Origin of the sequence: Demequina muriae (assembly GCF_030418295.1) — a bacterium.
GTDB lineage: Bacteria > Actinomycetota > Actinomycetes > Actinomycetales > Demequinaceae > Demequina > Demequina muriae.
This window is the reverse complement of sequence record NZ_JAUHQA010000001.1, coordinates 2,330,332-2,385,152: the sequence shown is the minus strand read 5'-3', so window position 1 is coordinate 2,385,152 and position 54,821 is coordinate 2,330,332. Positions and strand designations below refer to the sequence as shown.

At 68.5% G+C, this 54,821-nt stretch carries 59 protein-coding genes and 3 tRNA genes (2 of these 62 only partly in view); 22 read left to right on the top strand and 40 right to left on the bottom strand.

Annotated features, from left to right (window positions below):
- From QQX02_RS11250 to QQX02_RS11205, 10 genes are all read right to left on the bottom strand, one after another.
- On the bottom strand, positions 1 to 794 hold the 5' portion of the coding sequence (locus QQX02_RS11250) for a glycoside hydrolase family 32 protein (RefSeq protein WP_301143163.1). Its footprint begins 448 nt before the window's first position; 794 of the gene's 1,242 nt are visible here — the first part of the coding sequence; the start codon lies at positions 792 to 794; the stop codon falls past the left edge of the window.
- Positions 795 to 915: 121 nt separating this feature from the next.
- Positions 916 to 1,998 (bottom strand): LacI family DNA-binding transcriptional regulator, encoded by a 1,083-nt coding sequence (locus tag QQX02_RS11245; protein WP_301143162.1) that lies wholly within the window; start codon positions 1,996 to 1,998, stop codon positions 916 to 918.
- Entirely contained in the window at positions 1,995 to 3,371 is a 1,377-nt protein-coding gene (locus QQX02_RS11240; RefSeq protein WP_301143733.1) for a NosD domain-containing protein, read from the bottom strand. The genes QQX02_RS11245 and QQX02_RS11240 overlap by 4 nt, the downstream gene beginning before the upstream one ends.
- 26 nt (positions 3,372 to 3,397) lie before the next feature.
- Positions 3,398 to 4,234: a carbohydrate ABC transporter permease gene (locus QQX02_RS11235; RefSeq protein ID WP_301143161.1), complete on the bottom strand. Its 837-nt coding sequence runs from the start codon at positions 4,232 to 4,234 to the stop codon at positions 3,398 to 3,400.
- Complete coding sequence (locus tag QQX02_RS11230; protein WP_301143730.1) at positions 4,231 to 5,082, bottom strand: carbohydrate ABC transporter permease; 852 nt, start codon at positions 5,080 to 5,082, stop codon at positions 4,231 to 4,233. Before QQX02_RS11230 ends, QQX02_RS11235 begins: the two co-directional genes overlap by 4 nt.
- Positions 5,083 to 5,259: 177 nt before the next feature.
- The gene (locus QQX02_RS11225; RefSeq protein WP_301143160.1) at positions 5,260 to 6,594 is read right to left on the bottom strand and encodes an extracellular solute-binding protein; all 1,335 of its coding nucleotides are present in this window, start codon (positions 6,592 to 6,594) and stop codon (positions 5,260 to 5,262) included.
- Between the two features lie 317 nt (positions 6,595 to 6,911).
- Positions 6,912 to 6,988 (bottom strand) — tRNA-Val (locus tag QQX02_RS11220).
- A 43-nt stretch (positions 6,989 to 7,031) separates the two neighbouring features.
- Complete coding sequence (locus tag QQX02_RS11215; RefSeq protein ID WP_301143159.1) at positions 7,032 to 7,694, bottom strand: GAP family protein; 663 nt, start codon at positions 7,692 to 7,694, stop codon at positions 7,032 to 7,034.
- 36 nt (positions 7,695 to 7,730) lie between these two features.
- Complete coding sequence (locus QQX02_RS11210; protein WP_301143157.1) at positions 7,731 to 8,189, bottom strand: peroxiredoxin; 459 nt, start codon at positions 8,187 to 8,189, stop codon at positions 7,731 to 7,733.
- Positions 8,186 to 8,614: a DUF3052 family protein gene (locus tag QQX02_RS11205; RefSeq protein ID WP_301143156.1), complete on the bottom strand. Its 429-nt coding sequence runs from the start codon at positions 8,612 to 8,614 to the stop codon at positions 8,186 to 8,188. The genes QQX02_RS11210 and QQX02_RS11205 overlap by 4 nt, the downstream gene beginning before the upstream one ends.
- 231 nt (positions 8,615 to 8,845) lie before the next feature.
- Between QQX02_RS11205 and aceE the strand changes: the two genes are divergently transcribed.
- Positions 8,846 to 11,560, top strand: a complete 2,715-nt coding sequence (aceE, locus tag QQX02_RS11200; RefSeq protein ID WP_301143155.1) for a pyruvate dehydrogenase (acetyl-transferring), homodimeric type — start codon at positions 8,846 to 8,848, stop codon at positions 11,558 to 11,560.
- A gap of 112 nt (positions 11,561 to 11,672) precedes the next feature.
- On the opposite strand, the gene QQX02_RS11195 is transcribed toward aceE, so the two are convergent.
- The gene (locus QQX02_RS11195; protein WP_301143154.1) at positions 11,673 to 13,175 is read right to left on the bottom strand and encodes a hypothetical protein; all 1,503 of its coding nucleotides are present in this window, start codon (positions 13,173 to 13,175) and stop codon (positions 11,673 to 11,675) included.
- Positions 13,176 to 13,384: 209 nt separating this feature from the next.
- Here QQX02_RS11195 and QQX02_RS11190 point away from each other — a divergent pair, with 209 nt between their 5' ends.
- From QQX02_RS11190 to fabF, 5 genes are all read left to right on the top strand, one after another.
- Positions 13,385 to 14,554 (top strand): PucR family transcriptional regulator, encoded by a 1,170-nt coding sequence (locus tag QQX02_RS11190; RefSeq protein ID WP_301143152.1) that lies wholly within the window; start codon positions 13,385 to 13,387, stop codon positions 14,552 to 14,554.
- A 77-nt stretch (positions 14,555 to 14,631) separates the two neighbouring features.
- On the top strand, positions 14,632 to 15,546 hold the full coding sequence (locus QQX02_RS11185) for an ACP S-malonyltransferase (RefSeq protein WP_301143151.1): 915 nt from the start codon (positions 14,632 to 14,634) through the stop codon (positions 15,544 to 15,546).
- A 41-nt stretch (positions 15,547 to 15,587) separates the two neighbouring features.
- Positions 15,588 to 16,541, top strand: a complete 954-nt coding sequence (locus tag QQX02_RS11180; RefSeq protein ID WP_301143728.1) for a beta-ketoacyl-ACP synthase III — start codon at positions 15,588 to 15,590, stop codon at positions 16,539 to 16,541.
- Positions 16,542 to 16,618: 77 nt separating this feature from the next.
- A complete protein-coding gene (locus QQX02_RS11175; RefSeq protein ID WP_301143150.1) occupies positions 16,619 to 16,864 on the top strand; it encodes an acyl carrier protein in 246 nt (81 codons plus the stop codon).
- A gap of 38 nt (positions 16,865 to 16,902) precedes the next feature.
- Positions 16,903 to 18,135 (top strand): beta-ketoacyl-ACP synthase II, encoded by a 1,233-nt coding sequence (gene fabF / locus QQX02_RS11170; protein ID WP_301143149.1) that lies wholly within the window; start codon positions 16,903 to 16,905, stop codon positions 18,133 to 18,135.
- Positions 18,136 to 18,288: 153 nt separating this feature from the next.
- Here fabF and QQX02_RS11165 read toward each other — a convergent pair whose 3' ends face one another.
- Together QQX02_RS11165 and QQX02_RS11160 are read right to left on the bottom strand one after the other, a co-directional pair.
- Complete coding sequence (locus QQX02_RS11165; RefSeq protein ID WP_301143148.1) at positions 18,289 to 18,654, bottom strand: nuclear transport factor 2 family protein; 366 nt, start codon at positions 18,652 to 18,654, stop codon at positions 18,289 to 18,291.
- Positions 18,655 to 18,665: 11 nt separating this feature from the next.
- A complete protein-coding gene (locus tag QQX02_RS11160; protein WP_301143147.1) occupies positions 18,666 to 19,163 on the bottom strand; it encodes a DUF3145 domain-containing protein in 498 nt (165 codons plus the stop codon).
- Positions 19,164 to 19,300: 137 nt separating this feature from the next.
- Between QQX02_RS11160 and QQX02_RS11155 the strand changes: the two genes are divergently transcribed.
- The gene (locus QQX02_RS11155) at positions 19,301 to 19,981 is read left to right on the top strand and encodes an NAD(P)H-hydrate epimerase (RefSeq protein WP_301143146.1); all 681 of its coding nucleotides are present in this window, start codon (positions 19,301 to 19,303) and stop codon (positions 19,979 to 19,981) included.
- 6 nt (positions 19,982 to 19,987) lie between these two features.
- Here the strand turns inward: QQX02_RS11155 and def are convergent, their stop codons facing one another.
- Positions 19,988 to 20,482, bottom strand: a complete 495-nt coding sequence (def, locus tag QQX02_RS11150) for a peptide deformylase (RefSeq protein WP_301143145.1) — start codon at positions 20,480 to 20,482, stop codon at positions 19,988 to 19,990.
- A gap of 89 nt (positions 20,483 to 20,571) precedes the next feature.
- Between def and QQX02_RS11145 the strand changes: the two genes are divergently transcribed.
- Both QQX02_RS11145 and QQX02_RS11140 read left to right on the top strand, forming a co-directional pair.
- The gene (locus QQX02_RS11145; protein WP_301143144.1) at positions 20,572 to 21,447 is read left to right on the top strand and encodes an NAD(P)H-hydrate dehydratase; all 876 of its coding nucleotides are present in this window, start codon (positions 20,572 to 20,574) and stop codon (positions 21,445 to 21,447) included.
- 80 nt (positions 21,448 to 21,527) lie between these two features.
- Positions 21,528 to 21,746 carry a CsbD family protein gene (locus tag QQX02_RS11140; RefSeq protein ID WP_301143143.1) on the top strand — a complete coding sequence of 73 codons (219 nt, stop codon included), beginning with the start codon at positions 21,528 to 21,530 and terminating at the stop codon, positions 21,744 to 21,746.
- A gap of 135 nt (positions 21,747 to 21,881) precedes the next feature.
- On the opposite strand, the gene QQX02_RS11135 is transcribed toward QQX02_RS11140, so the two are convergent.
- The 4 genes from QQX02_RS11135 to QQX02_RS11120 form a co-directional block, all read right to left on the bottom strand.
- Complete coding sequence (locus tag QQX02_RS11135; protein ID WP_301143142.1) at positions 21,882 to 22,592, bottom strand: hypothetical protein; 711 nt, start codon at positions 22,590 to 22,592, stop codon at positions 21,882 to 21,884.
- A gap of 165 nt (positions 22,593 to 22,757) precedes the next feature.
- Entirely contained in the window at positions 22,758 to 24,272 is a 1,515-nt protein-coding gene (glpK, locus tag QQX02_RS11130; protein WP_301143141.1) for a glycerol kinase GlpK, read from the bottom strand.
- 58 nt (positions 24,273 to 24,330) lie between these two features.
- A complete protein-coding gene (locus QQX02_RS11125; RefSeq protein WP_301143140.1) occupies positions 24,331 to 25,053 on the bottom strand; it encodes an MIP/aquaporin family protein in 723 nt (240 codons plus the stop codon).
- A gap of 81 nt (positions 25,054 to 25,134) precedes the next feature.
- Positions 25,135 to 26,892: a glycerol-3-phosphate dehydrogenase/oxidase gene (locus QQX02_RS11120; RefSeq protein ID WP_301143138.1), complete on the bottom strand. Its 1,758-nt coding sequence runs from the start codon at positions 26,890 to 26,892 to the stop codon at positions 25,135 to 25,137.
- A 92-nt stretch (positions 26,893 to 26,984) separates the two neighbouring features.
- On the opposite strand from QQX02_RS11120, the gene QQX02_RS11115 reads away from it, so the two are divergent.
- The gene (locus QQX02_RS11115) at positions 26,985 to 28,001 is read left to right on the top strand and encodes a sugar-binding transcriptional regulator (protein WP_301143137.1); all 1,017 of its coding nucleotides are present in this window, start codon (positions 26,985 to 26,987) and stop codon (positions 27,999 to 28,001) included.
- Positions 28,002 to 28,027: 26 nt separating this feature from the next.
- On the opposite strand, the gene QQX02_RS11110 is transcribed toward QQX02_RS11115, so the two are convergent.
- The 7 genes from QQX02_RS11110 to QQX02_RS11080 all read right to left on the bottom strand — a co-directional run bounded on the left by QQX02_RS11110 (position 28,028) and on the right by QQX02_RS11080 (position 32,487).
- Positions 28,028 to 28,516: a hypothetical protein gene (locus QQX02_RS11110; RefSeq protein ID WP_301143135.1), complete on the bottom strand. Its 489-nt coding sequence runs from the start codon at positions 28,514 to 28,516 to the stop codon at positions 28,028 to 28,030.
- Entirely contained in the window at positions 28,513 to 29,742 is a 1,230-nt protein-coding gene (locus QQX02_RS11105; RefSeq protein ID WP_301143133.1) for a TFIIB-type zinc ribbon-containing protein, read from the bottom strand. The genes QQX02_RS11110 and QQX02_RS11105 overlap by 4 nt, the downstream gene beginning before the upstream one ends.
- A 21-nt stretch (positions 29,743 to 29,763) precedes the next feature.
- The gene (locus QQX02_RS11100) at positions 29,764 to 30,966 is read right to left on the bottom strand and encodes an SPFH domain-containing protein (protein ID WP_301143131.1); all 1,203 of its coding nucleotides are present in this window, start codon (positions 30,964 to 30,966) and stop codon (positions 29,764 to 29,766) included.
- Between the two features lie 100 nt (positions 30,967 to 31,066).
- Entirely contained in the window at positions 31,067 to 31,633 is a 567-nt protein-coding gene (locus QQX02_RS11095; protein ID WP_301143130.1) for a hypothetical protein, read from the bottom strand.
- A 66-nt stretch (positions 31,634 to 31,699) separates the two neighbouring features.
- A complete protein-coding gene (locus QQX02_RS11090) occupies positions 31,700 to 32,002 on the bottom strand; it encodes a DUF1905 domain-containing protein (protein WP_301143129.1) in 303 nt (100 codons plus the stop codon).
- A complete protein-coding gene (locus QQX02_RS11085; protein ID WP_301143128.1) occupies positions 31,995 to 32,381 on the bottom strand; it encodes a hypothetical protein in 387 nt (128 codons plus the stop codon). The genes QQX02_RS11090 and QQX02_RS11085 overlap by 8 nt, the downstream gene beginning before the upstream one ends.
- 32 nt (positions 32,382 to 32,413) lie before the next feature.
- Positions 32,414 to 32,487: transfer RNA gene (locus tag QQX02_RS11080), tRNA-Ile, on the bottom strand.
- 105 nt (positions 32,488 to 32,592) lie between these two features.
- Here QQX02_RS11080 and QQX02_RS11075 point away from each other — a divergent pair.
- A tRNA-Asn gene (locus tag QQX02_RS11075) sits at positions 32,593 to 32,665 on the top strand.
- Positions 32,666 to 32,729: 64 nt separating this feature from the next.
- On the opposite strand, the gene QQX02_RS11070 is transcribed toward QQX02_RS11075, so the two are convergent.
- From QQX02_RS11070 to dnaG, 6 genes are all read right to left on the bottom strand, one after another.
- The gene (locus QQX02_RS11070; RefSeq protein ID WP_301143127.1) at positions 32,730 to 33,170 is read right to left on the bottom strand and encodes a VOC family protein; all 441 of its coding nucleotides are present in this window, start codon (positions 33,168 to 33,170) and stop codon (positions 32,730 to 32,732) included.
- A 45-nt stretch (positions 33,171 to 33,215) separates the two neighbouring features.
- Positions 33,216 to 34,124 (bottom strand): phosphonate ABC transporter, permease protein PhnE, encoded by a 909-nt coding sequence (phnE, locus tag QQX02_RS11065; RefSeq protein ID WP_301143125.1) that lies wholly within the window; start codon positions 34,122 to 34,124, stop codon positions 33,216 to 33,218.
- A complete protein-coding gene (gene phnE / locus QQX02_RS11060) occupies positions 34,121 to 34,936 on the bottom strand; it encodes a phosphonate ABC transporter, permease protein PhnE (protein WP_301143123.1) in 816 nt (271 codons plus the stop codon). The genes phnE (QQX02_RS11065) and phnE (QQX02_RS11060) overlap by 4 nt, the downstream gene beginning before the upstream one ends.
- On the bottom strand, positions 34,933 to 35,703 hold the full coding sequence (gene phnC, locus QQX02_RS11055; RefSeq protein ID WP_301143122.1) for a phosphonate ABC transporter ATP-binding protein: 771 nt from the start codon (positions 35,701 to 35,703) through the stop codon (positions 34,933 to 34,935). The genes phnE (QQX02_RS11060) and phnC overlap by 4 nt, the downstream gene beginning before the upstream one ends.
- 80 nt (positions 35,704 to 35,783) lie before the next feature.
- Entirely contained in the window at positions 35,784 to 36,833 is a 1,050-nt protein-coding gene (locus QQX02_RS11050; RefSeq protein ID WP_301143121.1) for a phosphate/phosphite/phosphonate ABC transporter substrate-binding protein, read from the bottom strand.
- Positions 36,834 to 37,005: 172 nt separating this feature from the next.
- Entirely contained in the window at positions 37,006 to 38,904 is a 1,899-nt protein-coding gene (gene dnaG, locus QQX02_RS11045) for a DNA primase (protein WP_301143120.1), read from the bottom strand.
- A 125-nt stretch (positions 38,905 to 39,029) separates the two neighbouring features.
- On the opposite strand from dnaG, the gene QQX02_RS11040 reads away from it, so the two are divergent.
- Genes QQX02_RS11040 through QQX02_RS11030 form a run of 3 tightly spaced genes read left to right on the top strand, consistent with a single transcriptional unit; the run spans position 39,030 to position 40,285 of the window.
- Positions 39,030 to 39,482, top strand: a complete 453-nt coding sequence (locus QQX02_RS11040; RefSeq protein WP_062133158.1) for a DUF6941 family protein — start codon at positions 39,030 to 39,032, stop codon at positions 39,480 to 39,482.
- The gene (locus QQX02_RS11035; RefSeq protein ID WP_301143119.1) at positions 39,483 to 39,899 is read left to right on the top strand and encodes a hypothetical protein; all 417 of its coding nucleotides are present in this window, start codon (positions 39,483 to 39,485) and stop codon (positions 39,897 to 39,899) included.
- Entirely contained in the window at positions 39,899 to 40,285 is a 387-nt protein-coding gene (locus QQX02_RS11030) for a hypothetical protein (protein ID WP_301143118.1), read from the top strand. The genes QQX02_RS11035 and QQX02_RS11030 overlap by 1 nt, the downstream gene beginning before the upstream one ends.
- Before the next feature lie 21 nt (positions 40,286 to 40,306).
- Here the strand turns inward: QQX02_RS11030 and QQX02_RS11025 are convergent, their stop codons facing one another.
- The gene (locus QQX02_RS11025; RefSeq protein ID WP_301143117.1) at positions 40,307 to 41,569 is read right to left on the bottom strand and encodes a deoxyguanosinetriphosphate triphosphohydrolase; all 1,263 of its coding nucleotides are present in this window, start codon (positions 41,567 to 41,569) and stop codon (positions 40,307 to 40,309) included.
- Between the two features lie 650 nt (positions 41,570 to 42,219).
- On the opposite strand from QQX02_RS11025, the gene QQX02_RS11020 reads away from it, so the two are divergent.
- Both QQX02_RS11020 and QQX02_RS11015 read left to right on the top strand, forming a co-directional pair.
- Positions 42,220 to 42,738, top strand: a complete 519-nt coding sequence (locus tag QQX02_RS11020; protein WP_301143116.1) for an endonuclease domain-containing protein — start codon at positions 42,220 to 42,222, stop codon at positions 42,736 to 42,738.
- Between the two features lie 161 nt (positions 42,739 to 42,899).
- Entirely contained in the window at positions 42,900 to 43,550 is a 651-nt protein-coding gene (locus tag QQX02_RS11015; protein ID WP_301143115.1) for a dihydrofolate reductase family protein, read from the top strand.
- Positions 43,551 to 43,583: 33 nt separating this feature from the next.
- Here QQX02_RS11015 and dusB read toward each other — a convergent pair whose 3' ends face one another.
- The 7 genes from dusB to QQX02_RS10980 form a co-directional block, all read right to left on the bottom strand.
- The gene (gene dusB / locus QQX02_RS11010; RefSeq protein WP_301143114.1) at positions 43,584 to 44,759 is read right to left on the bottom strand and encodes a tRNA dihydrouridine synthase DusB; all 1,176 of its coding nucleotides are present in this window, start codon (positions 44,757 to 44,759) and stop codon (positions 43,584 to 43,586) included.
- A gap of 45 nt (positions 44,760 to 44,804) precedes the next feature.
- Positions 44,805 to 45,935 (bottom strand): right-handed parallel beta-helix repeat-containing protein, encoded by a 1,131-nt coding sequence (locus QQX02_RS11005; RefSeq protein WP_301143113.1) that lies wholly within the window; start codon positions 45,933 to 45,935, stop codon positions 44,805 to 44,807.
- Positions 45,936 to 45,969: 34 nt separating this feature from the next.
- Positions 45,970 to 47,226 carry a YibE/F family protein gene (locus QQX02_RS11000; protein ID WP_301143112.1) on the bottom strand — a complete coding sequence of 419 codons (1,257 nt, stop codon included), beginning with the start codon at positions 47,224 to 47,226 and terminating at the stop codon, positions 45,970 to 45,972.
- 7 nt (positions 47,227 to 47,233) lie between these two features.
- A complete protein-coding gene (locus tag QQX02_RS10995; protein WP_301143110.1) occupies positions 47,234 to 48,619 on the bottom strand; it encodes a glycine--tRNA ligase in 1,386 nt (461 codons plus the stop codon).
- Between the two features lie 145 nt (positions 48,620 to 48,764).
- Entirely contained in the window at positions 48,765 to 48,980 is a 216-nt protein-coding gene (locus tag QQX02_RS10990; protein WP_301143109.1) for a hypothetical protein, read from the bottom strand.
- Positions 48,977 to 49,228, bottom strand: coding sequence for a type B 50S ribosomal protein L31 (locus tag QQX02_RS10985; protein ID WP_301143108.1), 252 nt, complete (start codon positions 49,226 to 49,228; stop codon positions 48,977 to 48,979). The genes QQX02_RS10990 and QQX02_RS10985 overlap by 4 nt, the downstream gene beginning before the upstream one ends.
- 5 nt (positions 49,229 to 49,233) lie before the next feature.
- Entirely contained in the window at positions 49,234 to 49,389 is a 156-nt protein-coding gene (locus QQX02_RS10980) for a hypothetical protein (RefSeq protein ID WP_436968511.1), read from the bottom strand.
- 119 nt (positions 49,390 to 49,508) lie between these two features.
- Between QQX02_RS10980 and QQX02_RS10975 the strand changes: the two genes are divergently transcribed.
- From QQX02_RS10975 to QQX02_RS10950, 6 genes are read left to right on the top strand one after another with little or no spacing between them, the layout of a single operon-like run.
- On the top strand, positions 49,509 to 50,591 hold the full coding sequence (locus QQX02_RS10975) for a CobW family GTP-binding protein (RefSeq protein ID WP_301143107.1): 1,083 nt from the start codon (positions 49,509 to 49,511) through the stop codon (positions 50,589 to 50,591).
- A gap of 32 nt (positions 50,592 to 50,623) precedes the next feature.
- Positions 50,624 to 51,598: a metal ABC transporter substrate-binding protein gene (locus tag QQX02_RS10970; protein WP_301143106.1), complete on the top strand. Its 975-nt coding sequence runs from the start codon at positions 50,624 to 50,626 to the stop codon at positions 51,596 to 51,598.
- Positions 51,585 to 52,379, top strand: coding sequence for a metal ABC transporter ATP-binding protein (locus QQX02_RS10965; RefSeq protein ID WP_301143105.1), 795 nt, complete (start codon positions 51,585 to 51,587; stop codon positions 52,377 to 52,379). The genes QQX02_RS10970 and QQX02_RS10965 overlap by 14 nt, the downstream gene beginning before the upstream one ends.
- Positions 52,376 to 53,245, top strand: a complete 870-nt coding sequence (locus QQX02_RS10960) for a metal ABC transporter permease (RefSeq protein WP_301143104.1) — start codon at positions 52,376 to 52,378, stop codon at positions 53,243 to 53,245. The genes QQX02_RS10965 and QQX02_RS10960 overlap by 4 nt, the downstream gene beginning before the upstream one ends.
- The gene (locus QQX02_RS10955) at positions 53,242 to 53,652 is read left to right on the top strand and encodes a Fur family transcriptional regulator (RefSeq protein ID WP_301143103.1); all 411 of its coding nucleotides are present in this window, start codon (positions 53,242 to 53,244) and stop codon (positions 53,650 to 53,652) included. The genes QQX02_RS10960 and QQX02_RS10955 overlap by 4 nt, the downstream gene beginning before the upstream one ends.
- Positions 53,652 to 54,197 carry an SNARE-associated domain-containing protein gene (locus tag QQX02_RS10950; protein WP_301143102.1) on the top strand — a complete coding sequence of 182 codons (546 nt, stop codon included), beginning with the start codon at positions 53,652 to 53,654 and terminating at the stop codon, positions 54,195 to 54,197. The genes QQX02_RS10955 and QQX02_RS10950 overlap by 1 nt, the downstream gene beginning before the upstream one ends.
- Here the strand turns inward: QQX02_RS10950 and QQX02_RS10945 are convergent.
- Positions 54,194 to 54,821: the 3' portion of an isoprenyl transferase gene (locus QQX02_RS10945; RefSeq protein ID WP_301143101.1), read on the bottom strand. It continues 131 nt past the right edge of the window; only the last 628 of its 759 coding nucleotides appear in the window; its start codon lies off the right edge, out of view; the stop codon is at positions 54,194 to 54,196. The two genes, QQX02_RS10950 and QQX02_RS10945, sit on opposite strands and share 4 nt — an antisense overlap.

Below are 54,821 nucleotides of genomic sequence, written 5' to 3'. Positions count from 1 at the left end.
AAGGTCAGGCAGGGGCGTCCGTCCGCATCGGTGAACAGTGACGGGGCGTAGTAGCTGTCGCCATGCGTCAGCCGCCCCCACCCGTCGGGCGTGAACACGCCATCACGGTACGCACCGGTCGCGTACCCCGCGTGGTGCAGGACGTCGGCGTCCCAGACCGACGAGACCATCACCGCGCGGCCATCAAGGTCGACGATCTGGGGGCATTCCCACAGCGCGCCCATCCACACCGGGTCCGTCTCCGTGGTCGAGCGTTCAAGCGCGATGCCCTGGTACGCCCATGTCTCGAGGTCATCGGAGGTGTACCGGAGAGCCATCGCGGTGCCGTCCTCGGATGCGCCGCCGACGAACATCTCCCAGCCGCCGGCGAAGCGCCGGACGAACGGATCGCGGTACGCGATCAGGGCGAGCTCTGGGGGCGCCTCGCACACGACACCGCCCTTGACCCATTCGCTCCACGCGTCGTCGCGGGGGACCGCGACACGGATGCGGCCGATGCCGAAGTCGGGAGTCGTCGTCGCGGTGTAGAACATCCGTACGCGGCCATCGTCGCCAGTGACGATGCACCCGGTCCAGATGCCGTCATCGCCATCGCCCGGGGCCAGCGCCACGCCCACGGGTCGCAGAGACAGGAGATCCGGGCCCACCGCGTGTCCCCAGTGGCAGTTCGGACCCCAGACGGTCGCACCCGGCACGTACTGGTAGAACGCCTCGTACTGGCCGTCTCGGAACGTGATCCCGTGGGGGTCGTTGATCCAGCCCTCAGGCGATGTGAAATGCAGCGCAGGACGCACGGTCCACCTCTTTCTCGACAGCAGTAACACGGCTCTGGGCGACGTGTCACCCGAGGGGCCTTTCAGAAGAGCGATGCAGCGGAGAGAAGCGCGACCTCCGGTCGCGTCCCGGCCGCGCTGGTCAGGCCGCCGTACCCCTCACGGGCGCGGCCACGGATCCCCGCTCGACGATGGGACAGGAGAGCAGCTGTGGCTCCGACGCCTCCGGCAGATCTGCGCCACCCTCGGTCTTCAGCCGGATGATGGCCTCCACGGCGGCCGCTCCCAGTTCATAGTGCGGCAGCGCCACTGTGGTGAGCGCCGGGAAGAGGCTCGTCGGGATGGGGTCCTGGTTGTCGAACCCGACGACCGAGACGTCCGTCGGCACAGCGAGGCCGAGTTCCGCTATCGCCCGGTACGCACCCATGGCCATGCGGTCGTTGTAGCAGAACACCGCGGTCGGCCGAGCGGCAGACGATCGCCCGGCGCCGAGCAGAGCGTGCGTCGCCGCGTAGCCGCCCGCGGCCTCTGGCTCCGCCTCGACCACGAACTCGTCCGGGTCCAAGCCCGCGGCGAGCATGCCGTCCCTGAAACCCAGGAGTCGACCACGCGTGGCGGGCACGTCGATGGCCGTCGCGGCAAACGCGATCCGCCGGTGGCCAGCGGCCACGAGGTGCTCCACGACGGACGCCGCTCCACCGCGTTCGTCCGGCATCACCGAGGGGATCTTCCCCCCGATGTCACGCGCACCGATCAGCACTGCGGGCACGGACAGCAGCTCCTCGGGTGGCACGACGACGTCGTGATAGACGGTCGCGTAGATGAGGCCGTCGACCTGTCGATCAAGGAAGGCCTGCACCTCGCGAGAGCCGACCTCTGGCGCGTGGTTCAGTTGGGAGTTGATGATCGCGAGCGTGAGATTGTGACGACTCGCCTCCTCCTGCGCGCCAAGGATGATTCGTCCAGCGTGTGGGGTGGTCGCGATCTCCTCGGTGACCAGGCCGACCATTCCCGATGCCTGCGTGCGCAGCCCACGAGCGAGCCGGTTGGGCTGATAGCCGAGTCGCGCAGCTGCCTCCTTGACTCGGATCTTGGTCTCGTCGGCCGTGCGCGTATGCGGCGTGTCATTGAGCACGTGCGACACGGTGGTCACTGATACTCCAGCGGCCGCAGCGACATCGCGGATCCCGGGCGTCCTGCGAGGCGTGCGCTTCCCGGCACTCATGTGGCGCTCACCGCTCCGTCACGTTCGTCCAGGTCAGCACCGATGGCCGGGGTCGCCCGGAAGGCATTGGTCGCCCTGTCCACGATGACCTGGTCCTCGGGCCCGGAGTCGAGGATCGTGTTCCGACGCGCGTCGTCGTCCACCACGACGGACTTCACTGTGAGCCCGTGCGCAGCCTGCCCATCCAGGAGCGCGTCGACCTGCGACTCGAAGCACGAATCGCTCGACTTGGCGTCCACTTCCTTGGCCACCACATGGTTGCTGGCCACGTAGTTGTCGCTCCCTGCGGTCAGTCTGATCACCACAGGCGTGGCGCCGCTCGGTCTGATGCTCCGCGGGTCGACCACCTCCGAGAAATGGTTGCCCACGACCGAATTGCCGCTGCCGCTGATGTTCAGCAGTCCGTACTCATCATCACGCCCATTGTCGACCCCGATGAAGGGCGTCCATGGTTCCTCGTCGCGAAGGAAATGGTTCGACGCCACCAGGTTCTCCGATGAGTTCGACGCCAGGACCATCATCCCCGGATAGAAAGAATGCATGCGATTGGCGGTGACGCTCGATCTCGTGACACCGTGAAGGTGAACACTGCTCGCGCCGCGGGGAAAGATGTTGTTGGCGCTGATCAGCAGGCCGCCGTGGTGCTCGGCATAGATCGAATACCCCCGGAACCCTGCTCCGATGAGGTTGTCCGTGATCTTGGATGCCTGACCCCATCCACGCAACTCGATGCAGCTTCCACATTCGGCAATGAAGTTGTCGTGAATCGAGAGCGCGTCCGCGTGGTGAACCGTAATCGCGTGCTCGAGGTAGACGAAGCCCATGCCGGTGATTCTAAAGGAGTCATTCGCATCGATGACGGAGATTCCTGTCTTGCCGTTGACGTAGGAATTCTCAGGGTTGTTCCCCGGTCCGTCACCCGCGAAATGCAGCCCATCGATACAGAAGTTCGAGAACGACACCGCGCTGATCCTCGGGCTGCCGCTGCGCTCGACCCGGAAGGCGGCACCGCCGCCCTCCGCATCCACGTCACTGACGGGGAGATCGACCAGGATGCGACTGCCGCCGGGCCAGAGCTCGTGCAGTCCAGGCCATTCCTCACGCGGGACGTTGAAGCGGATGCTCGACGAAGTGAACCCGTGCCCGGCACCAAGGATCGTGAGGAAGCTGACGTCGATCACCACGGGGGTGCGAAGGCGGTAGTCGCCCGGCGGGATGTAGATCACGGCACCCGGCTTTCCGCCGTCGGCCACCTCGGACGAGCCCTGACGCTCCTTGACGTCCGTGATGATGCTGTTGATCACCACGCCGATGTCATCGGCGGGATCGCCGACGGACCACGCGGTCACGTCGTAATGGTTGCTGCTCGCCATGGGATATCCGTTCATGATTCAGCTCGTCAGCCCTTGACCGCGCCGAGGGTGAGGCCTGCCACGATGTGGCGCTGGAGGAAGAGGGTGAGAAGGATCACGGGCACCGAGTAGAGCGCCGCGAGAGCGGTCATGCCGCCCCAATCGAGCCCGAACTGGCTCTGGAAGTTCGCGATCACCACCGGGGTGGTCTGCGCACGCACCGACGTCAGCAGCAACGAGAACAGGAACTCGTTCCATGACGCGAGGAAGGCGAAGATCGCCGTCACCGCGAGGCCGCCAGAGACGACCGGCAGCACCACCCGACGGAGTGCCTGGAGCCGGCTGCAACCGTCGACCTTCGCCGCCTCGTCGAGCTCATCGGGCACGGCCTCGAAGAAGCTGGCCATGAGCCAGATCGACAGCGGCAGCGAGATCGTCGTGTGGGCGATCGCGAGACCCACCGTCGTGTCAGAGATTCCAAGATCGCGCATTACTCCGATGAGCGGAGCTCCGATGGCAATCGTCGGCACCATGCGAGTGATGAGCGCGGCGAAGATGAACACCCGCCCGCTCGGGGTGCGGAACCGTGTGATCGCGTACGCCGCGGGCACCGCAAGCACCAGCGACATGACGGTCGAGAGCACTGCGGTCGTGACGCTGTTGATCAGTGCCGGGACCACGCCTTCGCGCGACATGGCCGCGATGTAGTTGTCGAACGTCCACGTGTCCGGCAGCACCGCCGGAGGGACGGCGATCGCGTCGATCGGTAGCTTGAAGGACGTCAGCAGCAGGTAGATGAAAGGGAATCCGTAGAGCGCCAGCGTCACCGCAAGGAGCAGCCAGAGCATCACTCTGGACTTGCCGCGGACTTCGAGGGGATTCATGACTTGTTGCTCCCTGGTCTCCAGATGGCGGTCACGGCGATCACGGCGACGACGAGCATCGCCACCAGGTAGATGGTTCCCATCGCGCTCGCGAGGCCGGGCTCTCCGAACCGCGTCATGGTGCGGTAGATGAGCAGGCTCAGCGTCGTCGTGCTGCCCTGAGGGCCACCGTCGGTCTGGATGAGGATGATGTCGAAGGCCCGAGCTGCGTCGATGCCGCGCACGATGAGCGCCACCGCGATGACCGGCCGGAGGAGCGGCACGAGAATGCTGATGAGCATTCGTGGGTAGCGCGCACCGTCGATCCGCGCCGCCTCGATCACTTCGCCAGGAATGTTCTGGAGTCCCGCGAAGAGCACGAGCGTGATGAACGACGTGGTGAGCCAGATGTCGGGCAGTGCCACCGCATAGAGCGCGATGTCGGGGTTCGACAGCCACTGAATCTGATCCGGGCTGGAGATGATCCCGACCTCGAACAGAAGCTGGTTGAGGATGCCGAAGTTGTCGATGAGCAGGAATCGCCACAGCAGTCCCGCGACGACCGGCGCGATCATCAACGGGTACATGAAGATGGTTCTGAAGGTCGCTGAACGCTGCCCGAGTGCGACGAAGAGCAGTGCCACCGCGAGTCCCGCCGTGAACTCGGCAGTGACGACGATCAGCGTGTAGATCACGGTGCGGACCGAGGCGCTCGTGAACGCCTCGGACGCCAATGCAGCGCCGTAGTTGTCCAGGCCGACGAACGTGCGTCCTCCACCGAACTGCTCGATCTCGAAGAAGCTGTCGTACACGAACGTGAGGAGCGGCCAGACCACGAAGGCAGCCAAGAACACGGCGGCCGGGGCCATCAGCAGGAGGACGAACCGGCGGTCGGAGATCTCTCTGCGGGGTCGCTTCTGTCGCGTCGGGGATGTGGTGCCGGGGCTCGGCGGGGCGGCGGTCGCCGCCCCACCGAGCTTGCCAGGGCTATCCGTGTTCACGGGAATGCCTTTCTTGGGCGAGTGCGGGGGATGCCCGCAGCGCCGCTAGTTGCTGATCGCCTCGATCTGAGTCTTGGCCTCGCTCAGGAGGGCGGACGTATCCGCGCCCGGCTCCACCGCCTTCTGCAGCATCGGAATGAGGACCGAGTCCACGATCTCCTGCCATTCGGCGGTCGCCGGACGAGGAAGGGTCTGCGGCGCCTCGAGCGTGCTCACCAGCGCGGCGTAGTTCTCGAATCCTGCCTCGCCGGCCTTGGACTCGAAGGCGCTCTTCCGCGCGACGAGGCCGAGGGACGTGTCTGCTGACAGCTCGTTGTGCTCATACGCGAAGGCGACGAAGTCCGTGGCCGCCTCGACGTTGTCACCACTCTCCGGCACCGACAGGTACCACGCTCCCGGCACGCCCGCCGTGCCGCCCTCTCCACCGATCATGGGGGCGACTCCGATGGCGTCCTTCACCGGCGAATCGTCCGGGGTCTGGCGATAGGCATGGCCCCAGAACCGCATCATGGCCAGATTTCCCTGGTAGAACAGGTTCTGTGCACCAGCCCAATCGAGCTGCGCTGCTCCCGGAGGGGCGTAGGGAAGAAGGCTGATGTAGTAGTCCAGGGCCTCCTGGTGCGCGGCGGAATCGATCGTGACGTCGCCCGAGCTCGCGTCGAGCACCATGTGCTCCTCGCCCGCCTGAGACACGGTCGCGAGCCACTCGGTCTCCACCGCGCCCTTGACATCAGTGCCGTAGAGGTCGATGGCACCGTCGCCGTCGGTGTCCTGAGTGAAGAACTCGGCGATGTCGCGGTACTGTTCCCAGTCCGCCGGCGGCGCGAGCGGGTACCCGTACTCGTCCTCGAAGGCACTCATGTTCTCCGTGTCCTCGAACAGATCGGTTCGGTAGAACAGGATCTCCGAGTTCGCCCACGCCGGCATTCCGACGTAGTTCCCGTCGACCAGTGCCTCGTCGACGAGCCCGTCGAACAGGTCGCCCTTCACCTCGTCCGTGTACAGGTCGTCGAGGGGTGCCAGAGCAGGCGCGAAGGCAGTCAGCCAGATCGCATCGAGCGCAGCGACGTCGAACGACGGGCCGCCTGCGCTCAGTTCCGACGACACGCGGTCGTAGAGTCCCGCGTAGGGCAGCTCGACGAGGGTCACCTCAGTGCCGGTCTCCTCGAGATAGAGATCGGCGATGGGCTGCAGCTCTGCCAATCCGCCCCCCTCGACCACCACAGTGAGAGCGTCCACCTCGGCGGAGGACGCCGGATCCGAGGTGTCGCCTCCGGCACCGCACGCGCCGAGAGTCAGCGCTCCCGCCGCCGCGGCCGAGACGCCGGCCATGATTCTCCGCTTCGCGCCGTGCGCGTTGCGTCCAAGAGAGATTGCCATGTTCTTGTCCGTTCCTCGTCGTTGAGTTCACATCGGCGTCTCACCATCGTAGCCGCCAAGACGTTTTGGCAAAACGTCTTGGCACGACTGTAGCCGGTCGACCCATGCGCGTCAACATCCGTGCTCGACACGCATGGAATCACTGCCTCGAGGGATGTCGGGCGACGCGCAAGGCGCTGCGGTGGCGCGTGGTGTGCACCCATGCCGGCACGCACGGCGCGTCGCCGTGGCCAGCGGGTCCCCCGCGAGCGCGCTGTCGGGAGGGCGTTTCCATCACGACGCCGAAAGGGACCGGATCGCACGAGGGGTGCTTGTCTTGGTGGGCCCTGCCGGACTCGAACCGGCGACTCCTGCGGTGTAAACGCAGTGCTCTAACCAACTGAGCTAAGGGCCCGCGCCCTATTGTGGGCCGTCAGCGCATGACAGCCAAGTCGGCCTCACCCGAACAGCGCCATCAGCGCCGGAACAGCGATCCCGATGCCGATCACGGCGAGCACCGCACCCAGCACCACGCCGCTATGCCTGCCGAACCATCGCACGAACCGGCCCATCGGCTCCGCAGCCCGCTCCCCCGCCACCGTGACTGCCACCACCGGCGTCGCGACACCCAGGCTGGCGACGGCGACGAAGGCGACCATCGCCACGACCTGCGTGGGGATCTCCGGCGTCGCCTCGACGACCACCGCGGCAGCGGACACCGCGATCACGAGGTTCTTGGGGTTCACGGACCCGAGCGCGAACGCGAGAACGAAGGCGCGGGCCCCCGTCAGGGACGACATCGCTCGCATCCATCCGGGCTCGGCCTCGCCCCCACCTCGCGTGAACAGTTTGCGCGCAGCGATCGCGAGCAGTGCGAAGCCCAGCACCGCGCGCAGACCGTGCACCCACGGCGCCCGGTCCGCATCGGCCGCCATGACGTCGAACACCAGCAGGCCCACGCCGGACGCCACCAACAGTCCTGCGACCCAGCCGACGGTGAAGGCGACCGCCACTGACCGCGCCGCCGATCCGGCCACCACTGCGGCCATCGCCACGACAGGGATCGACGCGGCGAGGGCTCCGAGCGCCACCGGCAGGACTGCGATGAGGGCGTCGTTCATGACGCCGCCCACCGCGCCGGTGGCGGCTGGGAGGTGCTAGAGCGCTGCGATGGCGGCGCGATAGTCGTCGACGTCGCGCGCCTCCCCCGTGGGATTGACGACGGACCAGGCGACCGTGCCCGCCCCGTCGATCAGGAACGTCCCCCGCGTCGCCAGACCCTTGGCGTCGTTGAAGACGCCATACGCCGTCGAAGCCTCACCATGCGGCCAGAAGTCGCTCAGCAGCTCCGCCGTGTACGCGTGCGCATCTGCCCACGCCTTCAGCGTGTAGATCGAGTCGCACGAGACCACGATCACCTCGGGTGGCTCGCCTTCGCTCAGGTCGCCTGCGTCTCGCAGGTCGACGAGTTCGTTGGTGCAGACGTCCGAGAAGGCGAACGGCACGAACACCAACAGCACGGGAGTGCCCCGGAAGTCGCTCAGGGTGACGCGGCGTCCATGCTGGTCGGTGAGCGTGAAATCAGGTGCCTCGGTGCCGGTGAGGGGACCCGTCACTTGGACCGGCCCTTCTCCACCAATTGGGTGCAGGACCAGCCTTCGCCCGCCATGAAGGTCGAGGTCGCGTGGAGTCCCGCCAAAGACGAGGACTCCTGAATGTCGCCGGGCATCACATGGCCCGTCGTCCCCGCCTTAGGTGTCAGCAGCCACACGTTGCCGCCGTCGTCGAGGAGCGCTTGCACGTCCATGAGGAGGTCGGCAAGGTCGTCGTCCCCGTCACGGAACCACAGCAGGACGCCATCAGTGACGTCTCCGAAGTCCTCGTCGACGAGCTCTTCGCCTGTCGCATCCGCGATGGCGGCGCGCAGTGCGTCGTCAGCATCGTCGTCGTAGCCGAACTCCTGCAGGATCGTGCCGCGCTCAAGTCCGAATCGGTCAATGATCCCAGTGTCCACGGTGCGTGCACCGTCTTCTGTCGCCACGGTGGCGCTGCTCCCTTCGTCGTCGCTGCGCGCAACCGCACGCTCACGGCTCACAGTACGGCCCGGTGATCGGTGGTGGCAACGCCTGGCAGCCGAGGCGCCGTCAGCGGCGGCAGGGAGCCAGCGTGACATTCGGTCAAGAAATGGCAAGAATGGCAGGAGCGGCGGCACACCCGCCCCCATCCCACGCAGCATCGGCGCACTACCCCGCGCCCGACAGGAAGGTCACCGGTGGCATCACACGGCGAGCTTGACAAGGACCCCAGCGAGACCGGCGAATGGATCGAGTCTCTTGACGGACTCATCGAGGCCGGGGGTGAGTCGAGAGCCGAGTACATCCTCGACCGCATGGTCGAGCACGCGGCGGCCAAGCAGCTGTCGGTGCCGCTGAGCCTCAACACGCCGTATGTGAACACGATCCACGTCGCGAACGAGCCCGAGTTCCCCGGCGACGAAGAGATCGAGCGCCGCTACCGCGGATGGATCCGTTGGAACGCCGCCGTCATGGTGACGCGCGCCCAGGCCGGCGACAAGGGCGTGGGAGGCCACATCTCCTCCTACGCGTCCGTCGCAACGCTGTACGAGGTCGGGCTCAACCACTTCTTCCGTGGCAAGGATCACCCCGGCGGCGGGGACCAGGTGTATTTCCAGGGTCACGCGGCCCCCGGTGTGTACGCCCGCGGCTACATGGAGGGTCGCCTCTCCGAGGAGGACCTCGACTCGTTCCGCCAAGAGAAGTCAGCGGCCGGTCGCGGCCTGCCGTCGTACCCCCACCCCCGGCTGATGCCCGAGCTGTGGGAGTTCCCCACCGTATCGATGGGACTCGGGCCCGCATCGGCCATCTACCAGGCGTGGACCAACAGGTACCTGCACCTTCGCGGCATCAAGGACACGTCGCAGCAGCACGTGTGGGCGTACCTCGGCGACGGCGAGATGGATGAGCCCGAGTCGCGCGGAATGCTGCAGCTCGCGGCCAACCAGGGGCTCGACAACCTCACGTTCGTGGTGAACTGCAACCTGCAGCGACTCGACGGCCCCGTGCGCGGCAACGGCAAGATCATCCAGGAGCTCGAGGCGTACTTCCGCGGCGCCGGCTGGAACGTCCTCAAGGTGGTGTGGGGCCGCAACTGGGACCCGCTGCTGGTGCGCGACGACGACGGCGCGTTGGTCAACCTGATGAACACCGTCCCCGACGGTGACTTCCAGACCTTCCGCGCTGAGTCCGGCGCGTTCATCCGCGACCAGTTCTTCGGCGGCGATCCGCGCGCCAAGGAACTGGTCAAGGACATGACGGACGACGAGATCTGGGCGCTCAAGCGCGGCGGTCACGACTACCGCAAGCTGTATGCCGCCTACCTCAAGGCCACGGCCAGCCAGAACGGCAAGCCCACCGTCATTCTCGCGAAGACCATCAAGGGCTACGGGCTCGGCGCCAACTTCGCCTCGCGCAACTCGACCCACCAGATGAAGAAGATGGCCACGGCTGATCTCAAGGTGCTGCGCGACACCTTCGACATCCCGTTCACGGACGAGCAGCTCGAGGAAGACCCGTACAACCCTCCGTACTACCACCCCGGAATGGACGACCCGGCGATCAAGTACATGCTGGGACGTCGCAAGGAGCTGGGCGGATTCGTGCCCGAGCGGCGCGACCCCAAGAAGCAGATCGACATGCCGGACGACAAGGCGTACGAACTGCTCGCCAAGGGTTCGGGCAAGCAGCAGATCGCCACCACGATGGCCTTCGTGCGCCTGTTCAAGGACCTCGTCAAGGACAAGAGCTTTGGGCACCGACTGGTGCCGATCATCCCCGACGAGGCCCGCACCTTCGGCCTCGACTCGATCTTCCCCTCGGCCAAGATCTTCAACACCCGCGGCCAGAACTACCTGCCGGTGGACCGCGAGCTCATGCTCAGCTACAAGGAGTCCGAGTCCGGGCAGATCATGCACACGGGCATCAACGAGGCGGGTTCGGCAGCGGCGTTCCAGGCGGTGGGCACGTCCTACGCCACCCATGGCGAGCCGCTGATCCCGTTCTACGTCTTCTACTCGATGTTCGGGTTCCAGCGCACCGGCGACCAGTTCTGGGCCGCAGGCGACCAGATGACCCGCGGGTTCATCATCGGGGCCACCGCCGGGCGGACCACGCTCGCGGGTGAGGGACTGCAGCACGGCGACGGGCACTCCCCGATCCTGGCCGCGACCAACACCGCCGTCGTCCAGTACGACCCGGCGTTCGGCTACGAGATCCGTCACATCGTCAAGGACGGCATCGAGCGGATGTACGGCCCCGACACCAGCCGGGACCCGAACGTCATGTACTACCTCACGGTGTACAACGAGCCCATCCAGCACCCTGCGGAGCCTGAGAACCTCGATGTCGAGGGCGTCCTGAAGGGCATCTACAAGTTCGCCGAGGCGCCGGAGGGCGACGGCCCCGAGGCGCAGATCCTGGCGTCCGGCGTCGCCGTGCCGTGGGCTCTCGAGGCTCAGGAGCTGCTCGCCGCCCACTACGGCGTGCGCGCCACGGTGTGGTCGGTGACCTCCTGGAACGAGCTGCGGCGCGACGCTCTCGACGCCGACCAGCACGAGTTCCTGTACCCCGACGAGGAGCCTCGCGTGCCGTACGTCACGAAGAAGCTTCAGGACTCGAAGGGCCCGTTCGTCGCGACCACGGACTTCGACCACCTGATCCCGGACCAGATCCGCGCGTGGGTCCCGGGCGACTACGCCACGCTCGGCGCCGACGGCTTCGGCTTCTCGGACACCCGTGCCGCCGCGCGGCGCTACTTCAAGATCGACGGACCCTCCACTGCGGTGCGCGTGCTTCAGCAGCTCGCGAAGCGCGGAGAGATCGATCGTGGACTGGTCAAGGAAGCGATCGACCGGTACGAGCTCCACGACGTGACCAAGGGCACGTCGGGCAACGCCGGCGGCGACGCCTAGCCGACCGCTCCACCACGTTCAGACGGCCGATGCGCGGGCTTGCTCGCGCATCGGCCGTCTGTGTTGTCGTGCACGTCGCGATCGAGCGCGGTGCACCGGCGACGCAGGTCGATCAGGGAGTACGGGGCTCGTCAGACTCGTTGAGGTCGTCGCCGGAGTCGTCGCCTGACTGATCGATGTCCGCGGGCTCTCCGCTGGCGTCGGAGTCAGCGGACATGTCGGCCTCAGCCGCCGGAGTCGAGGGCTCGCGCGCCGAATCACCGGGGTCGTCTGCCTCGCCGACTGCGGCTTCACGCTCCTCGAGGGGCGGCGTGTCATCCGCAGGCACCGTGTCGTCTGCAGGCACCGGGTCGTCTGCAGGCACCGGGTCGTCTGCAGGCACCGGGTCGTCTGCAGGCACCGTGTCGTCTGCAGGCACCGTGTCGTCAGCGGGCACCGTGTCATCGGGGGCTGCCGACTCATCCATCCCTGCGGCGGCCGCGTAGGGCGAACGCGTCAGGCCGTCGCCCTCACCGGCGGCGTCCGACGGACCGGACTCGCGTGACTGCGGTGACGAGGAGTCCGCTCCAGGTGAGGAGCGCTCCGATGCACGAGTGCGGTCGTCCGCACTCGTGGCGCTGTCCCGGCCATGGTCGGCCCCACGCTGCTCTGAGACGGCTCCGTCATTGGCGCGGGCCTCTGGCCGTGACTGACGTGGCGACTCGGCAGCCGCAGCCCCAGGAGCGGCCTTCGATGCCGCTCCCGCGCTGGTGCCGTCCTCGGGTGCGACCGGGCGCGGAGTGTGCGCCGGAGGCGTGGTCGACGTGCCTCCGGGAATGGCGGAGGTCCCCACCATCGCCAGCGTGGCGTCGGAGTCGTTGATCGACCGGCGCACCATGATCGCGAGCACGATGATGGTCACCACCACCACCGCCAGGAGGCTCCACAGCAGCACGAGCAACAGTCCGCTGAACGTGCCGACTGGCTCCACCCGGACATAGGCGTCGCCTGCGCACTCCCCCGCGTCCGTGTCGACGGTCGCGGCCAAGTGATACGTGCCGGTGACGAGCAGTCCCGAGGCGTCCTGGATCTCGTCCAGCTGGCCCTCGACCGACGTCTCCCCGCTCCACTCGGTGAGGTCCGGCGCCTCGGCGAACGTCGCATTGCGCAGCGGAATCTCGAAGCCACCGACCAGGACGGACAGCCGGGCACGCGCCTCGGTGACGGCGCCCTCGGTGGTCGTGGTCCAGGCGATGGTGTCCGTGGTCGTCACACGGAAGGGATCGATCGCCGTGGTGCTCGGGGGCGAGACCGCCTCAGTCTCGAGCGACGAGGTTGCGGTCGCCATGCAGCCCGAGGACATCGAGCCGCCGCGCATGACCTCGGGGATGCCGGTGAGCGCGACGCCTCCCAGCAGCGCGCCGAGGACGATGACCGTGATCATTCGCCCCTTCGCCAGTGCCAGACGCTGGGTCAGCACGGCCGATGCGGCGATGATCGTCAATCCGACGATGCCGAACAGCGGAAGCCGGTCGGGTGGCAGCACCCCCAGCACGGTCAGCAACGCCATCACCAACAGGCCGAGGACGAGCCCCAGCAGAGCACCCACCAGGGGCTTCGGTCGTGCTTCGGTCATCGCGACGCTCCTTTACGGTCCTGGTCTCACGCTAGCCCCAACGCTGAATCCCAGCCACCATTCCCGCGCCGCGCCCCCTGGTCGACCCCGCCGGGCTTGGTACGAATCGACAACGAGCAGCGGCCAACACCGGGACGACGCCCCTTCGCCCTCGTTCGGCTACGAGCCTCGCTTGTCATGTCCCCACAACGCGGCCCTATGCTGGCGCCATGTCCACACCACACGCGCGAACGGAGACGCTGCGGCGCCTGAGAGCGGCGACCGGCCGGCTCGCGACCGCTGCGCTCACCACGCTGGACTCCGACTACGCGTGGTTCCGGGCGCTGCCGGCACAGGAGCGCTCGTGGGTTGGGACCGTGGCCCAGGCAGGCATCGACTCTTTCGTCTCCTGGTACGCGGATCCCCAGCACAGCCAGCGCAGTGCCACCGAGGTCTTCGCCGCCGCGCCCACCGAGCTGACCCGGTCCGTGTCTCTGCAGCACACGCTCAGCGTGATTCGCACGGTGGTGCGCGTGGTGGAGAGCCACTCCGACGAGTTCGCGTCGCCCGGCGCCGAGCGTGACGTCCGTGAGGCCATCCTCATCTACTCCCGGGAGATCGCGTTCAGCGCGGCCGAGGTGTACGCACGTGCCGCGGAGACCCGTGGTGCGTGGGATGCCCGCCTCGAGGCACTGGTGGTCGATGCCCTGGTCCGCGGAGAGGTCGACGAGGGCCTTCCGTCACGCGCCGCCGCGCTCGGGTGGAAGCCCGGTCCCACGCTCGTCATGGTGGGGCTGACGGACGGCACGCTCGGCGAGGTGCAGTCCGCGGAGCTGCGGCGCACGATTCGCCGAGCCGCCCCCGGCGCACTCGTGGGCATCCACGGCGACGACCTCGTGGTGATCGCGCGCGGCGATGACGACCACGGCGCGTTGACGACGCACCTGCTGAGCAGTTTCGGTCCGGGTCCCGTCGTGATCGGCCCGGCCGCCGTCACGCTGGTGGAGGTCGCGCGGGCGACCCGTGCGGCGCTCGCCGGAGTCGTGGCGGCGCCGGCGTGGTCGATCGCGCCTCGACCCGTCAGCGCCGACGACCTCTTGCCGGAGCGAGTGCTCGTGGGCGACACCATGGCGCGCGAGCGGCTCATCGCGATCGCCTATGACCCGATCGTGCGCGCCGGGGGCGCCCTCGCGGACACGATCGCGACCTACCTCGATTGCGGCCGTTCGTTGGAGCTGGCGGCGCGCACCATGTTCGTGCACCCCAACACCGTCCGCTATCGACTGAAGAAGGTCGCCCATATGACCGGGTGGGACGTGCTGTCGACGCGTGATGCGCACGTGCTCGAGACTGCCTTCGCGCTCGGGCGTCTGCGAGACTCCACCCACACGCCTTTGTAGCGAACCTACAAATTGCAGGTGCCGAATCGGTGGCCGACACGCCCACCACCACCCACCGAATAGGAGATGCTTGACACATGATCGCCGTTCTCTTCCCCGGACAGGGCGCCCAGACTCCCGGAATGCTCGCCCCGTGGCTCGACATCCCCGCAGTCGCCGCCCACCTGCGCGCATTGTCGGAAGCGACAGATATCGACCTGCTCGCGCACGGCACCACGTCAGATGCGGACACCATTCGCGACACGGCCGTCGCGCAGCCGCTGCTCGTGGCGACGGGTCTTGCGACCGCCCGTGAGCTCCTGGGCTCCACGACGCCGGGGCTGGTGGCGGGCCACAGCGTGGGCGAGTTGGGCGCCGCTGCTCTCGCAGGCGTCATCGACGACGCCGAGGCCATGCGCCTCGTCTCCGTGCGTGCGCGCGCCATGGCCGCTGCCGCGGCCGGCGCCGAGCCCACCTCGATGGCCGCCGTGCTCGGCGGTGTCGAGGAGGAGGTCCTCGAGCGCCTCGAGCAGTTGGGGCTCACCCCCGCGAACATGAACGGTGGCGGCCAGATCGTCGCAGCAGGCGCCACGCCCGGGATCGAGGCGCTCGCCGCCGACCCGCCAGCTCGAGCGCGCGTGATCCCCCTCCAGGTCGCCGGAGCCTTCCACACGTCGTACATGCAGCCAGCCGTCACCGCGCTCTCGGACGCGACCGCATCGGCCGCACCGAACGACCCTGCGACGACCCTGCTGACGAACGCAGACGGCACCACGGTGACGTCCGGCGATGAGGGGCTCAACCGCATCGTCGCGCAGGTCGCCAACCCGGTCCGGTGGGACCTCTGCCAGGCGCGTATGCTCGATCTCGGCGTGACTGCGATCATCGAGGTCGCGCCCGGTGGCGTCCTCACCGGCCTCGCCAAGCGTTCCCTCAAGGGGGTGCCGGCGGTCGCACTCAAGACGCCCGACGACCTCCCCGCCGCCCGAGAGCTCCTGGAGCAGCACGCGTGACTACTCTGAACATCCGCCGTGGACCCGAGTTCACCAGCATCATGGGGCTTGGTGCCGCTCGCGGCGAGAACGCGGTCCCCAACGACGACATCATCGGGCCGATCAACTCCTCAGACGAGTGGATCCGCAAGATGACCGGGATCGTGACCCGCGTGCGCGCCGACGCCGGCACGTCGGTGATCGACCTGTCCGAGCGGGCCGCGCGCGATGCGATCGCGCAGGCGGGCATCGAGCCCGGCGACATCGACACCGTCATCCTGTCGACGATCACGCACCCGTACATGACCCCCGGCGGCGCGCCGGTGCTGGCCGACCGGCTCGGCTCGACGGGCGCGGCCTTCGACATCTCCGCCGCATGCGCGGGCTACTGCTACGGCATCGGTCAGGCCGACGCGCTCGTCCGGGCGGGCAATGCCCGGCACGTGCTCGTCGTCGGCGCGGAGAAGATGAGCGACTACGTCGACCCCGCCGATCGCTCCATCTCCTACCTGCTGGGCGATGCTGCGGGCGCGGTCGTCATCGGCCCCTCCGACACTCCCGGCATCGGTCCCACGGTGTGGGGCTCTGACGGCTCCGGCGCTCCGCTGATCGGTCAGACCGCGTCGTGGCTCGACGTGCGGGACAACCCCGACACGGCGTTCCCCACCCTGTACCAGGAGGGGCCGAGCGTGTTCAAGTGGGCCTCCTTCAAGATGGCGCCCGTCGCTCTCGAGGCGATCGCCGCGGCGGGAGTGACGCCGGATGACATCCAGGCATTCATCCCCCACCAGGCCAACGTGCGCATCATCGACCAGCTGGTCAAGCAGATCGGCCTGCCGTCCCACGTCGCAGTGGGCAAGGACATCGTCGACAGCGGCAACACGTCGGCCGCATCCATCCCGCTCGCGACCGAGCGCCTGCTGCGCGACGGCGACGCTCACTCGGGCGATCTCGCCCTTCAGATCGGCTTCGGAGCCGGCCTGGTCTACGCCGCGCAGGTCGTGGTCCTGCCGTAACGGCGGACTCCGAACTAGGCTTCTCACCGTTCCACACGAACCCGATGCGACTGCATCACCATCACAAGGAGAGACACATGGCAGACAAGAACGAGATTCTCGCTGGGCTCGCTGAGATCGTCGCCGAGGAGACCGGCCTCGACACCGCCGAGGTGCAGCTCGACAAGTCCTTCACCGACGACCTCGACATCGACTCGCTGTCGATGATGACCATCGTCACGCTCGCGGAGGAGAAGTTCGACGTCCGCATCCCCGACGAGAAGGTCAAGGACCTCACCACCGTCGGCGACGCCGTCGACTTCATCGCCGCCGCACAGGGCTGACAAGCACCCCGATCCCCGATCCCCACTGGAGCAACACCATGACTGTCGTCGTCACTGGACTCGGCGCGACCTCGCCTCTTGGCGGGGACGTGTCCTCGACCTGGGAGGGCGCTCTCGCCGGCAGGTCCGGCGTGCGCACCCTGGACAACGACTGGGCGGAGACGTACGGCATGGCCGTCAACTTCGCCGGTCAGCTGGCGGTGTCGCCCCTGGAGGTGCTGTCCCGGCCCGAGGCCAAGCGCATGGACCCGAGCGCCCAGATGGCGATCGTGGCCACGCGCGAAGCCTGGGCGCACGCCGGATCGCCCGAGGTGGACCCCGAGCGCATCGGCGCCGTGGTCTCCTCGGGCATCGGTGGCGTCTGGACGCTGCTGAGCGCGTGGGACACCATGAAGGAGAAGGGCGCCGCACGCGTGCTTCCGCTCACGGTCCCGATGCTCATGCCGAACTCCCCCACCGCATACGTGTCGCTGGAGCTCAAGGCCAGGGCAGGCTCGCATTCGCCGGTGTCCGCGTGCGCCTCCGGCGCCGAGGCGATCGGCATGGCCTTCGAGATGATCGAGTCCGGACGTGCTGACATCGTGGTCGCCGGCGGGACCGAGGCGGCGATCCACCCGCTTCCCATCAGCGCCTTCGCCGCGATGGCGGCGCTGTCCAAGCGCAACGACGACCCGGCAGGAGCCTCGCGGCCCTACGACACCTCGCGCGACGGCTTCGTGCTCGGCGAAGGATCGGGCGTGGTCGTGCTCGAATCCGAGGAGCACGCCAAGGCGCGCGGTGCGCACATCTACGCGCGGCTGCTGGGCGTCGGCATGACGTCCGACGGCCACCACATCGCCGCCCCGGAGCCCAATGGCACTGGCCAGACGCGCGCCATGGAGCTCAGCCTTCAGCGTGCGGGCCTCACCGCGGCGGACGTCGCGCACGTGAACGCACACGCCACCTCCACCCCCGTGGGCGACATGATCGAGGCGCGCGGCATCCGCGCGCTGCTCGGCTCGCACGCGGACCAGGTGGCGCTCAGCGCGACCAAGTCGATGACGGGCCACCTCCTGGGCGGCGCAGGCGCGCTCGAGTCCGTCTTCACGATCAAGGCCCTCGAGACCCGCACCGCTCCGCCGACGATCAACGTGACGTCCCCCGACCCCGAGCTCGAGCTCGACCTGGTGAGGGACACCCCGCGCGAGCTGCCGGAGGGTCAGCTGGCGGCGATCAACAACTCGTTCGGCTTCGGCGGCCACAACGTCGCGCTGGTGTTCGGCACCGCGTAACCCCTCTCGCCCTTTCACTACGCACCACTTTCCGTCCGACACGCCGCGTGATCGCGCCCTGGAGTACTGAGGGCACGGTGTGTCGCGTGCGACGTGGTTCGTACTGTCGGCGGTGGGGAGGCGGGGCGGCGGAGTGACCGGCAGTGCGCAGCGTCAGATGTCGGTGGGCGTGGCCTGGTGGAACCGCAGTCGCCACCGGCCGTCATTCACCCACACGGACGTCCGGTGGGCCGCACCGCGCACCGCCCTGGTCGGCACTGAGGTATAGCGCACGAGCGCGACGTCCTCGCAGATCGCCACGGCGGTGAAGTCGGTCAGCGGCAGCTCCACGTCGATCTCGACGGGCTGCAGGGCGAGCGTCTCGTCACGCGTGAAGGTCCGGCCGGATCGTCCCACCTCAGCGAACTCGTCGGCGAGCACCGCACCCATGAAGCGCAGGTCGAAGCGAGTCTCAGGGCGCCACATCGCCTCCTCCATCGCCTGAAGGGTGAGCACCTCGTCCCGGGTCAACTCCTGCATGGTCTCGTCAGCTAGCCGACGCGGTGCAGCCACCGCACGGGCGCGCCAGAGCCTGCATACCGGAACGGCTCGAGCTCCTCGTCCCAGGCAGCGCCGAGCGCCAGGTCCATCGCGCGCTTGAACTCCGCGACCGACACACCTGCCTCGAGCACGGCACGAATGCGGTCCTCCGGCACCACGATGTTGCCGTGGACGTCCGTGACGGCATGGAAGATCCCGAGCGACGGAGTATGGGACCACCGACCGCCGTCCGAGCCGAAGGACGGGTCCTCGGTCACTTCGTAGCGCACGTGCTCCCAGCCGCGCAGCGCCGATGCAAGGCGCGCGCCAGTGCCAGGGGTGCCCTGCCACGCCACCTCGGCCCTGTAGAGCGAGGTGCCGGCAGGCTGATCCGTCCATTCGAACGAGCCGCGTGCTCCCAGCACAGACTGGGCGGCCCACTCGATGTGCGGGCACATCGCGCGCGTCGCCGAATGCACGAAAAGGACACCTCGGGTGATCGCAGCCATGACCCATCCTTCCTAGTGAGGTACGTCTTCCCCTACGACCTCGAAGGACAACCCGGCTGCACCAGGTGTGCTCCTATGGTGCCTCATGTGCGCCGATAACTCCAGCGGCCGCGCGCGGGGTGTGGAACGCTGGGCGCATGGCCGGCCCGAACACCCCTTCCACCGCCATCCTCACGATGACCGCCCAGCAGGTGCGCGACGCCGAGCGGGAGGCGATGAGAACGGTCTCGGAGCCCGTTCTCATGGCGCGGGCGGCCGATGCGATCGCGGCTGAGTGCGAGGCGCTGCTGCTCGAGCGGCACGGGCGCACCCAGGGGTGCCGGGTCGTCGTGCTGGCGGGGAGCGGCAACAACGGCGGTGACGCGCTGCTCGCCGGCGCACGGCTGCACTACCGGGGCGCGGCGACCACGGCCGTGCTCGTGGGGCCCACCGCGCACGCGATGGGACGCGGGGAGTGCGAGGCGGCCGGGGCGCTCATCATCGACGCTCAGCCCGACGCCCCGCTGAATCGGGCCGCAGCGCGTCAAGCAGTCGAGGACGCGGACCTGGTGATCGATGGCATCGTCGGCGTGGGCGCCAAGCCGGGTCTGCGCGAGCCCGCCGATGCGCTCGTGGCGGCCATTCCCTCACGAGCCATCGTGGTCGCGGTGGACATCCCCAGCGGACTCGAGGTCGACTCGGGCGTCTCCACCGCGTCGCACGTGCGCGCCCATGTGACGGTCACGTTCACCGCTCCCAAGCCGTGCCTGATCGAGGAGCCGGCTGCCGCATCGGCCGGCCGGGTGGTCGTGGTGCAGGTGGGCGTGCTCCGTCGGTGACGCGGGCTACGCCTCGAGCGACTCCCGCAGCTCGCGCATGGCGCGCTTGCGCACATCCTTGGCGAGGCGATCGAGGTACAGCTTCCCGTCGAGGTGGTCGACCTCGTGGTTGATGAGCCGGGCCCAGATCTCCTCACCCTCGATCACGACCTCGGCACCGTCCAGATCCGTGCCCACCGCCTTGGTGTAGGACGGTCGCTCGCATGGGTACCACAGGCCCGGGACGGACAGACAGCCCTCGTCGCCCAGCTCCTGGAGATCGCTGCTGCGCTCCACGATCTCGGGGTTCAGGATGTACCCGACCTCACCGTCGATGTTCCACGAGAACGCTCGCAGGCTGACGCCGATCTGGTTCGCCGCCAAGCCTGCGCGTCCCTCGTGATCGACGGTCTCCAGCAGGTCCTCGACGAGCGTGCGCACACGGTCGTCGATCACGGTGATGGGTTCGCACACAGTGCGCAGGACGGGGTCGCCGGTCACCCGGATGTCACGCATGGCCATGCCCCGTATTCTCGCACGTGCCGCGCACCCGTCGAGAGCCTGGCAGGTCGATCCCACGTGCGCGGGTGCCGATGTGCCAGTCTGGATGCGTGAGCACGCCACAGGACTGGGGCGCGGAGCAGGTCCGCGAACGATGGCCGGTGCCTCCGTCGGACGCTGACAAATACTCGCGAGGCGTCGTGGGCGTCGTGGCAGGGTCGGACGCGTACCCCGGCGCGGCCGCACTGGTCGTCTCCGGGGCGATCAGGGCCGGGGCGGGCATGGTGCGCTACGTGGGCCCGGCCCGCGCGCAGGATCTCGTGCTCTCCCACCGCCCTGAGTGCGTGGTGCACGATCCGGGCGACGCGGCTGAGTCCCTTCCCCGAGCACAGGCGTGGGTGGTGGGGCCCGGGGTGGCAGACCATCCGATCCAGGATGCCGCCATCGGCGCCGTGATGGCGTCCGGACTTCCGATGGTGGTGGATGCGGGGGCCCTTGAAGAGGTGGCGCGCTCGCGCGCCTCCGGCTCGCGCGACGCGCCGTCCGATCGAGTGCTGCTCACCCCACATGCGGAGGAGCTCATGCGCACGCTCGAGGCGCTCCGCCACGACGCGACCATCCTGGACATCGCCGCGGACCGGGCCGGCCACGCCCGGCTGCTCGCCGAGACCGCGCGAGCGACGGTCCTGCTCAAGGGAGCGCGGACACTCATCGCTTCGCCTGGCGGACACGTGCTGGAACTGCCAAGCGCTCCCCCGTGGCTCGCCACCGCGGGGAGCGGCGACGTGCTCGCTGGCATCGCGGGGGCCCTGCTCGCGGCAGGGCTCACTGCGGCCGATGCGGGGGCGTGCGCCGCCTGGGCGCACGCCCGTGCGGCCGAGTCGGCCAACCGCGGCGGCCCCGTCGCCGCTCTCGACGTCGCCCAGGCGCTCCCGCACGTGATCGCGGCCCTCCTCGGCTCCCCGTCCCGCCCTTCATCGGAATAGCGGGCACCCCCGCCACGGTTGTTCTCGGTACAGAGGCGGTCCGCACCAGCGATCGCCCCGCCGAGCAAGGGAGACACGCCATGAGTGGATCAGACCGACTGAGCAACGCCGCACAGGACGCCAAGGGCAAGGTCAAGGAAGGCTTCGGCAAGGCGACCGACAACGAGCAGCTCGAGGCCGAGGGCAAGTTCGACCAGGGCAAGGCGTCCGCCAAGGACAAGGTCGAAGACGGCAAGGACGCGGTCGCGGAGAAGTACAACGACGCGACGGACCGTCACCAGGACGACGACAAGTCCTGACACCAGTCGCGTTCACACCAGTCGACGTGACGGCGGCGGGGGCCTCCGGGCCCCCGCCACTGTTGTCTGTGCCCACTGTTCCCCTTGATCACCGCGTCCGCCGTCGTGCTGCCTCCATCGTCGTGGCGCTGCCGATCACGGGCGGACCCGCGTCGCATCGAGCCCATAGCGGCGCAGCAGGTCTCCCATCAGCGGCGACGGCTCGCCGTGGACGCTCACGTGCTGCGAGCCGAATCGAGTCGCATCGGCATCGGGGGTGACCCACACCGACCAGCCCGGGGCATGAGGCCCGACGGAACCGATGTGAACGTCGGTCCGCGCCACTGCGCCACTGCGCCAGTAGACGGCGATGCGGTCCACACCCACCATCGACTGATCGCCGCCCACGCTCCAGCTGGTGCACTCGACGCCGTTGCTCGCACCGGCGGGGATCTCTGAGTCCTCCAGGTAGCTCGTCTGCCAGTCCTCCTCGATCTCGACCCGGTCGCTGCCGATCTCGATCGCGAAGTCCGGAAGTGCGCGACGAAGGACGCGCTCCCATTCGTCGACGCCCAGGGTGGCCGCGAGCTGACCCCGGACCTCGACGCCCGCATCGGCCTCCCGCAGGAGTGCGAGCCCACGACCGATGTCGAGCCGCCTCGCCATCACCAGGCCGCATTCGAGGTGTCGCGCGCACAGCCACGCAGCGTCGGGCGGTTCGCCGCGCGACGAGTCATCAGCCGTGGACTCGTCGGCGTCGCACCACGTCGCGTGCCACGCGAGATCGGCCTCGCGCGGAAGGAAGTCCACGAGTGCACCGGCGTCGGTGACGTCGGCCCCGCAGACGGCGCATCGAGGCGTGCTCATGCCACCACGCTAGGACCTCGCGCCGACACGCGCCGGGCGATGTCGATTGTCGGGGAGGTGCACCGACGTCGGCAGCCGTCGTGACGGCACTCCTCCCGCACGCGCCGACGCGCCGGCCGCACGATTGCGGACCGGCGCGTCGAGACGTGCGCAGGGGCTGCAGGCTCAGGTGACGTCGTCGTCGACCCAGTCCATGGTCTTCGTGACGGCCTTCTTCCAGTTGCGCATCATCCGTGCGCGCTCGTCCTCGTCGAGGTCGGGTCGCCAGCGCTTGTCCTCGGCCCAGTTGTCGATGACGTCCTGCTCGCCGTCCCAGTAGCCGACAGCGATGCCGGCGGCGTAGGCGGCGCCCAGTGCCGTGGTCTCGGCGACCTTCGGGCGCACCACCTCAACGTCGAGGATGTCCGCCTGGAACTGCATCAGGACGTCATTCACCACCATCCCGCCGTCGACCTTGAGCTCGGTGAGGTCCACGCCCGAGTCGGCACGCATCGCGTCGAGCACCTCCGCGGTCTGGTACGCCGTCGCCTCGAGTGCCGCACGAGCGATGTGGCCCGCCTTCACGTACCGGGTGAGACCCACCAATGCGCCCCTGGCGTCCGAGCGCCAGTACGGTGCGAAGAGGCCCGAGAACGCGGGCACGAAGTACGCTCCCCCGTTGTCGTCGACCGACGCCGCCAGATCCTCGATCTCAGGTGCGGTCTTGATGAGGCCCACGTTGTCACGCAGCCACTGCACCAGCGAGCCGGTCACGGCGATCGATCCCTCGAGGGCATAGATCGCCGGCTTGTCGCCGATCTTGTAGCAGACCGTGGTGAGCAGACCGTTCTTGGACGGCACCAGCTCCTCGCCCGTGTTCATGAGCATGAAGTTGCCCGTGCCGTACGTGTTCTTGGCCATGCCGACCTCGAAGCACGCCTGTCCGAACGTCGCCGCCTGCTGATCACCGAGGATGCCCGCGATCGGCACCTCCGGCAGCATGCCGCCTCGCCTGCCCTGGCCGTACACCTCGGCTGACGAGCGAATCTCGGGCAGCATCGACATCGGGATGCCCATGTCGGCGGCGATGGACTCGTCCCACGACAGCGTGGTGAGGTCCATCAGCATGGTCCGCGAGGCGTTGGTGACGTCCGTGACGTGAACCCCGCCGTTCTTGCCGCCGGTCATGTTCCACAGCACCCAGCTGTCGATCGTGCCCATCAGCAGGTCGCCCGCCTCGGCCTGCTCCCGCGCTCCCTCCACGTTCTCGAGGATCCACATCACCTTGGGACCGGCGAAATAGGTGGCGAGAGGGAGGCCGACGCGATCCTTGTACTTGTCCGCGCCATCATCGCCGCCAAGCTTGTCGATGATCTTCTGCGTGCGGGTGTCTTGCCACACGATGGCGTTGTAGACGGCCTTGCCCGTGTTCTTGTCCCACACCACCGCGGTCTCGCGCTGGTTGGTGATGCCGACGGCCGCAATGTCCTCGTGAGTGAGGTCGGCCTTGGTGAGGGCCAGGCCCACCACTTCGCGCACGTTCGTCCAGATCTCGTGCGGATCGTGCTCCACCCACCCTGCCTGCGGGAAGATCTGCTCGTGCTCCTTCTGTCCCGAGGACACGATCGCGCCCGAGTGATCGAACACGATGGCCCGGGAGCTCGTGGTGCCTTGGTCGATGGCGAGGATGTAATCCTTCATGGTGATGTCCTTGTCTCTAGAGGTGTGATGCGCAGCGACGGAGTGAGCCGCATGCGCGCTAGTAGATGGCGCCGGCCAGCAGTCCACCGGCGACGCCGCCGATGAGCGGTCCGACGATCGGGACCCAGGCGTAGCTCCAGTCGGAGGTGCCCTTGCCCTTGATCGGCAGCAGCGCGTGAGCGATCCGGGGTCCCAGATCGCGCGCGGGGTTGATGGCGTAGCCGGTGGGACCGCCCAGGCTGGCGCCGATGCCGGTCACCAGCAGCGCGGCAGCCAGCGGTCCGAGATCCCCTGGCCAGTTGCCGAAGCTCAGCACCACGAACACCAGGACGAAGGTGCCGATCACCTCGGTGACGGTGTTCCAGCCATACGAGCGGATGGCGGGACCCGTCGAGAAGATCGCCAGCTTGGCTCCTGCATCGGCCGTCTCGTCGAAGTGCTTCTTGTAGACGAGATACACCAGCACGGCGCCGATGAACGCGCCGACGAGCTGTGCGGCGACGTAGGTGACGAAGTTGCCTGCGTTGACGGCGATTCCGGGGCCGAACTCCTCTGCGCCGGAGGCCCAGATGCCGGCAGTCACCGCCGGGTTGATGTGGCCGCCGGTCGAGAAGGCCACGAACACACCGGAGAAGACCGCGAGGCCCCATCCGAAGTTGATGAGCAGCCAGCCGCCGTCAAGGCCTTTGGACTTGGCGAGCAGAACGTTCGCCACCACGCCACCTCCGAGGAGGATGAGCATTCCTGTCCCAAGCATCTCTGAGAGGAAGATGTCAGTCACGGGGACTTCCTTTCGTTCACGTCATTGTGAGAAGGGGGAGCGACGAGTGTCGCCCATGGCGCCCCGGGTGGGGCGCCACATCTATGTGGACTGGGCGTTGGCCCCAGTCTCCGGGAGCGCGACCGTCGGCGAGATGTCCGACGCGACGGATCGGGCCGCGATCGCTTCGCTGTCGCTCGGCTCGCGAGCGGCGGCGGCATCGGCCTCCACGCGCGATCGGTACGAGGCGATCTCTCGCGCCACCCGATCGTCGTCCCAGCCTTGGACCTCGGCGACGATCGCGGCGATCTCAGGCGCGGCTGCGAGGCCGCCATCCGCGACCTCGTACACGAGTCGCGTCCGGTGCATCATCACGTCCTCGAGGTGGATCACCTGCTCGTGCGTCGCGGCGAAGTGGATCTCGGCGCGCAGGTATGCAGGCGCGTGCTCGAGAGGCAGCGCGAGATCCTCCTGTGCGGTCACGGCGTCGATGAGCTGGGAAAGTCCCGAGCCATACCTGTGGGTCAGGTGGTCGAACGTCGCGCGGGTCCACCCATACTTTGCGCTGAGCGCCGGACCCTGGCGTTTGACGGCCTTCAGGCCCTCGGCGCCCCACAGCGGGATGCGGTCGGTGATCGACGGGATGGCCGAGGCACGCGTGCCCAGGGCGAAGTCCACCGCGTCCTTCGCCATCACGCGATAGGTCGTGAGCTTGCCGCCGGCGACGACTGTCATTCCCGGCGCCGGCGATGCGACCGTGTGCTCGCGCGACACCTTCGCCGAGGACGTGCCGTCCTTGGTGCCCGGCTGCAGCAGCGGGCGCAGTCCTGCCCAGGTGCCGATCACATCCTCGCGGGTCAGCGGCTTGGCGAGCACGGAGTTGGCGTGGTCGAGGAGATAGTCGATATCGGCACTTGTCGCCACCGGGTGCGTCGGGTCGAACTCGTAGGGCGTGTCCGTCGTGCCGATGATCCAGTAGCGCGACCACGGAATGACGAACAGCACGGACTTCTCCGTCTGCAGGATCAGCCCCACATCGCCCCGGATCGACTCGCGAGGCACCACCACATGGATGCCCTTCGAGGCGAGGACGTGAAGACCGCCGTCCGACTGCGCCAGGGACTCCGTCTCCTCAGTCCAGACGCCCGTCGCGGTGATCACGTGGCGTGCCTTGATCGTGTAGCGGGTGCCCGTCTCGAGGTCCTGCACGACAGCGCCGGTCACCGCGCCCACCGAGGAATGAGTGAGTTCGACGACCTGGGTGCGGTTGGCCGTCAGCGCGCCGTACGACGCCGCAGTCCGGACGAGGGTCAGCACCAGGCGGGCGTCGTCGACCGATGCGTCCCAATAGCGAATCGCGCCGATCGCGGCATCGTGACGCAGGTCGGGGAACTGCTTCGACATAGCGGTGCGGCTGAGGTGCCGGTGGATCGGGAGCGCGCGGCGCCGGCGGCCGTTGACCGAGGCAAGCGTGTCGTACAGGGCGACGCCCGCGCCCACATACGCGCGCTCCCACACTCGGTTCTCGAGCGGGTAGAGGAACGACACGGGCTCGACGAGGTGCGGGGCGAGCTCGGTGATGAGCAGGTCCCTCTCCGTCAACGCCTCGTGCACCAGATGGAAGTCGAGCATCTGCAGGTAGCGAAGCCCGCCGTGCACCAGCTTCGAGGAGCGCGACGACGTGCCCGAGGCCCAGTCCTGCGCCTCGACGATGCCGGTGCGCAGTCCCCTCGTCGCGGCGTCGAGAGCGACGCCGGCGCCGGTGACGCCGCCGCCGATCACCAAGACGTCCAGCCCATGCTCGTCGCTCATCGACTCGAGGTCGGCCAGCCTGCTCTCCGGGGTCAGCGTGCTTCTCATACGCGATTCGTCTCCATTCGTCCCCTTCATGAGACCCTGGTGTGAACGGATGCGCAAGCGGAGCGCACATATGTGCAGGTTGAGGAGAGACGATGGGAACACGTGACCGTCGCCGAGGGGCAGGACCAGGGAGGTACGACGACCTCATGCGTGAAGCCGCGCACCTGTACTACCTGGAGGACGAGACCATGGAGGCGGTCGGCAGGCGTCTCGGCCAGTCCCGCTCAAGCGTGTCTCGGATGCTCAAGGCTGCACGGGAGGCCGGGATCGTCCGCATTCACGTCAGTGATGTGGAGACGACCAGTGGACTCTCGCAGGATCTCGCGGACCGCTTCGAGATCCGCGCTCACGTGGTGCGGGTCCAAGAGCCGTTGAGCGAGGCCGCGCGGCTCGACCGGGTGGCGCGGTTCGCCGCAGAGGCACTGCCCGAATGGTTCGGCGACGGGATGACGCTCGGCGTGGCCTGGGGAACCACGGTCTCCAGGATCATCGCGCACCTCGCCAGCCACCCGCTGGAGGGTGCAACGGTGGTGCAGCTCAATGGCTCCGTCTCTCCCCGCACCACCGGCCTCGCGTTCGGCGCCGAGCAGGTGAGTGCGATCGCGCGCGCCTTCACCGCCGAGATGATGCCCTTCCCGGTGCCCGCATTCTTCGACTTCCCTCGCACGCGCGAGATGATGTGGCAGGAGCGGTCAGTGCAACAGGTGCTCGAATGCCAGACCAGGACCGATGTCGCGCTGTTCGGCGTGGGCTCCATTCACTCGCCGATGCCATCCCACGTGTACGCGTCCGGCTATCTCGACGAGGCCGATCGACGCTCGCTCGCGACCCACGGCGTCGTCGGCGATGTGTGCACCGTGTTCATGCGCGCCGACGGCTCGTGGCGCGACATCGCGATCAATATGCGCGCCAGCGGGCCCACGCCGATCACCCTGAAGCGCATCCCCCGTCGCGTCGCGGTCGTGGCCTCGCCCGCCAAGGCCGTCGCGCTGCTGGCCGCGCTGCGCGCCAAGACCATCACGGACCTCATCCTCGACTCCGCCACCGCCCAGTCGCTGCTGCGGCAGGCGGATCGAGAGTCGCCGCCTCGGGCCCGAGCACCGATGTAGTCGTCAGACTCGCGCGGCCGCGGTCATCAGCTCTGCTGCCGGCCGGGGTCGTCCGTTGCGGGCAGCTCGATCTCGCGCGGCTCTTCGGCGACCCGCTGAGGCTGCGCCGACCGCTCCTCCTGGGCATCGCGAGCCTCCTGCGCGAGCCGCGGCTCCTGGGCCTCTCTCGCCTCCTGCGCCTGGCGGGCCGTGTCGACCTCGTCCACCGCCACGTGAGGCGCGCGGATGAGGGGGTTGTCCTCGTTCCGCCCGTCGATCTCACTGTTGCGCTGGCGCTTGTGCTCCCGCACGAAGGTGTCCCAACGGCGCAGATTGCTCCGGACCACCGACGTGGTGTGCTCGAACTCGTAGCGCTTGTCCTGGTTCCGATAGCGCCTGTACAGGGCTCGGTACAGCAGGAACGCCACGACGAACGGGAGCGCCAGCAGCGCCACGCCGATGAGGCCGCCCCCATCGCTGCTGCTGGAGGAGGCGACGGTGACGGTGGAGAACGTCGTCGTGAGGTCCATGGTCACGCCCCCGTCGCCATCGCGATGATGCCCAGCGGCCAGGCGATCGCGGCTGTCGCGGCGAAGACGCCAAGCGTCACGGCCCACAGCCTGCCCTTGTTGACGGGCACGCTCCCCATGCAGGCGCCGCTGCGGCCGTTGACGGCGATGTAGTGGATCATGACCTGGCCGTCGTCCATCTTCTCTGCGTAGCTGTACAGCCACACCGGCAGGAACACCGAGGCCCAGCGGCTCCCGTGAACGGTGAGCTGCTCGTGCGTCCACCGCACGCCGCGGTCATAGCCAGCGATGTCGTCGCGAATCGACTCGCGTGCCATCGTGAGGAACTGGACGTGGGCACGCGACGACACGTCGTCGATGTTGAGGTCGCGCTTCTCCGCCGAGAACTCGCCCAGGTAGTTGCTGTCGAAGGCCACCATCTCCTTGACGTCGAACGGGAGCAGCGAGTTGATGATGTTGTTCGTGTTCGAGCGGTTGTCGATGTGCGAGCGGGACGCAGACGACTCGACGATGAGATCGTCGATGTGGAGATCGAAGTCGCGCACCACGTCGAACACGTTCGCGTCGTAGTAGGTGGTCGAGGAGTTCTTGCCGGTCTGCACGGTGTAGCGCCGCGTGAGCACCTCGCCCTGGCCGTGGAGTCTCGCGCCCACGTTGCCGTCGACGGTCATGTAGGGCATGTAGACGCCCATCACGTTGTCGGGCTTGAACTCGGCCTTGAACTTCTTGAGCGCGAAGAACTGGCGCTTCTCCACGAACTGCGCGATGCGCGCGACCGCGTCGTCCTTCGTGACGGTGAAGGGCAGCACTCCGTCCGGAACGGCGCCGTTGGGGATCTTGTCGTTGATCGACAGGATCGAGCGGCACCAGTGGCAACGCGACTCCAGGGAGTGCGCGGTGTCGACCACGACCTCCGAGCCGCACCCGGTGCACTTCAACGTGACCAGCGTGTCGTCACGGGTGATGTCCGCGGCGCCAGAGGTGTAGACGCGCCCCTCCAGTTCGCCGATGCCTTCGCCGAGCCCGTGCGTGTCCTCGAGCCTGCTGCCCACCCATTCGTACCGGCAGAACTGGCAGATGAGGCTGAGGGTGACACCCTTGCGAGTGATCTCCGTGGACCCGCACTGCGGGCACGAATCGTGGCCGTGCGCCTGCCCGGTGGTGGTGTCGATGATGGTGGGCTCAGGCGCCTCGCCCGACGGCGCGCCGTCAGAATCGTGGGGCTGTGTCACTGCTCGCTCCCCCGCCGGCCGCTAGAGACCCAGCGCCTTGCGCTTGAGAGCGTCAAAGTCCTCCTGGTTGATGAGCCCCTCGTCCAGCATCGCCTTCGCGTCGCGGATCTTGTCCGCAGGGGTGGGCTCGGCCGCTTGCGCCGGCTGAGCCTGCTGACCGACGCCCTGCTGCGGCACCGGCTGCTGACCGGGCTGGTTCTGCATGAGGCCACCGACGGCGCCCCCGGCAGCATTCATGCCCATGCCCATGAAGGCGAGCCCATCGCCGCCGCCGGTCTCGCCTGCGGACTGGATGCCGCGCGCGGCGGACTGGCGCAGGAACGAGTCCCCGCGACCACCCGAGAGCGCATCGGCCTTCTGGACGTCTTCGAGGAGCTTCGCGGTGGGGGCGTCGTACTCGATCGCGAGCAGGTTCGCGGCGTGGATCGTGATGCCGCGCTCGTCCGTCCAGTGATAGTGCTCCTCGACCACGCTGGACAGGGTCTTCGCGAATCCGAGCGCATCGCCCTGGATCGACGAGATGCGGTTGCCGCGCTCGACATCGTTCGTGTAGCGGGAGAACGCCGCTGACAGCGATCCGACCACTTCGTTGAACAGCTGCTCCGACACCGGGTTGTTGACCTCGGTGAGGTCGAAGATGCCTGCGTTGGCCGTGATATACGAGGCGGGCAGGAGGCTCTTCACGAACAGGATCGGGTCGACGACCTTGAGGGTGTACGAGCCGCGCGTCACCGCTCCGGCCTGCGTGCCGAGGTAGTGGTCGTCCCAGTAGATGGGTCCCTGAGTGCCGAACCGGTTGTTCGGGATCTCCTTCAGGTTGACGTAGAACGCCAGGTGCTGGACGCCGGGCTGGCCTCCGTACTTGAAGCGCTCCCACGAGCTCTCGACGGTCGAGGACAGGAATCCGCCGCCGGTGAACACCGACTTCGCCTGCTGGTCGTCATCCGAGAAGATGAACGCGCCGGCCTCGGCGACGAACGTGGTGATGCGACCATCCTGGAAGGTGAGGAGGCCGTAGCCTTCCGGCACCACGACCTTCGACCCGTTGGTGATGATGTTCTCGGAGCCACGGACGTTCGAGCCGCGGCCCGCGTTCTGCCCCTTGGGCACCGCCGGGAAGACCACCGCGGTCTGCGGCAGGTTGTCCGGCGGCAGAAGAAAGTCGATCCACTGGTCTGCAAGCGTTCCTGAGATCGCTCCTGCTGCGGCCTTGATGAAGCCCATGGGTGCCCCTCCTCGCTGTGTGGCGGGACCAGGCTATCGCACCGGTGCGGCGGCCGCCCGGGTCACCGCGCCCAGAGTGGCGCGGCGGCTATCTCCCCTGCTATTGACCCGCGCCGGCGTAGGCGTAGAACGTGAAGACCACCACCGCGATGATCGCGATGACCAGCAGCACCATCACGGTGCCGCGCAGAGCCGCGTAGCGGTCGACGGCGGGCAGCAGGGCGCGCGTGGCTCCCGCGGACACGACGCACGGCACGAGGATGATCACGATCGCCGCGGCCACCGCGGGTCCCGTGTCCTCTTGACCCACCCCGACGAGGACCACAGGCACGACCGCCAGGACCGCAGCCATCGCGGCGAACACGACCGCCGCCTGTCCGACCGCCATGCTCGACGTGCGTGCGAAGACCACCCTGCCGACGGTGTGCGCCACGACGGCCAGCCCCACCAGCACAGTGAGGATGTTGATCGCAGCGATCGCGGCGAGCGTGGAGTTCTCCACCGTGGGCCGCGGCTCGATGTCGGCGAGCGAGCCGAACAGCTGCACGCCGGGACCCCAGACGATCGCCCACATCAGCACGTAGAGGGGAATGCCGGTGGCGGTGGCCAGCCACGCGGCACGGGTGTTGCCGCCGTAGGGCCTGGTGTCAGTCGCATCGTCGCTCATCTGTCCACCCTAAGTCGGTTCACGCCGGGCCACCACAACGCGGCCGCAAACCGCCGGAGATGCCGCTCACGCGGCGATGAGCGTGATCCGCACCCGTACGGGGGTCCCGACCTCGATGCGCGCCGCGGCACGCGCGGCAGCCTTGAGCGGGAGAATGTACGCGCGGTGCTCGCGCGAGGGGAACATCGACGTGTCCCACGTCGTGGAGCCGACGGTGACGCGAACCTTGACCGCACCGAAGCCGCGTCCGGCGCCGGTCTGGAGCGACTCGACCTCGTCCGCGACGTCATCCGGCGTCGTGACGAACACCCATTGCGCGCCGTTGCCGGCCCAGCGCCATGGCTCGGCGTCGAACTCGTACTCAGCCATGAGTGGGCGACGCGACGAAGGTGACGCATTCGGCGATCCGAGCGTTCTTGCCGTGGCCGGAGAACGTGATCACACAGCAGAAGTCCGAGACCTCGTTGCCGGCGCGGAGCGTGCCCATGGCGGAGACGAGGCGACCGTGGCTCATGAGCACAGAGAAGTGCACGGCCTCGAGCCCAGCTGGCGACAGTGCGGCGATGACGGCATCGGTCGCCTCCGCTCCCGTCGTCGCGGCGCGGCCCGCAACGCGATGGGTCCAGTCGTCGGCGACGGCCTGCGCGACAGCGTCACGATCTCCCCGGGCACACGCCGAGAGCACGTCAAGCACGTAGGCCTGCTTGGGTGCATTGCCACAGTCGGGCGCGGTGGTGATGTCAAGCACGGAACCACGCTAGCAACCGGCTCCGACGCGCGTGGGCCAGGCGGGGCTCGAACCCGCGACCGACGGATTATGAGTCCGCTGCTCTAACCGGCTGAGCTACTGGCCCGATACCGCTCACGAGGGCGGCCGCGCGCCAGTCTATCCGTGCTCGGAGCTCGGCCCTCCGGGTGTCGTCGCGGGGTATCGGATCATGTAAACTCGCTGACTGCGATCCTCCATAGCTCAATTGGCAGAGCAGCCGACTGTTAATCGGCAGGTTGTTGGTTCGAGTCCAACTGGAGGAGCTCGTAGAAGGCCGGTCCGCTAGCGCGGGCCGGCCTTTCGCGTTCGTGGCCTTGGTGCCCCGCCCTACGCTGCCGGAGGCGCCTCAGGAATCGACACCGAGCCGTCGTCGTCGAGGTCCCAGAACGGGTTCACGGCGAGTTCCCAGACGTGGCCGTCGGGATCGGCGAGGTAGCCGCTGTACCCGCCCCAGGGCGCCTTCTGCGGGCGCCGGAGCATGGCAGCACCCGCGACGAGCGCGGCGTGGAACCGTTCGTCGACCTCGGCCTCCGTGTGGAAGTTCTGGGCGAGCGCCATGGCACCGGTGCCGAGCTCGGCCACTGGACGCCCCTGCTCCTCCGCGAGCGCCGCGGCCGAGAACAGCGCGAGCACCAGCCCGTTGAGCTGGAAGAAGACCACCTCGTCGGCGCTTTGACGCTCGATCCAGCCCCACGCGCCGTAGAAGGTCCGCGCACGCTCCAGATCGGCCACGCCCAGCGTGACCACCGACACCCGCTGACTCGCCATCGTCGCCTCTCCCCCCGTTCTGAGGGGCAGGCTACACCGGCGCCCCTAGACCGTGGCCTCTGCCTTCTCCTCAGTCGAGACGGAGCGTCCGGAGCCCGCGATGATCCGGTGACGGATGCTTCCGGAGATCGCATCGACCCCGACCGTCACGATGATGACCACGGCGAGCGTGATGCCGATCTGCTCCCATTCGCGCTGACCGAACAGCTGGCTCAGGAGCGAGCCGATGCCGCCGGCACCGATCACGCCGAGCACGGCCGAGGCGCGGATGTTGATCTCGAACCGGTACAGCCAGAACGCGAGCACCTCGGGCAGCACCTGCGTCCAGTACGCCCAGCGGAGGATCGACCACCGCGACGCGCCCGAGGCCTGCCCCGCCTCGACGGGACCGGTGTCGATCCCCTCGAGCGCCTCCGCCGTGAGCTTGCCCAGCGTGCCGACCGCGCCCACACCGAGCGCGAGCGCACCCGCGAGCGGGCCGAATCCGAAGATCGGCAGCATGATCACGATCGCAAACACCAGCTCCGGCACGGCACGGATGAGATTCAGGAAGGCACGCGTGATCTGCACGGTGACCGGGCCCGACACGTTGCGCGCGGCGAGGAAGCCGAACGGCACCGAGATGAGCGCGCCGAGCAGCGTGCCGACCCACGCCATGTAGACCGACTCCATCATGCGCTCGAACGCCAGCGTCCACTGTTCGCTCTGCGGCTCGGCGAACGGGTTCTGGAACAGCCCCTCGCCCATGAGCACCAGGTACCGGCCACCGTCCGTGAAGATGCCGGTGATCTGACTCCACCGCGCATCCGACAGGAAGGCCGCGCCGGCGAAGAGGACAAGGAGCGCGATCCAGACCAGCGTCGAGCGCGCCTTGGACGGCTCCTGCGGGCGTGCGGCCGATGCGCGACCGGCCGATGCGGTCGCGTTCGCCGGGGTCTCGTCGCGGGCGCTCATACGAACCTCCTGCGCAGGAACTGCGAGAGCTGGTCGATCGCCAGCACGATCACGAAGATCGCGACGGTGATCGCCGCGACGTTCTCGTACGCGAAGCGATCGAACTGCACTCGGATGATCTGCCCGATGCCGCCACCGCCGGCGATGCCGATCACCACCGAGGCACGGATGTTGAGCTCGAAGATGTAGAGGCAGTACGACAGGTAGTTGGGCATGATCTGCGGAAGCACCGCCCACCGTCCGCGCGAGAAGGTCCCCGCGCCTGACGCATCGGCCGCCTCGAGCGGTCCGGGATCGACCGCGTCGATGGTCTCGGCCGTGAGCTTGGCGGCGATGCCGACGTTGAAGAAGATCAGGGCGAGGATGCCCGCGAGGGAGCCGATGCCCACCAGCGCGACGAAGATCAGCACATAGGCGATGTCGGGCAGCGACCGGATCACCGACAGCAGCAGCTTGACCACGCGATATGCCGGGCCGGAGCGGTTCGTGACCCGCGAGGCCATGAATGCGAAGACCAGTCCGATGAGGACTCCCACGGCCGTCGCCACGATCGCGATCGCGATGGTCTCGACCCACGCGTCCCACACGCGCCAGACGAAGGGCCAGTTGGGGTTCAGGAACTGCTCGATGACGACCCAGCCCCGCGAGAAGTTCTCGACGAGGTCACGCAGGCTGAAGCCGATCTCGCGGCCCGCCCACACCGTGAAGGCGGCTGCGACCAGCAGCCCTGCGATGACTCCCTTGGAGGGCGGCGGGCGGCGAGGACGTCGGGTCCCGCTCGTGGCGGGCTGCTCGAGGGTCGACGTGCTCATGCGCGCCCGGGCAGCGTGTCTTCCGCCGTGAGCGAGCGCCCGTAGATGCTCTCGAACACGGCATCGTCCGCCTCTGAGCCCGGCCCGTCGAACACGACCGTGCCGTCACGCATGCCGATCACGCGATCGCCGAACTGGCGCGCGAGGTCGAGGAAGTGCAGGTTGACGATGGTGGTGATGCCCAGGTCACGATTGATGCGCTGAAGGTCCTTCATGACCATCTGAGCCGTGGGCGGGTCGAGGGACGCGACCGGCTCGTCGGCGAGCATGACCGACGGATCCTGTGCGAGCGCTCGCGCGATCGCGACGCGCTGCTGCTGGCCGCCCGAGAGCTGCGACGCGCGGGTCCAGGTCTTCTCGACGATCCCGACGCGCTCGAGTGCGAGGTAGGCCCGCTCCTTCTCCTCCTTGGTCCATGCGCCCACCATCGACCGGTAGCCCGGGATCGCGTGCAACTGGCCCATCATGACGTTGTTCATCACGGAGGTGCGCTTGACGAGGTTGAACGATTGGAAGATCATCCCCACTCGCGAGCGGATCGCCCGCATCTCGCGTTTGGATGCGCCCGATACCTCGGCGCCATCGACCGTGAGCGAGCCGGTGGTGATGGGCACGAGCCCGTTGATGGTGCGGATGAGAGTGGACTTGCCCGCGCCGGACAGTCCGACCACCACGACGAACTGGCCGTCGGGGATCTCGAGATCGACATTGTCGAGGCCCACCACGCCGTTGGGGTAGCGGACCGTCACGCCTTCGAGTCTGATCATGAATTCACTGTGCCATGGAACGCGACCGCGGTGGCCGACCCCCGAGTCGAGGGCCGACCACCGCGTGAGCGTGCGTGTGGCTACTCCTCGCCGAAGTTCGCCGCGACCTGGCGCGCCTGGTCGAGGGCCTCGACATCGGCGGGCTCCAGGCCCTCGATGTTGTAGACCGCGTCGAGAGCGGCGAGGCCCTCGTCGGTGCTGGCGATGGCCATGAGGGCGTCCGTGATCTGCTGCTGTGCGTCAGCCGACAGGTCGCCGTTCAGCACCACGCCATCGTTGGGGATGTTGGTCGAGTACGCGAACACGACGACCTCTTCGCCGACGTCCGGGAACTCGCCGGAGAGCTCGGAGCGAGCGTCGTTGAAGGACGTGCCGACCACGGCGTCACCGTCGTAGACCGCCTGCACCGACTGCGGGTGACCGCCGGCGAAGAACGCTCCGGCGAGATCCGTCAGCGGGTCGATGCCGAGGATGGTCTCGAGCTGCGTCGCCGGGTAGTAGTACCCCGACGCCGAGCTGGGGTCGACGAAGGAGATCTGCGACGACGGGTCGATGAGCTCGAGCGCGTCCTCGCCCTGCGGGCCGTCGTAGCCCGTCGCGCCGTTGCAGTACGAGAAGTTCACGCCTTCGTCGTCCGCCTCGGTGGTGACCTCGTCCAGGCAGAACGTGTCGGGGTCGTTGGTCATCCACTGCGTCACGTAGCTCGACGATCCGTAGCGCACCGACTGCAGCACGGGCACCGCGCTCGCCTCGTCGACGGCCTGGACCATCGCGATCGGGCCGAGGAAGCCGATGTGCGCCTGCTCGGTCTGCATCGCGACGACGACGGCCGAGTAGCTGTCCGGGATGAACGTCGTCACATCGACGCCGAGCTCGGCGCTGAGCAGCTCGGCGAGGATGTCGCCGTCGGTCACGAGCTGGTCGACCTCGTCGGAGGGGACCAGGCCGAGGATGAGCTCCTCGGGGAGTCCCTCGCCGCCGCCCTCTCCCGCGTCTGCGGTCGACGACATCTCGTCGCTGGGCTCGGGAGTCGCGTCGTCGTCGCCGTCGCCACTCGCGCAGCCGGCCAGCGTCAGCGCCGCCGCGCCGATGAGGGCCGTCGCGGCCAGGGGGTTGAACGTGATTCTCACAGTCGCACCTTTCAGTTCTTCGAGGCGCCGGCGCCGGGTGACGTCGCGGCCTTCCTCGGAACCTACCTCGCGAAAAGTGCCGATGTCCTCGGGAAGCGCAGATTTTTCACACTCGTCACATCGCGTTCACACAGTCTTTGCCCTACCGCGACGCAACCGAGACATTGGCGCGTCAGGGGTCGCGGAGGGACCGTCGCCGCTTCTCAAGAGCAATGAGTTCGGCGAAGCCTGCCTGGTGCCCCTCGGTGCCTTCCCCCGCCCGTTGCATGCGGCCGCGCACGTCCGCGATCTGACGCGTGAGGCTCAAGTCCATCAGCCGGGCCAGCACCGTCCCGCCCCAGTGTCCGAGCGCATCGGGCCTGTCGTGGGGCAGCGGGGTCACCGCAAGCTCCGACACGATGCCGGCGAGGGTCTCCCCCGCCTGCTCCGCCACGGCGTTCGCCCAATCGCCGCCGGCGCTGCCGGGGCCGCCCGCCGCGGTGATCGCGTCGAAGACGGCACGGTACTGCGGCACCGTGAAGGCCGACGAGTCGAGGTCGCGCAGCACAAGAGCGCCGACCGGGTCGGATGCCGCCTCGCGAGGCGCCTGCAGCAGCACGCCCAACGACATCGCCTCGGCTCGCACCACCGGATCCCGGGGGTTCGGGCGCGACGGACCCTCATCCTGGTAGGCGGGGATCGCTCCCGTCGACGGCGGCGGCTCGCCAGGCGCTGCCCGGCGGGCACGAGCGGCATCCGTCACCGCTCGTGTGATCGCCTCGACGTCCATCCCCAGCCAGCCGGCGAGCCGGCGGCTGTACTCGGGCTGGAGCGCGCGGTCCTTGATGCCGGCGACCACGGGGGCGGCGGCGCGCAGTGCCGCGACCCGACCTTCTGCCGTGTCCAGATCGTGCGAGTTCAGCGCGGTGCGGATCACGAACTCGAACAGCGGAACCCGGTGCGCGAGCAGTTCCGTCACCGCGGCGTCGCCGCGCTGCTGGCGCAGGTCGCACGGGTCGAGACCGTCGGGGTCGACGGCGACGAACGTCTGGGCGAGGAACTGGTGGTCCAGCTGAAACGACTTGAGCGCCGCATTCTGGCCGGCTTCATCTCCATCGAACGTGAACACGACGCGCGCTCCGGACTCGCCGACCTTGGTCTGCGGACCCCCCGTGTCGCCCATCAGCCGGCGCACCACCTTGACGTGCTCGGATCCGAAGGCGGTCCCGCACGTGGCGACCGCGTTGGTGACGCCGGCGAGGTGGCACGCCATCACGTCGGTGTATCCCTCGACGACGACCGTGGTCCGCTCGGAGCGCACGGTGGCCTTGGCGAGGTCCAGTCCGTACAACACCTGGGCCTTCTTGTAGAGCGCGGTCTCGGGGGTGTTGAGGTACTTGGGGCCCTGATCGTCCTCATGCAGGCGCCGCGCGCCGAAGCCGATCACCTCGCCGGTCACATCACGGATGGGCCACACCAAGCGGCCGCGGAACCGGTCGTAGAGCCCGCGAGCCCCTTCGGACATCAGCCCCGTGGCACGCAACTCCTCCTCGGTGAATCCTTTGCCGCGCAGGTGCTCGCCGAGGTGCGACCAGCCCTGAGGCGCGTATCCGACGCCGAACATCTCCGCGGCGTCGCGATCGAAGCCACGTTCACGCAAGAAGTCACGGCCGATGCGCGCTTCCGGCGAGCCCAGCTGCTCGGCGAAGTACGCGGCGGCGATCCGGTGCGCCTCGAGGAGCCGCTTGCGAAGCCCGGTCGTGCCTTCGCGCCGCGCCGAGCCGCCCGCCTCGTAGCGGAGCTGGACGCCCGCGCGGTCGGCCAGGTACTCCACGGCCTCGGCGAACGGAAGGCCGTCCATGCGCATGACGAACTCGATGACATCGCCGCCCTCGCCGCAGCCGAAGCAGTGCCACCGACCCACGCCAGGGCGCACATGGAACGACGGCGACCGCTCGTCGTGGAAGGGGCACAGGCCCTTCAGCGACCCCACGCCTGCGGTCTTGAGCGCGACGTGCTGGCCCACGATGTCCTCGATCGGAGCGCGCTCGCGAACGGCCGCGATGTCGTCCCGATTGATGGTGCCTGCCACGGCATCACCATACTCGCGCGCATGCCGCGCCCAGGCCGCGCCCCCGGTGCACGGCGCCCGCCCGAACTACAAGCCAGCGCCGGGTCGGTAGGCTTGGCCCAAGACCATCCACGAAAGGAATTCCTGTGAGAGTCGACGCCTTCCTCGCTGACTCGGCCGAGGTCGTCCAGGGCAAGATCTACGCCCTCGGCGCCGGATGGAACACCATCTACGTCCGACAGTTCCCGGCCGCGCACCGCCGCCTGGCCGTCGCGGCCACCGTGCACGTGCCGTTCACCGCGACCAACGTGGCCCACAAGTTCGAGCTCAAGCTCGTTACCGAGGACGGCAAGGAGTACCCGATCGGCCTGCGTGCCGACGCAGACGGCAAGGCACAGCCCGTGCGCGCCATGGGCGGCGACTTCACCCTCGGCCGCCCGCCGCACCTGGTCGACGGCGATGAGCAGGTCGCCTGCTTCGCCTTCACGATCGACGGGCTGCGGTTCGCCGAGGCCGGCATGTTTGGCTGGGCCATCTCGATCGACGGCGAAGAGGTGTCCCGGCTGCCGATGCGCGTGCAGCAGGCGCAGCAGCAGTAGATGGAGCTCTACGGCGGGGTGATCTACCCCGCGGTGCTGGTGGCGTGCGCGATTCTCTCCCTCGCAGGCGCCGTCACCATGGTGCAGGTGCGGGCCCACGGCGTCCTCGAGAAGGTCGTGACCGGCTTCTGGATCGTCACGGCGATCCAGGTGATCTCGGTGCTCGTCGTGCTCATCGGCGGCAACGACGCGGGCCTGGTCCTCACGCTCGGCTATCTGCTGGCAGCGGTCCTGCTGCTCCCGCTCCTCGGCATCGGCCGGTTGGGCGAGCCCGATGCCGCGGCCCTCGACCCCGATCCGAACCGGCCCGTCCTCCAGCCGGACCAGATCGCCCGAGTCGACGGCGGCGCGGCGGTCATCGTCGCCATCGCGGCGGCGGTGCTGGCGTGGCGAGTGTTCATCATCCTGGGGTCCTGATGCCGCCCATCGGTCGCCTGCTGCTCATCGTCGCCTACGGCGTGCTCGGCCTTGCCGCCGCGGGTCGCTCGGCCGTGCAGATCTCGACGCGCTTGTCTGAGGCGCCGGTCCCCTACCTGGTCTCGGGCGCATCGGCCGTTCTGTATGTGCTGATCGCCGTCGCGCTGTGGCGCGGCTGGCGCCAGGTGGCGCTGTGGGGAACCGGGGTCGAGCTCGTGGGTGTGCTCACCGTCGGGACACTGGGATACGTGCAGCCGTCGTGGTGGCCGGACGAGACAGTCTGGACGGGTTACGGCTCCGCGTACGGCTGGGTGCCGCTCGTGCTGCCGATCGTGGCACTCGTCGTGCTGCTGCGGGCCAAGCGTCCCGCCCTCGTCGCCGACTGACCGCACGCAGTAGTCGGCCGGCTACTGGCCCCCGCAGTACTTGTGATGCCAGTTGTACGCCGACGTGTCGGTGAGCGACGCCACCTGGTCGACCGCGACCCGCAGCCTTTCGCCGTCCCCCGAGGCCTCACGGTAGTCCGCCGCGAACTGCGGCTCCATCGCCTCATCGCCACGCTCGGCGATCGCCGCGACGAGTTCCTTGAGGACCCGCCGCTGCTTGGCATACATGGGGCTCATCTCGCGCGGCGCCATCAGGAAGTGCACGGCGATGCCCTTGAGGATGAGGATCTCGTCGAGCGTCTCCTGCGGCACCACCAGCGAGGCGCGGTGGCGGGTCAGCGCGCCCGGTCCGTGCTCGGCACGCGTCGCCTGGATGATGGCCTGCGCGAAGCGACCGATCATCTGGCTCGTCATGTCCTTGAGCGCGGCCAGCGAACTCCGCGATCCGTCGTAGTCCTCGGCCCACCAACGGAAGGTCTGCAGCCGGCCAAGCGCCGCGAGGAGCGGCTCGTCCTCGCCAGATCCGTACCACTCGCGCACGTGTGCGACCACGGCCTTCGCCTGACCCGGGTCCCGCAGCGTCGAGAGCTTGAGGGCCCGGTAGACGATCGCGTCCTCGACGTCGTGCACGGAGTAGGAGATGTCGTCGGCCAGGTCCATGACCTGCGCCTCGAAGCTCTGCTGCGTGCCCACGGAGCCGTCTCGGAGCCACTCGAACACCGGCAGATCCTGGTCGTACACGCCGAATTTGCGACTCGGAGTGCCGTCGGGGCGCATGGGCGCTGACGGCTCGCGCCACGGGTACTTGACGACCGCGTCGAGGCCGGCGCGGGTCAGATTCAGGCCCACGCAGCGGCCGGTCGCAGGGTCGATGGACTTGGGTTCCAGGCGCGTGAGCAGCCGCAGCGTCTGCGCGTTCCCCTCGAAGCCACCGATATGACGGCTGACGTCGTCCAGCGCGCGCTCGCCGTTGTGGCCGAACGGCGGGTGCCCGAGGTCGTGCGCGAGGCAGGCCGCGTCCACGATGTCCGGAGAGCATCCCAGTGCCTTGCCCAGCTCGCGCCCCACCTGCGCCACCTCGAGCGAGTGCGTGAGCCGGGTGCGTACGAAGTCTCCCGACCCGAGGCCCAGCAGCTGGGTCTTGGCGCCCAGCCGCCGCAGCGCGCTCGAGTGGACGATGCGCGCGCGGTCGCGTTCGAACGGCGTGCGCTGGGCGGCCTTGGGGGGCTCGGTGATCCAGCGCTCGGCGTCTGCGGGCTCGTAGCCATCGGGAAGGGCGCTCACCGTTCGATGCTATCGGGCGAGCGTCGCGCCGCATCACCCCCGCGTGGGAGGCCACACGGAGTTCATCTGCGGCGGCACTTCATCGATGCGCCTCCACCGCAAGTGTCGATTGGCGCGCGGCCTGCGCTCCTGAGAGGGACGTTCTTCGACACTCGCGGTCCCCGCAGGCCGAGCGCCCCCGTGGTGTCCACAGGCACCACCCCGAAGCCGCGCCGCGCTCGAATGCACGTCCGTACCGTGCGGCCATGACTCACCGGCATGCGCCCGTCGGCATGAAGGCGCTCCTCGCATACGTGGAATCCACGCCTCGAGCCTTCTCGCGCGCGGAGTTAACCGCGCGATGGTCGGCACACACCCTTCAGCGCGCTCTTGATCGCGGCCTCCTACTGCGCATGGCGCCCGGTGTGTACGCCGCGGCCGCACACAGTCGAACGGACCAGGTCATCGTCGGGAGCGCGATGAAGTGGGCCGGGCCCGCGGGCGCACTCACTGGAATCGCGGGCCTTCGTCAGTGGCAGATCGATGTCTCATGGAACGGCTTTGCGGACGTCCTGCTCCCACGCAGGCTGACGAGACCGCCTCCGCCCTTGGTCCGCGTGCGGCGGACCGACATCCCGGTCCCCACTCGCCATCTGAACAAGATCCGTACTGTGGTTCCCGAAGTCGCCGTGCTGCACGCATGGGCTGTCGCCCCGGCACACGATCGCACGGCGCTGCTTCTTGACGTGCTGCGGGTGTCACGCCTCGACGCGGCCACCGTCCGGGGCGCCCTGGCGATGGCCCCGCGACTGCGCGCGCGCAATGACTTGCTTCGCGTCCGCGCCACCGCCGAACTCGGCGTGACGAGCTATCTCGAGTACATCGCCCACACGGAGGTGTTCGCCGGTGGGCGCTGGGCCGAGTGTGAATGGCAGGCGCGAATTCGTGTCGCCACGCGAACCCTGACCGTCGATATGGTCCATCGAGCGTCGCGGGTCGTGGTCGAGTTCGATGGGCGTCGCTACCACTCGGACGACCGAGCCCGTCGGCGCGATCTCGAGCGCGACGCACTGCTGGCGGCCATGGGCTACACGACCATCCGTCTCACGTTCGAGGACATCACTCGGCGACCAGCGTGGTGCGCGACCATGGTGCGAAACGCGATCGATCGGCGACTGGCCGACAGATAGACCGCTCGATACCCTCCCCGCCCTCGCAAGTGTCGATTCTCGTGCACTGCTGCTGCCGAAACGGCACGCGGCTCGACACTTGCGCGGCAGCGGAGGCGCGCGTCGCGACCGAACCCGCGCCTCGCTCTGCGCGCCGGTGCGTCCCGCCGTAGCGTGGAGCCATGGGACGAGTGCGCGCATACATTGCCAGTTCGATCGACGGATTCATTGCCGGGCCCCGCGACGAGCTCGACTGGCTCGAGGCTCCCCGCCCCCCGTGGGCGCCCATGGCCGAGGGCGCGTGGAAGAGCCACCCGGTCGATGCGCTCGGGTACGAGGAGTTCTTCGCGGACGTGGGCGCGATGCTGATGGGACGGCGCACCTACGACGTGGTCGCGGGCCTCGACATCGACTGGCAGTACGGCGACGTCCCCATCCTGGTGGCCACCGAGCGACCCCTTGACGGCGCGCCACCCTCGGTGCGCGCCGCGTCGGGGCCTATCGCGAACCTGGTCGCGGAGGCCCTCGAAGCTGCGAACGGAGACGACGTCTACATCGACGGCGGCAGCATGATCCGGCAGGCGCTCGACGAGGGACTGATCGATGACCTCACGGTCACCCTGCACCCCACGGTGCTCGGGTCGGGCCGGCCGCTGTTCGCAGGCGCCGAGCAGCGCCACCACATCACCGTGACCGACGTGCGCCGCTATGGCGACGGAATGGTCCAGCTCACGCTCGTGCCGGCCCGCGAGCCGCGTGACGAGTCCCCCGTTCCCGAGGACGGCGGTCCGGCGGCCGATGCGGGTGGTGAGCCACCGCTCGGCCTCGCCTGAGGATTCGCTCCACCAGTGACCCCGTGCGGGGACCTACCCGCCTGAGACGCTGAGCTCCGCCTCGCGCAGCCGCGCCTCGAGATCGGGCGTGATGTCCTGCGTGTCGAGCCAGCCCTCGGGACAGGCAGGGCGCTTGGGCGTCCCCTGACGCCCTCGCGCACCTTCGGCGGCCTCGCCGGGATACGGAGCGTCGAGCGGCAACGAGTCGAGCAGCGCGCGCAGATCCACGAGCGTGCTCACCAGCCCCAGCGACCGCCGGAGCTCTCCGCCGACCGGGTAACCCTTGAGATACCAGGCCATGTGCTTGCGCATCTCCCGCACGGCCTTGGTCTCGTCGCCGTCGTAGAAGGACACCATCAGCTCGCTGTGCCGGTAGATGGTGGCGGCGACGTCACGCAGGCTCGGCCTGGCGCGCTCGTCGCGGCCCTCGAAGGCGGCCTGCAGATCCCCGAACAGCCAGGGCCTGCCCTGGCACCCGCGACCCACGACCACGCCGTCGCAGCCGGTCTGCTCGACCATCGCAAGCGCGTCCTCTGCGGACCAGATGTCGCCATTGCCGAGCACCGGAATCGACGTGACCGCCTCCTTGAGGCGTGCGATCGCGGACCAGTCGGCCGTGCCGGAGTAGAAATCGGCGGCGGTGCGCGCATGCAGCGCCACGGCGGCCGCGCCCTCCCTCTCGGCCATCCGCCCCGCATCCAGGTATGTCAGGTGATCGTCGTCGATGCCCTTCCGCATCTTGACCGTGACCGGGACGTCGAAGGGCGCTGCCTCGCGGACCGCGGCGCGCACGATGTCCCGGAACAGGTCCCGCTTCCAGGGCAGCACCGCTCCCCCGCCCTTGCGCGTCACCTTGGGGACCGGGCAGCCGAAGTTCATATCGATGTGATCCGCGCGGTCCTCTTCGACCAGCATCCGCACGGCGGCGCCGATGGTGGCAGGATCGACTCCGTACACCTGCACGGACCGGGGCTTCTCGTCCGGGTCGTGGTGGATGATGCGCATGCTCTCGCGGGTGCGCTCGACCAGCGCCCGCGACGTCACCATCTCTGCAACGTAGAGGCCGCCGCCGTGCTCGCGGCACAGCCGCCGGAACGCGGCATTCGTGATGCCTGCCATCGGCGCGAGCACCACCGGCGTGGCGACCTCGAGAGGGCCGATGCGCAGGGGAGGCAGCACGCGCGTGGCGGAGTCCGGGGTCGACGTCATCCGTCCATTGTCGCCGATGCTGCGCGCCCCCACACGCGCCTGGCCTCAGCGGCACGCGACATTGCTGTGTCCCTCCTGTGCCTCAGTGACCTCGTTGGAGCAACCGACCACGTTGTCCTGCTCGGGCGTGATCGAGAACCCGAATCCAGGACCGACCACACGCGCGCTGTTGCGCTCGAACACGTTGCCCCGGCCCCAGCCGTCGAGAATCTGATGCACCTGGAATCCGTCCTGGCTGCTGTGGGCGCCAGCGTTCCCGACTATCCGCCATGCGTTGCCCTTGATGTCGACCCATGAATCGGCACCGTCCTCGGTCAGTGAGGAGCCATCGAAGGCGTTGCCCCGCACGGTGCCGCCCGTCGTGCCCTCCTTGACGTCGACGGCCTCCGCGGTCACGTCGAAGATGACGTTGCCCTCGACGAGATTTCGGTCGGAGCGGTCCGGAAGGCAGCTGGTGACCGAGCACCAGTTCGACTCCGCGGAGCCGACGTACACCCCTTCGCCGAACTTCTCGCGGCGATTGCCGGTATCCGAGATCGAGTTTCCTCGCACCACCGAGTCCTGGGTGTGCGCACGGAGATGAATCGCCTCGTCGCCGATGTCGTGAACCGTCAGCAATTCGATCACCACGCGATCACCGCCGTCGACCATCACCCCCTTCTGCGAGCGGGTCACGCCGAATCCGTGCAGGCGGACGTGTGAGACGTGATCGAGGTGCAGGCCGTAGCCGCCGACGTGGCCTTCGCCTACGAGCACGGCCGCTTGGGAACCGCACAGCCAGATCGGCCTGCCGGCCTCTCCCGACACGTCGATGGTGAACTCGCCCTCGTAGGTGCCGTCCTCGAGCCAGATCACGGTTCCGGCACTCGCGTCGTCGAGCTCCCTTGCAAGCGCATCGGCGTCGGTCACGGTCACCGTCGCAGCCGGGCAGGACTCGATCGCTTCTGCCACGCGAGCCTCAGGGAGGTCTCCCGGGAGAGCCTGCCCGAAGACGTCCGTTCGGGGTGCCACCACCACCCCAGCCGAGGCGCCGATCGCGGTCGAGTCCGGCCCTCTGTCCCCACCGACGATGGAGACGCCTGCGAGCACGATGAGGATCGTGACCGAGGCTGCGGCCGCGAGGGTGACAGCAGTCCGCCGCGTCACGCGCGTGCCCGCGACAGGGGTCGAAGCCATCCGTCCATTGTCCCCGATGCGCCGGGAAGGCGACTCAGTTGTCCGACGGGTCGCGCGGCTCCAGCACCGGCGGCGGGGCGTCGGCGAGAGCCGCGGCGCCTGCCGTCGGGGCGGCCGCGCGCGCGACCAGCGGCCCCGCATCGGCGCCTGGGGGCCGCGAGTCGCGCGCGATCGCGTCCGTGCCGACCACGAGCGCTGCGATCCCCGTCGTCAGCGGCACGGCCAAGACGAGGCCGATCGAGCTCACGAGGGTGCGGACAGCCTCCTCGGCGATCTCGGCGGTGGTCAGCGTCGACCCGAGCGAGGTGTCGTAGAGGCTGATCAGCATGATGGCCGGCAGCGCGGCGCCCACGTACGCGAACGCGATCGTGTAGACCGTCGACGCGATGTGATCGCGACCGATGCGCATGCCCCGGCGGAACAGATTCCAGCGAGAGATATCGGGACGCGCAGCACGCAGCTCCCACACCGCCGACGCCTGGGTCACCGTGACGTCGTTCAGCACGCCGAGGCCGGCGATCACGATGCCGCACAGCACCAGACCCTGCAGGTCCACCGAACGCCCGGACAGCTCGAGGTGCGCGCCCTCCTCCGACCAGATCCCGGTGAGGCGCGAGGCGTCCACGGCCCACGATGCGAGCACCGCTGTCACGGTGAGCCCCGCGAGCGTGCCCAGGTAGGCGGTGGTGGTGCGGGAGTTGAGTCCGTGCGCGAGGTAGAGCAGGACCGCGAGAGCACCCGAGCCCGTCACCAGTCCCGTGATCAACGGATCGCCGCCGTTGAACAGGGCGGGCACGGTGAAGAAGATGATGATGCCGAACGCCGCCCCGAGACCCAGCAGCGCACCGATCCCTCGCCACCAGGCGATGCCGACCACCAGCAGCACGTAGGCGACCAGTAGCACGAGCATCGGGTTGGCGCGTTCGAAGTCGCCGAAGACGAGCTCCCCGGTCTCGAGTTCGAGAGCTCGCACGCGGTCGCCCGGCTCGTAGTCGAACGTCCCCAGATCCGCGGGCGGCAGCTCGCGCAGGCCTGCCGCGTCGTTTCCGGAGGTCGACACCAGCGCGATGCCCGTGTCCTCATCCACGGAGTCGACCGTCACCGACGCCCACTCGGCGCCTTCGTACGTGGTCGGCACGGAGCGCAGCATCGACCAGTCGGAGGGCCACACGGCCATCGCACCGATGGTGGTGAGGAACAGCACGACGGCGACGATGATCGCAAGGATCAGCGTGGTGCGCTCGGACGCCCGCGGCGGCCGTTCGAGCGCGTGGGAGTGGCCGGCACCCATGCTGGACCTACGCGCCGATGAGGCGTGCGGCAAGGTAGGACTGCACCTGATCGAGCGCGACCCGCTCCTGCTTCATCGTGTCGCGGTCGCGGATGGTCACCGCCTGGTCGTCCTTCGTGTCGAAGTCGACCGTGATGCAGTACGGCGTGCCGATCTCGTCCTGACGGCGGTAGCGCTTGCCGATCGCCTGCGTCACGTCGAGGTCCACGTTCCAGATTCCGCGCAGCTCCTTCGCGAGCGCCGATGCGGTGGGCATGAGCTCCTCGGACTTCGACAGCGGCAGGACTGCTGCCTTGACCGGCGCCAGGCGCGGATCGAGGTGCAGCACGGTGCGCTTGTCGACGCCACCCTTGGTGTTGGGCGCCTCGTCCTCGTCGTACGCCTCGACCAGGAAGGCCATGAGCGAGCGGGTGAGGCCGGCGGCGGGCTCGATCACGTACGGGGTGTAGCGCTCGTTGGTGGCGGGGTCCAGGTAGCTGAGGTCCTTGCCCGAGTGCTGCGAGTGCGTGGACAGGTCGAAGTCGGTGCGGTTGGCGACGCCCTCGAGCTCGCCCCACTCCGAGCCGGTGAACCCGAACCGGTACTCGATGTCGACGGTGCGCTTGGAGTAGTGCGACAGCTTCTCGGCGGGGTGCTCGAAGTGGCGCAAGTTGTCGCGGTTGATGCCAAGTTCCGTGTACCAGTCGGTGCGGGCATCGATCCAGTACTGGTGCCATTCCTCGTCCGAGCCGGGCTTGACGAAGAACTCCATCTCCATCTGCTCGAATTCGCGGGTGCGGAAGATGAAGTTTCCGGGCGTGATCTCGTTGCGGAAAGACTTGCCGATCTGGCCGATGCCGAAGGGGACCTTCATGCGCGACGTGCGCTGCACGTTCTCGAAGTTCACGAAGATGCCCTGAGCGGTCTCGGGGCGCAGATAATGCAGCCCGGACTCGTCCTCGGTGACGCCCAGGTGGGTCTTGAGCAGCCCGTTGAACATCTTGGGCTCGGTCCACTGGCCGCGGTTGCCGCAGTTCGCGCACGCGACCTCGGCGAGGCCGCCCTCGGGCGCGCGGCCCTTCTTCTCCTCGAACTCCTCGAGGAGGTGGTCCTCGCGGTAGCGCTTGTGGCAGCTCAGGCACTCGACCAGGGGGTCGACGAACGCGCCGATGTGGCCCGACGCCTCCCAGACCTTGGGGGGCAGGATCACCGAGGAGTCGAGGCCCACGATGTCGTCACGGCTCGCGACGACGTTGCGCCACCACTGACGCTTGATGTTCTCCTTGAGCTCCACGCCGAGCGGCCCGTAGTCCCACGCCGAGCGCGTGCCGCCATAGATCTCGCCGCACGGGAACACGAAGCCGCGGCGCTTCGCGAGTGAGATCACGTTGTCGAGGCGGGACGGCTGTGCCACTGGGTGCTCCTTGAGGGGTCGGGAGGAAATGCCTCGACAGTCTATCGGCGCTCGACGCACCCCGAACCCGGAGCCCGGAGCCCGGGAAGCGGAGCGGCCCCGCCGACCTCTCAGGTCTGCGGGGCCGCGTGAACGTCGCAGGGGGTCAGGCGCCAGCCTTCACCGCCGATTTCAACGTGGAGCCCGCGGAGATGCGGGCAACGAGGTCGGTGCGGGTGAGGGTCATGGGTGTCCTTTCACGCCAGACGAGGGTCGTCAGGCTGGATGAGACCGCGCTGGACTGCGCGGACGGGGGGCGCGGCACGCGAGGGGTCGCACCGTCCTTCTTCGCCAGGGATCTGAAACTCGCGCGCACCTTCATGAGTGCGCCTTGTCGAAGCGGCGGCGGAACCGCTCGACCCTGCCCGCAGTGTCGACCACGCGGGACTGCCCCGTGTAGAACGGGTGGCTCGCCGACGAGATCTCCACGTCGATCACGGGGTAGGTCTCACCATCGGCCCACTCCACCGTCTGTTCCGACGTGGCAGTGGAGCGCGTGAGGATCGCGAAGTCGGACGAGCGGTCGCGGAATACGACCGGCGCGTAGCGGGGGTGGATGCTCTTCTTCATGTCTTTCACCAACTCGATTTCGTGACGCCAGGAAGCTCTCCGCGGAGCGCCGCCTGCCTGAATGAGACGCGGGACAGGCCGAATTGCCTGAGGTGCCCGCGGGGCCTGCCATCGGACTGGTCCCGTTGGCGCTGGCGCGAGATCTTGCTCTTCTTGGCCATCAGACCTTCTCCCCTCGTGCGAACTTGCGGCCCACGACCGCGTCGATGCCATCGCGGTCGTGACATGCCGAACAAGTTAGTAATGATTCTCATTCCCGTCAACTGTTACAGTGCCGACCATGACACAGCGATTCACGATCTCGACCCTCAGCACCATCGACCCGGTGGTGCGCACCTCAGTCTCGCTCGGGCTCGCGCTCGAACGCTCCGATGTCGTGGTGATCCACCACGACTTCGTGGACGACCGGATCCACCGAGTGGTGGCCGACGCCCACGGCATCATCGAGACGTCAGCCACGGAGCTCGATCACGCCTGCCTAGGCTGCGCAGTGCGGGAGGACCTGGTCCCCACCCTCGCGCGCCTCATGGGGCACGATCGATGGAGGCACGCGCTGGTGGCGCTCCCGGTGACGGCAGAGTCCGCGCCCGTCATGCGGGCGCTCCACTCCGAGTCGCGCCGTTCCGGGATGATCGCCGGCGCGCGGCTGGGCGCGGTGGTCTGCGCGGTCGACTCGTCGACCATTGCGGACGACGCGTTCTCCGACGACTTCCTGGCCGATATCGGGCGCCCCCTGCTGGGAGACGACGACCGAGTCCTGGCGGAGGCCGTCGCCCCGATGCTCGCTCACGCCGACATCGTCGCCTTGGTCGGCGACGAGCCAGTGACCGCGCAGGCCCGCGCAACGGTCGACCACCTGCGCGGCAAGGGATCGACCGTCCTCTCCTCCGCGATGGAGGACCTCGACGCCGCACTCATCATGGGGACCGAGCATCGCTGCGACGCCGCGCTGGGCCGCGTCGATCCACTCCGACTGGACCGTCACGTCGAGCCCGACTGCGCAGGGGTGTGGTCCATCGACCTGCGGAGCGACCGCCCCTTCCACCCCGACAGGCTGCGGGCGCGCCTAACGGAGCTCGGCGGGCACGAGGCCCGGACCCGCGGCCATTTCTGGGTCCCCACGCGCCCCACCGATGCCTGCGCATGGGACGGCGCCGGCCGACAGGTGAGCGTCGGTTCGCTCGGGTCCTGGGGGCGTCACGACCGCGCCACGCGGCTGGTGGCCACGGGCCGTGGCCCCGAGCGGGACACCATCGCGGCGGCATTCCACGACTGCCTCGTCCGCGACGACGAGCGCGGCACTGACTGGCACGCACACGGAGATGCGCTGGACGACTGGCTCGGCGCTCACGATTCTTTTTGACTTCGATTCTCATTAGCAATAGGATGATTCTCATGAAGATTCGCACCTCCGTCCTCGTCGCCACCGCCGCGACCGCCTCGCTTCTGCTCACGGGCTGCTCGACCGCCGAGTCCCCCGCCGACTCCTCGGCCGAGGGCTCCGGACCCGCCGCGGACGGCGTTCTCCCCTTGGCCGCCGCCTTCTACCCCCTCCAGTTCGTGGCCGAGCGTGTGGGAGGCGACCAGGTCTCCGTACTGCCGCTCACCGCACCTGGCGTCGAACCCCACGATCTCGAGCTGTCCCCTTCGGTGGTGCGCGAACTGCAGGACGCCGAGCTGGTTCTCTACCTCAGCGAGTTCCAGCCCGCTGTTGATGACGCCGTGGAGACGACCGGCGTGCGCGCGTTCGATGCCCATCACATCGTCGAGGAGCACGAGGCGGCCCACGAGGACGAGGCCCATGACGACGAGGAGGAAGAGGCGCATGAGGAGGACGACGACGGGCACGACCACTCGGCCGGCGACCCCCACTTCTGGCTCGACCCCGCGCTGCTCGCGGAGTACGCACACGAGGTCTCCGTCGAGCTCTCCGGCGTGGACCCCGACAACGCAGAGGCGTATGCGGCGAACGCTGAGGAGCTCGAAACCGAGCTGCTCGCCCTCGACCAGTCATTCACGGATGCCCTGTCGCAGTGCGAGCGCAGCGACATCTTCGTGAGCCACGAAGCCTTCGGATTCCTTACCGAGCGGTTCGGCCTCGAGCAGCACGGACTGTCTGGCCTGGATCCCGACGCTGAGCCCTCCCCCGCACGCGTGCGAGAGGTGCGCGACGAGGTCCAAGCCACCGGCGCCACCACCGTCTACTCGGAATCATTGGTCGACGCCGCCGCCATCGAGGCGCTCGCCGCGGATGCCGGCGTCCAGACCGCCGTGCTCGACCCGGTCGAGGGCGTCTCGGGCGACGACGACTACATTGATGTCATGACCCGCAACCTGGACGCCTTGCGAGCTGGGCTTGGCTGCAACTGACCCCGCAGCGCCCGCCGCGTCCCCCGTGCTGAGCGCGAGGGACGTGCGCGTGTCTCTCGGGGGCACCCCCATCCTCCACGGTGTGTCGCTGGATGCCCACCGCGGCGAGGTCGTCGCACTGATGGGCGGCAACGGATCAGGCAAGTCGACGTTCGTGCGGGCGCTCGTCGGCGCCATCGCCCCCACCCACGGAGAGATCAGACTCGCCGGCCGTCTCCTCACGCCGAGTAGCCGCGCGAGCCTGGGCTACGTGCCGCAGCGCCTCACCGCGGCCGGTGGGGTGTCCGCGACCGTCGCCGAGGTGGTCGCCTCGGGGCTGCTGGGCAACCGCCGGCTCCGCACGCCCCGACATTCTCGCGCCCGCGTGGCCGAGGCGCTGAGCACCATGGGCATCGGCGATCTCGCCCACCGCGATGTGACACGCCTGTCGGGAGGCCAGCAGCAACGTGCGCTGATCGCACGCGCCCTTGTGCGCCACCCCGACGTCCTCGTGCTCGACGAGCCGATGGCGGGGGTCGACCTGGAGTCTCAGGTGGCGTTCGCCCACGCGCTCGGTCACCTTAAGGACGGCGGCGCCGCCATCGTCATCGTGCTCCACGAGCTGGGCGCAGTGGCGCGCCACATCGACCAGGCAGTGGTCCTCGAGCACGGATGCGTGACGTACACCGGCGCCCCTCCCGCGGACATGGGCGTCCACGCGCTTCCCGGGCACGACCACGAGCACCCGCACGCCGACCCGCAGGCCGCCGACCGCTCCAGTCTCGGATGGGACGGCCCATGATCTCGATGCTGCAAGAGCCCCTCGTCCAGCGCATGCTCATCGTCGCTCTGCTGGTCGGAGCGAGCGCGCCCGTCGTGGGCACGTACCTGGTGCAACGACGCATGGCGCTGCTCGGCGACGGCATCGGCCACGTCGCCCTGGCGGGAGTCGCCGCAGGCTGGCTCGCTGGCTCCGCCGCGGGACTCGTCCAGCAGGACGCGCTCGCCGTGCCGGGGGCGATCGTCTTCGCCATCGTCGGAGCGGTGGTGATCGAGCGGATGCGCGAGAGCGGCACCGCAGCCGCCGACGTCGTCATGGCGATCCTGTTCTACGGAGGCATCGCCCTCGGCGTGCTGCTCATCGGAATCGCCGGCGGCTCCAACGCCAACCTCTTGGGTTACCTGTTCGGGTCGATCTCGACCGTGACATGGGCGGACGTGGGGGTCACGTTCGCGATGGCGGCCATCATTCTGGTGCTGGGCATCGGACTGCGCAGCGCGTTGTTCGCCGTCACGCATGATCAGGAGTTCGCCTACTCCACCGGCCTGCCGGTCAAGGCGCTCAACATGGTGGTGGCCGTCCTGGCGGCCGTCACGATCACCGTGTCCATGCGGGTGGTCGGCGTCCTGCTCGTGTCCGCGCTGATGATCGTCCCTGTCGCGATCGCGCAGCTCCTGACCGGATCATTCGCGCGCACCATGACCGCGGCGATGGGATTGGGCATAGTGCTGTGCGTCACGGGCGTCAGCATCACCCTCGAGCACGACCTGCAGCCCGGTGCGCTTATTGTGGTGCTGGGCGTCGGGGCCTATATCGTGGTGGCGGTCGGCGCGACGCTCGTGCGCCGCCAACGACGACGACGCCCCCTTGCGGAGACCAGTTCATGACAGCACAGCGCATGACCAAGCAGCGTGCGGCCGTGCTCGAGCTGCTCGATACCCACTCCGAGTTCCGCTCTGCACAGGCATGGCATGACACGCTGCGGCACGACGGCTCGAGCGTGGGGCTCGCGACCGTCTACCGCACGCTCCAATCGCTCGCCGAGGCCGGCGATCTCGACACCGTGGTGAGCGATTCCGGGGAGACGCTGTACCGCCGCTGCGAGGCGGGCGAGCAGCACCACCATCACCTCCGCTGCCGAGTCTGCGGACGCGCCGAGGACATCGACGTGCCCGAGTTCGAGGCATGGGCGGACCGCGTGGCCCGCTCCCATGGCTACTCCCTGATCGACCACACGGTTGAGCTCACCGGGGTGTGCGCCGAGTGCCACGCCCGCGGCGCGGACGCGCCCTGATGCCGGGAGTTCCCTCCTTCATCGTCGCAGGGCCCTGGTGGGGACTGTTCCTCTTCCTCACCGCAGTGGTGTTCCTCCGCACGCAGGCGACCTACTGGGTGGCACGGTGGGCACGTGCCGGCGCCGATGCGGTCGCCGAGCGAGCGGAGTCACAGGATGGTCGACGCGCTCGCCTGGCACGCCGGCTCGCCGGCCAGGGCACTGAGCGGGCCCGCGCGTTCCTGGAGCGGTGGGGCTTTCTCGGCATCCCCGTGTCGTTCCTCACCATCGGCTTCCAGACCCTGGTCAATGCCTCTGCCGGCTATGCCCGCATGCGCTTCGACCTCTACACCCTGGCGATGATCCCCGGCTGCGTGGCGTGGGCGACCGTGTACACAGCGATCGGGCTGTCGCTGTGGGAGGCGTGGCTCCGGTCGCCCGTCCTGCTGGTCGCGGCGCTCGCCGCCGTCGTCGTGGTCGCGTTCGCTCTGAGTCGCTGGCGCCGCCGCTCGACCACACGCGATCCGCGCGGACCCACGCCCGCCTCCGAGCGCATCGGCGGCTAGGCCGCGCCGAACCGCCGATTGCGGTGCGCGTAGCTCTCGATCGCCGCCCACAGGTGGGTGCGGTCGACGTCGGGCCACAGCACGTCGGAGAACACATACTCCGCATACGCCGCCTGCCAGGGCAGGAAATTGCTGGAGCGCTGCTCCCCGCTCGAGCGCCAGAACAGATCCACATCAGGCATGTCGGGCTCATCGAGGTGCGCCGCCAGGGTCTTCTCCGTGACCTTGGCCGGGTCGATCTCCCCCGCCGCGACCTTCAGGGCGATCGCCCGCGCCGCATCGGCGATCTCCGCCCTGCCGCCGTAGTTCACGCACATCGTCAGCGTGAGCACGTCGTTGCCGGCGGTCATCTCCTCGGCGCGCTCGAGCTCGTCGATCACGGACTTCCACAGGCGCGGCCGCCGTCCCGCCCATCGAACCCTCACGCCCCACTCGGCCATCTGGTCCCGGCGGCGACGGATCACGTCGCGGTTGAAGCCCATGAGGAACTTGACCTCATCGGGACTGCGCTTCCAGTTCTCGGTGCTGAACGCGTACGCGCTGAGGTGTTTGACGCCGATCTCGACGGCGCCCGCGACCACGTCGAGCAGGGCCGCCTCTCCGCGGGTGTGCCCCTCGGTGCGC

What these genes read in the sequence shown, in the direction of transcription:
- QQX02_RS11245 (WP_301143162.1), bottom strand. Translation starts at nt 1,998, where the DNA reads ATGAGTGCCGGGAAGCGCACGCCTCGCAGGACGCCCGGGATCCGCGAT.
- QQX02_RS11240 (WP_301143733.1), bottom strand. Translation starts at nt 3,371, where the DNA reads ATGGCGAGCAGCAACCATTACGACGTGACCGCGTGGTCCGTCGGCGAT.
- QQX02_RS11235 (WP_301143161.1), bottom strand. Translation starts at nt 4,234, where the DNA reads ATGAATCCCCTCGAAGTCCGCGGCAAGTCCAGAGTGATGCTCTGGCTG.
- QQX02_RS11230 (WP_301143730.1), bottom strand. Translation starts at nt 5,082, where the DNA reads ATGGCCCCGGCCGCCGTGTTCTTGGCTGCCTTCGTGGTCTGGCCGCTC.
- QQX02_RS11225 (WP_301143160.1), bottom strand. Translation starts at nt 6,594, where the DNA reads ATGGCAATCTCTCTTGGACGCAACGCGCACGGCGCGAAGCGGAGAATC.
- QQX02_RS11215 (WP_301143159.1), bottom strand. Translation starts at nt 7,694, where the DNA reads ATGAACGACGCCCTCATCGCAGTCCTGCCGGTGGCGCTCGGAGCCCTC.
- QQX02_RS11195 (WP_301143154.1), bottom strand. Translation starts at nt 13,175, where the DNA reads ATGACCGAAGCACGACCGAAGCCCCTGGTGGGTGCTCTGCTGGGGCTC.
- QQX02_RS11190 (WP_301143152.1), top strand. Translation starts at nt 13,385, where the DNA reads ATGTCCACACCACACGCGCGAACGGAGACGCTGCGGCGCCTGAGAGCG.
- QQX02_RS11185 (WP_301143151.1), top strand. Translation starts at nt 14,632, where the DNA reads ATGATCGCCGTTCTCTTCCCCGGACAGGGCGCCCAGACTCCCGGAATG.
- QQX02_RS11180 (WP_301143728.1), top strand. Translation starts at nt 15,588, where the DNA reads ATGGGGCTTGGTGCCGCTCGCGGCGAGAACGCGGTCCCCAACGACGAC.
- QQX02_RS11175 (WP_301143150.1), top strand. Translation starts at nt 16,619, where the DNA reads ATGGCAGACAAGAACGAGATTCTCGCTGGGCTCGCTGAGATCGTCGCC.
- fabF (WP_301143149.1), top strand. Translation starts at nt 16,903, where the DNA reads ATGACTGTCGTCGTCACTGGACTCGGCGCGACCTCGCCTCTTGGCGGG.
- QQX02_RS11165 (WP_301143148.1), bottom strand. Translation starts at nt 18,654, where the DNA reads ATGCAGGAGTTGACCCGGGACGAGGTGCTCACCCTTCAGGCGATGGAG.
- QQX02_RS11160 (WP_301143147.1), bottom strand. Translation starts at nt 19,163, where the DNA reads ATGGCTGCGATCACCCGAGGTGTCCTTTTCGTGCATTCGGCGACGCGC.
- QQX02_RS11155 (WP_301143146.1), top strand. Translation starts at nt 19,301, where the DNA reads ATGGCCGGCCCGAACACCCCTTCCACCGCCATCCTCACGATGACCGCC.
- def (WP_301143145.1), bottom strand. Translation starts at nt 20,482, where the DNA reads ATGGCCATGCGTGACATCCGGGTGACCGGCGACCCCGTCCTGCGCACT.
- QQX02_RS11140 (WP_301143143.1), top strand. Translation starts at nt 21,528, where the DNA reads ATGAGTGGATCAGACCGACTGAGCAACGCCGCACAGGACGCCAAGGGC.
- QQX02_RS11135 (WP_301143142.1), bottom strand. Translation starts at nt 22,592, where the DNA reads ATGAGCACGCCTCGATGCGCCGTCTGCGGGGCCGACGTCACCGACGCC.
- glpK (WP_301143141.1), bottom strand. Translation starts at nt 24,272, where the DNA reads ATGAAGGATTACATCCTCGCCATCGACCAAGGCACCACGAGCTCCCGG.
- QQX02_RS11120 (WP_301143138.1), bottom strand. Translation starts at nt 26,892, where the DNA reads ATGAGAAGCACGCTGACCCCGGAGAGCAGGCTGGCCGACCTCGAGTCG.
- QQX02_RS11115 (WP_301143137.1), top strand. Translation starts at nt 26,985, where the DNA reads ATGGGAACACGTGACCGTCGCCGAGGGGCAGGACCAGGGAGGTACGAC.
- QQX02_RS11100 (WP_301143131.1), bottom strand. Translation starts at nt 30,966, where the DNA reads ATGGGCTTCATCAAGGCCGCAGCAGGAGCGATCTCAGGAACGCTTGCA.
- QQX02_RS11095 (WP_301143130.1), bottom strand. Translation starts at nt 31,633, where the DNA reads ATGAGCGACGATGCGACTGACACCAGGCCCTACGGCGGCAACACCCGT.
- QQX02_RS11090 (WP_301143129.1), bottom strand. Translation starts at nt 32,002, where the DNA reads ATGGCTGAGTACGAGTTCGACGCCGAGCCATGGCGCTGGGCCGGCAAC.
- QQX02_RS11070 (WP_301143127.1), bottom strand. Translation starts at nt 33,170, where the DNA reads ATGGCGAGTCAGCGGGTGTCGGTGGTCACGCTGGGCGTGGCCGATCTG.
- phnE (WP_301143125.1), bottom strand. Translation starts at nt 34,124, where the DNA reads ATGAGCGCCCGCGACGAGACCCCGGCGAACGCGACCGCATCGGCCGGT.
- phnE (WP_301143123.1), bottom strand. Translation starts at nt 34,936, where the DNA reads ATGAGCACGTCGACCCTCGAGCAGCCCGCCACGAGCGGGACCCGACGT.
- phnC (WP_301143122.1), bottom strand. Translation starts at nt 35,703, where the DNA reads ATGATCAGACTCGAAGGCGTGACGGTCCGCTACCCCAACGGCGTGGTG.
- QQX02_RS11035 (WP_301143119.1), top strand. Translation starts at nt 39,483, where the DNA reads ATGGAGCTCTACGGCGGGGTGATCTACCCCGCGGTGCTGGTGGCGTGC.
- QQX02_RS11030 (WP_301143118.1), top strand. Translation starts at nt 39,899, where the DNA reads ATGCCGCCCATCGGTCGCCTGCTGCTCATCGTCGCCTACGGCGTGCTC.
- QQX02_RS11015 (WP_301143115.1), top strand. Translation starts at nt 42,900, where the DNA reads ATGGGACGAGTGCGCGCATACATTGCCAGTTCGATCGACGGATTCATT.
- dusB (WP_301143114.1), bottom strand. Translation starts at nt 44,759, where the DNA reads ATGACGTCGACCCCGGACTCCGCCACGCGCGTGCTGCCTCCCCTGCGC.
- QQX02_RS11005 (WP_301143113.1), bottom strand. Translation starts at nt 45,935, where the DNA reads ATGGCTTCGACCCCTGTCGCGGGCACGCGCGTGACGCGGCGGACTGCT.
- QQX02_RS11000 (WP_301143112.1), bottom strand. Translation starts at nt 47,226, where the DNA reads ATGGGTGCCGGCCACTCCCACGCGCTCGAACGGCCGCCGCGGGCGTCC.
- QQX02_RS10990 (WP_301143109.1), bottom strand. Translation starts at nt 48,980, where the DNA reads ATGAAGGTGCGCGCGAGTTTCAGATCCCTGGCGAAGAAGGACGGTGCG.
- QQX02_RS10985 (WP_301143108.1), bottom strand. Translation starts at nt 49,228, where the DNA reads ATGAAGAAGAGCATCCACCCCCGCTACGCGCCGGTCGTATTCCGCGAC.
- QQX02_RS10980 (WP_436968511.1), bottom strand. Translation starts at nt 49,389, where the DNA reads ATGGCCAAGAAGAGCAAGATCTCGCGCCAGCGCCAACGGGACCAGTCC.
- QQX02_RS10975 (WP_301143107.1), top strand. Translation starts at nt 49,509, where the DNA reads ATGACACAGCGATTCACGATCTCGACCCTCAGCACCATCGACCCGGTG.
- QQX02_RS10970 (WP_301143106.1), top strand. Translation starts at nt 50,624, where the DNA reads ATGAAGATTCGCACCTCCGTCCTCGTCGCCACCGCCGCGACCGCCTCG.
- QQX02_RS10960 (WP_301143104.1), top strand. Translation starts at nt 52,376, where the DNA reads ATGATCTCGATGCTGCAAGAGCCCCTCGTCCAGCGCATGCTCATCGTC.
- QQX02_RS10955 (WP_301143103.1), top strand. Translation starts at nt 53,242, where the DNA reads ATGACAGCACAGCGCATGACCAAGCAGCGTGCGGCCGTGCTCGAGCTG.
- QQX02_RS10950 (WP_301143102.1), top strand. Translation starts at nt 53,652, where the DNA reads ATGCCGGGAGTTCCCTCCTTCATCGTCGCAGGGCCCTGGTGGGGACTG.